The sequence below is a fragment of the Paenarthrobacter sp. NPDC089307 genome (assembly GCF_040685055.1).
Taxonomy (GTDB): Bacteria; Actinomycetota; Actinomycetes; order Actinomycetales; family Micrococcaceae; genus Arthrobacter.
The window spans coordinates 346,030-402,527 of the sequence record NZ_JBFBHE010000002.1 but is presented as its reverse complement, the minus strand read 5'-3'; the positions used below and the strand labels follow the sequence as shown (position 1 = coordinate 402,527).

The 56,498-nt window shown below is 63.5% G+C and carries 54 protein-coding genes and 1 tRNA gene (1 of these 55 running past the window's edge); 29 read left to right on the top strand and 26 right to left on the bottom strand.

What is annotated here, in order from left to right; translation table 11 throughout:
- From AB0N72_RS05700 to AB0N72_RS05670, 7 genes are all read left to right on the top strand, one after another.
- Nucleotides 1–6, top strand: the 3' end of a protein-coding gene (locus AB0N72_RS05700; protein WP_363929995.1) for a DUF501 domain-containing protein. Its footprint begins 669 nt before the window's first position; the window shows 6 of its 675 coding nt (coding positions 670–675); its start codon lies off the left edge, out of view; its stop codon occupies nt 4–6.
- Entirely contained in the window at nt 3–959 is a 957-nt protein-coding gene (locus AB0N72_RS05695) for a Ppx/GppA phosphatase family protein (protein ID WP_363929994.1), read from the top strand. Before AB0N72_RS05700 ends, AB0N72_RS05695 begins: the two co-directional genes overlap by 4 nt.
- Nucleotides 956–2,353 (top strand): S8 family serine peptidase, encoded by a 1,398-nt coding sequence (locus AB0N72_RS05690; protein WP_363929993.1) that lies wholly within the window; start codon nt 956–958, stop codon nt 2,351–2,353. The genes AB0N72_RS05695 and AB0N72_RS05690 overlap by 4 nt, the downstream gene beginning before the upstream one ends.
- A 38-nt stretch (nt 2,354–2,391) precedes the next feature.
- Complete coding sequence (locus tag AB0N72_RS05685; RefSeq protein ID WP_363929992.1) at nt 2,392–3,837, top strand: FAD-dependent oxidoreductase; 1,446 nt, start codon at nt 2,392–2,394, stop codon at nt 3,835–3,837.
- Between the two features lie 91 nt (nt 3,838–3,928).
- Complete coding sequence (locus AB0N72_RS05680; protein WP_363929991.1) at nt 3,929–4,849, top strand: ACT domain-containing protein; 921 nt, start codon at nt 3,929–3,931, stop codon at nt 4,847–4,849.
- A 21-nt stretch (nt 4,850–4,870) separates the two neighbouring features.
- Nucleotides 4,871–4,944: transfer RNA gene (locus AB0N72_RS05675), tRNA-Leu, on the top strand.
- A gap of 220 nt (nt 4,945–5,164) precedes the next feature.
- Nucleotides 5,165–6,526 carry an ABC transporter substrate-binding protein gene (locus tag AB0N72_RS05670; protein ID WP_363929990.1) on the top strand — a complete coding sequence of 454 codons (1,362 nt, stop codon included), beginning with the start codon at nt 5,165–5,167 and terminating at the stop codon, nt 6,524–6,526.
- 81 nt (nt 6,527–6,607) lie between these two features.
- Here the strand turns inward: AB0N72_RS05670 and AB0N72_RS05665 are convergent, their stop codons facing one another.
- The 5 genes from AB0N72_RS05665 to AB0N72_RS05645 all read right to left on the bottom strand — a co-directional run bounded on the left by AB0N72_RS05665 (nt 6,608) and on the right by AB0N72_RS05645 (nt 11,579).
- A complete protein-coding gene (locus AB0N72_RS05665) occupies nt 6,608–7,465 on the bottom strand; it encodes an aminoglycoside phosphotransferase family protein (RefSeq protein ID WP_363929989.1) in 858 nt (285 codons plus the stop codon).
- Nucleotides 7,466–7,558: 93 nt separating this feature from the next.
- The gene (locus tag AB0N72_RS05660; RefSeq protein ID WP_363929988.1) at nt 7,559–8,329 is read right to left on the bottom strand and encodes an ABC transporter ATP-binding protein; all 771 of its coding nucleotides are present in this window, start codon (nt 8,327–8,329) and stop codon (nt 7,559–7,561) included.
- A complete protein-coding gene (locus AB0N72_RS05655) occupies nt 8,326–9,327 on the bottom strand; it encodes an ABC transporter ATP-binding protein (protein WP_363929987.1) in 1,002 nt (333 codons plus the stop codon). Before AB0N72_RS05655 ends, AB0N72_RS05660 begins: the two co-directional genes overlap by 4 nt.
- A complete protein-coding gene (locus tag AB0N72_RS05650) occupies nt 9,324–10,292 on the bottom strand; it encodes a branched-chain amino acid ABC transporter permease (RefSeq protein WP_363929986.1) in 969 nt (322 codons plus the stop codon). The genes AB0N72_RS05655 and AB0N72_RS05650 overlap by 4 nt, the downstream gene beginning before the upstream one ends.
- A 9-nt stretch (nt 10,293–10,301) precedes the next feature.
- Nucleotides 10,302–11,579 (bottom strand): branched-chain amino acid ABC transporter permease, encoded by a 1,278-nt coding sequence (locus AB0N72_RS05645; RefSeq protein WP_363930334.1) that lies wholly within the window; start codon nt 11,577–11,579, stop codon nt 10,302–10,304.
- A 479-nt stretch (nt 11,580–12,058) separates the two neighbouring features.
- Here AB0N72_RS05645 and AB0N72_RS05640 point away from each other — a divergent pair, with 479 nt between their 5' ends.
- Nucleotides 12,059–12,967 (top strand): Bax inhibitor-1/YccA family protein, encoded by a 909-nt coding sequence (locus tag AB0N72_RS05640; RefSeq protein WP_363929985.1) that lies wholly within the window; start codon nt 12,059–12,061, stop codon nt 12,965–12,967.
- 58 nt (nt 12,968–13,025) lie between these two features.
- Here AB0N72_RS05640 and AB0N72_RS05635 read toward each other — a convergent pair whose 3' ends face one another.
- From AB0N72_RS05635 to galT, 3 genes are read right to left on the bottom strand one after another with little or no spacing between them, the layout of a single operon-like run.
- Nucleotides 13,026–14,264 (bottom strand): acetyl-CoA C-acetyltransferase, encoded by a 1,239-nt coding sequence (locus AB0N72_RS05635; RefSeq protein WP_363929984.1) that lies wholly within the window; start codon nt 14,262–14,264, stop codon nt 13,026–13,028.
- A gap of 55 nt (nt 14,265–14,319) precedes the next feature.
- A complete protein-coding gene (gene galK, locus AB0N72_RS05630) occupies nt 14,320–15,480 on the bottom strand; it encodes a galactokinase (protein WP_363929982.1) in 1,161 nt (386 codons plus the stop codon).
- Entirely contained in the window at nt 15,477–16,625 is a 1,149-nt protein-coding gene (gene galT, locus AB0N72_RS05625; protein ID WP_363929981.1) for a galactose-1-phosphate uridylyltransferase, read from the bottom strand. The genes galK and galT overlap by 4 nt, the downstream gene beginning before the upstream one ends.
- Before the next feature lie 98 nt (nt 16,626–16,723).
- On the opposite strand from galT, the gene AB0N72_RS05620 reads away from it, so the two are divergent.
- The 4 genes from AB0N72_RS05620 (at nt 16,724) to AB0N72_RS05605 (ending at nt 20,900) form a co-directional block, all read left to right on the top strand.
- Nucleotides 16,724–17,674 (top strand): aldose 1-epimerase family protein, encoded by a 951-nt coding sequence (locus AB0N72_RS05620; protein WP_363929980.1) that lies wholly within the window; start codon nt 16,724–16,726, stop codon nt 17,672–17,674.
- A gap of 74 nt (nt 17,675–17,748) precedes the next feature.
- On the top strand, nt 17,749–19,029 hold the full coding sequence (locus tag AB0N72_RS05615) for an AI-2E family transporter (protein WP_363929979.1): 1,281 nt from the start codon (nt 17,749–17,751) through the stop codon (nt 19,027–19,029).
- Between the two features lie 3 nt (nt 19,030–19,032).
- Entirely contained in the window at nt 19,033–20,271 is a 1,239-nt protein-coding gene (ilvA, locus tag AB0N72_RS05610; protein ID WP_363929978.1) for a threonine ammonia-lyase, read from the top strand.
- A gap of 14 nt (nt 20,272–20,285) precedes the next feature.
- On the top strand, nt 20,286–20,900 hold the full coding sequence (locus AB0N72_RS05605) for a rhomboid family intramembrane serine protease (protein ID WP_363929977.1): 615 nt from the start codon (nt 20,286–20,288) through the stop codon (nt 20,898–20,900).
- 79 nt (nt 20,901–20,979) lie between these two features.
- Here AB0N72_RS05605 and greA read toward each other — a convergent pair whose 3' ends face one another.
- Both greA and AB0N72_RS05595 read right to left on the bottom strand, forming a co-directional pair.
- On the bottom strand, nt 20,980–21,474 hold the full coding sequence (gene greA / locus AB0N72_RS05600) for a transcription elongation factor GreA (RefSeq protein ID WP_363929976.1): 495 nt from the start codon (nt 21,472–21,474) through the stop codon (nt 20,980–20,982).
- Between the two features lie 152 nt (nt 21,475–21,626).
- Nucleotides 21,627–22,085 carry a DUF4307 domain-containing protein gene (locus AB0N72_RS05595; protein WP_363929975.1) on the bottom strand — a complete coding sequence of 153 codons (459 nt, stop codon included), beginning with the start codon at nt 22,083–22,085 and terminating at the stop codon, nt 21,627–21,629.
- Nucleotides 22,086–22,173: 88 nt separating this feature from the next.
- Here AB0N72_RS05595 and mca point away from each other — a divergent pair, with 88 nt between their 5' ends.
- Both mca and AB0N72_RS05585 read left to right on the top strand, forming a co-directional pair.
- Entirely contained in the window at nt 22,174–23,079 is a 906-nt protein-coding gene (mca, locus tag AB0N72_RS05590; RefSeq protein WP_363929974.1) for a mycothiol conjugate amidase Mca, read from the top strand.
- Between the two features lie 106 nt (nt 23,080–23,185).
- Nucleotides 23,186–23,491, top strand: a complete 306-nt coding sequence (locus tag AB0N72_RS05585; RefSeq protein ID WP_363929973.1) for a hypothetical protein — start codon at nt 23,186–23,188, stop codon at nt 23,489–23,491.
- Here the strand turns inward: AB0N72_RS05585 and AB0N72_RS05580 are convergent.
- Nucleotides 23,488–24,129: a hemolysin III family protein gene (locus AB0N72_RS05580; protein ID WP_363929972.1), complete on the bottom strand. Its 642-nt coding sequence runs from the start codon at nt 24,127–24,129 to the stop codon at nt 23,488–23,490. The two genes, AB0N72_RS05585 and AB0N72_RS05580, sit on opposite strands and share 4 nt — an antisense overlap.
- A 107-nt stretch (nt 24,130–24,236) precedes the next feature.
- Between AB0N72_RS05580 and AB0N72_RS05575 the strand changes: the two genes are divergently transcribed.
- Together AB0N72_RS05575 and AB0N72_RS05570 are read left to right on the top strand one after the other, a co-directional pair.
- Nucleotides 24,237–25,040 carry an isoprenyl transferase gene (locus AB0N72_RS05575; RefSeq protein WP_363929971.1) on the top strand — a complete coding sequence of 268 codons (804 nt, stop codon included), beginning with the start codon at nt 24,237–24,239 and terminating at the stop codon, nt 25,038–25,040.
- Between the two features lie 237 nt (nt 25,041–25,277).
- Nucleotides 25,278–26,672, top strand: a complete 1,395-nt coding sequence (locus AB0N72_RS05570) for a PhoH family protein (protein ID WP_363929970.1) — start codon at nt 25,278–25,280, stop codon at nt 26,670–26,672.
- Between the two features lie 56 nt (nt 26,673–26,728).
- Here AB0N72_RS05570 and AB0N72_RS05565 read toward each other — a convergent pair whose 3' ends face one another.
- Complete coding sequence (locus tag AB0N72_RS05565; protein WP_363929969.1) at nt 26,729–27,373, bottom strand: GNAT family protein; 645 nt, start codon at nt 27,371–27,373, stop codon at nt 26,729–26,731.
- Nucleotides 27,374–27,404: 31 nt separating this feature from the next.
- Nucleotides 27,405–28,166 carry a hypothetical protein gene (locus AB0N72_RS05560; RefSeq protein WP_363929968.1) on the bottom strand — a complete coding sequence of 254 codons (762 nt, stop codon included), beginning with the start codon at nt 28,164–28,166 and terminating at the stop codon, nt 27,405–27,407.
- A 61-nt stretch (nt 28,167–28,227) separates the two neighbouring features.
- Between AB0N72_RS05560 and AB0N72_RS05555 the strand changes: the two genes are divergently transcribed.
- Nucleotides 28,228–28,779, top strand: coding sequence for an A24 family peptidase (locus AB0N72_RS05555; protein ID WP_363929967.1), 552 nt, complete (start codon nt 28,228–28,230; stop codon nt 28,777–28,779).
- Nucleotides 28,780–28,844: 65 nt separating this feature from the next.
- A complete protein-coding gene (locus tag AB0N72_RS05550) occupies nt 28,845–29,321 on the top strand; it encodes an NUDIX domain-containing protein (RefSeq protein ID WP_363929966.1) in 477 nt (158 codons plus the stop codon).
- 8 nt (nt 29,322–29,329) lie between these two features.
- Here the strand turns inward: AB0N72_RS05550 and AB0N72_RS05545 are convergent, their stop codons facing one another.
- From AB0N72_RS05545 to AB0N72_RS05525, 5 genes are all read right to left on the bottom strand, one after another.
- Nucleotides 29,330–30,967 (bottom strand): MDR family MFS transporter, encoded by a 1,638-nt coding sequence (locus AB0N72_RS05545; RefSeq protein WP_363929965.1) that lies wholly within the window; start codon nt 30,965–30,967, stop codon nt 29,330–29,332.
- Nucleotides 30,964–31,632 (bottom strand): TetR/AcrR family transcriptional regulator, encoded by a 669-nt coding sequence (locus AB0N72_RS05540; protein WP_363929963.1) that lies wholly within the window; start codon nt 31,630–31,632, stop codon nt 30,964–30,966. The genes AB0N72_RS05545 and AB0N72_RS05540 overlap by 4 nt, the downstream gene beginning before the upstream one ends.
- A 172-nt stretch (nt 31,633–31,804) precedes the next feature.
- Complete coding sequence (locus AB0N72_RS05535) at nt 31,805–33,232, bottom strand: class II fumarate hydratase (protein WP_363929961.1); 1,428 nt, start codon at nt 33,230–33,232, stop codon at nt 31,805–31,807.
- Between the two features lie 87 nt (nt 33,233–33,319).
- Complete coding sequence (locus AB0N72_RS05530; protein ID WP_363929960.1) at nt 33,320–33,934, bottom strand: carbonic anhydrase; 615 nt, start codon at nt 33,932–33,934, stop codon at nt 33,320–33,322.
- Nucleotides 33,935–33,991: 57 nt separating this feature from the next.
- Nucleotides 33,992–34,666, bottom strand: a complete 675-nt coding sequence (locus AB0N72_RS05525; protein WP_363929959.1) for a DUF4245 domain-containing protein — start codon at nt 34,664–34,666, stop codon at nt 33,992–33,994.
- Nucleotides 34,667–34,866: 200 nt separating this feature from the next.
- Here AB0N72_RS05525 and glpX point away from each other — a divergent pair, with 200 nt between their 5' ends.
- Complete coding sequence (gene glpX, locus AB0N72_RS05520) at nt 34,867–35,889, top strand: class II fructose-bisphosphatase (RefSeq protein WP_018777307.1); 1,023 nt, start codon at nt 34,867–34,869, stop codon at nt 35,887–35,889.
- A 157-nt stretch (nt 35,890–36,046) separates the two neighbouring features.
- Here the strand turns inward: glpX and AB0N72_RS05515 are convergent, their stop codons facing one another.
- The 5 genes from AB0N72_RS05515 to AB0N72_RS05495 are packed head-to-tail and all read right to left on the bottom strand — an operon-like array spanning nt 36,047 to nt 41,685.
- Nucleotides 36,047–37,009, bottom strand: coding sequence for a peptidoglycan bridge formation glycyltransferase FemA/FemB family protein (locus AB0N72_RS05515; RefSeq protein ID WP_363929958.1), 963 nt, complete (start codon nt 37,007–37,009; stop codon nt 36,047–36,049).
- Nucleotides 37,010–37,013: 4 nt separating this feature from the next.
- Nucleotides 37,014–38,264, bottom strand: coding sequence for a mannose-6-phosphate isomerase, class I (manA, locus tag AB0N72_RS05510; protein ID WP_363929957.1), 1,251 nt, complete (start codon nt 38,262–38,264; stop codon nt 37,014–37,016).
- Between the two features lie 36 nt (nt 38,265–38,300).
- Nucleotides 38,301–39,926 (bottom strand): LCP family protein, encoded by a 1,626-nt coding sequence (locus tag AB0N72_RS05505; protein WP_363929956.1) that lies wholly within the window; start codon nt 39,924–39,926, stop codon nt 38,301–38,303.
- 11 nt (nt 39,927–39,937) lie between these two features.
- Nucleotides 39,938–40,501, bottom strand: a complete 564-nt coding sequence (purE, locus tag AB0N72_RS05500) for a 5-(carboxyamino)imidazole ribonucleotide mutase (RefSeq protein WP_363929955.1) — start codon at nt 40,499–40,501, stop codon at nt 39,938–39,940.
- Nucleotides 40,498–41,685 (bottom strand): 5-(carboxyamino)imidazole ribonucleotide synthase, encoded by a 1,188-nt coding sequence (locus AB0N72_RS05495; RefSeq protein WP_363929954.1) that lies wholly within the window; start codon nt 41,683–41,685, stop codon nt 40,498–40,500. The genes purE and AB0N72_RS05495 overlap by 4 nt, the downstream gene beginning before the upstream one ends.
- Nucleotides 41,686–41,865: 180 nt before the next feature.
- On the opposite strand from AB0N72_RS05495, the gene AB0N72_RS05490 reads away from it, so the two are divergent.
- Nucleotides 41,866–42,435 carry a GtrA family protein gene (locus AB0N72_RS05490; RefSeq protein WP_363929953.1) on the top strand — a complete coding sequence of 190 codons (570 nt, stop codon included), beginning with the start codon at nt 41,866–41,868 and terminating at the stop codon, nt 42,433–42,435.
- Nucleotides 42,436–42,474: 39 nt separating this feature from the next.
- Here the strand turns inward: AB0N72_RS05490 and AB0N72_RS05485 are convergent, their stop codons facing one another.
- Nucleotides 42,475–43,170: a TIGR03089 family protein gene (locus AB0N72_RS05485; protein WP_363929952.1), complete on the bottom strand. Its 696-nt coding sequence runs from the start codon at nt 43,168–43,170 to the stop codon at nt 42,475–42,477.
- Nucleotides 43,171–43,547: 377 nt separating this feature from the next.
- On the opposite strand from AB0N72_RS05485, the gene AB0N72_RS05480 reads away from it, so the two are divergent.
- From AB0N72_RS05480 to AB0N72_RS05470, 3 genes are read left to right on the top strand one after another with little or no spacing between them, the layout of a single operon-like run.
- Nucleotides 43,548–44,093, top strand: a complete 546-nt coding sequence (locus AB0N72_RS05480; RefSeq protein ID WP_363929951.1) for a WhiB family transcriptional regulator — start codon at nt 43,548–43,550, stop codon at nt 44,091–44,093.
- Nucleotides 44,094–44,104: 11 nt separating this feature from the next.
- On the top strand, nt 44,105–47,476 hold the full coding sequence (locus AB0N72_RS05475) for a glycosyltransferase family 2 protein (RefSeq protein ID WP_363929950.1): 3,372 nt from the start codon (nt 44,105–44,107) through the stop codon (nt 47,474–47,476).
- Nucleotides 47,469–49,175: a DUF5719 family protein gene (locus AB0N72_RS05470; RefSeq protein ID WP_363929949.1), complete on the top strand. Its 1,707-nt coding sequence runs from the start codon at nt 47,469–47,471 to the stop codon at nt 49,173–49,175. Before AB0N72_RS05475 ends, AB0N72_RS05470 begins: the two co-directional genes overlap by 8 nt.
- An 11-nt stretch (nt 49,176–49,186) precedes the next feature.
- Here AB0N72_RS05470 and AB0N72_RS05465 read toward each other — a convergent pair whose 3' ends face one another.
- Nucleotides 49,187–49,705, bottom strand: a complete 519-nt coding sequence (locus AB0N72_RS05465) for a metallopeptidase family protein (RefSeq protein WP_363929948.1) — start codon at nt 49,703–49,705, stop codon at nt 49,187–49,189.
- Between the two features lie 142 nt (nt 49,706–49,847).
- On the opposite strand from AB0N72_RS05465, the gene AB0N72_RS05460 reads away from it, so the two are divergent.
- The 5 genes from AB0N72_RS05460 to AB0N72_RS05440 all read left to right on the top strand — a co-directional run bounded on the left by AB0N72_RS05460 (nt 49,848) and on the right by AB0N72_RS05440 (nt 54,501).
- Nucleotides 49,848–50,225 (top strand): DUF3499 domain-containing protein, encoded by a 378-nt coding sequence (locus AB0N72_RS05460; RefSeq protein ID WP_363929947.1) that lies wholly within the window; start codon nt 49,848–49,850, stop codon nt 50,223–50,225.
- 139 nt (nt 50,226–50,364) lie between these two features.
- Entirely contained in the window at nt 50,365–50,583 is a 219-nt protein-coding gene (locus AB0N72_RS05455) for a Trm112 family protein (RefSeq protein WP_189015031.1), read from the top strand.
- A 53-nt stretch (nt 50,584–50,636) separates the two neighbouring features.
- Nucleotides 50,637–52,115 carry an adenosylhomocysteinase gene (ahcY, locus tag AB0N72_RS05450; protein ID WP_363929946.1) on the top strand — a complete coding sequence of 493 codons (1,479 nt, stop codon included), beginning with the start codon at nt 50,637–50,639 and terminating at the stop codon, nt 52,113–52,115.
- Nucleotides 52,116–52,232: 117 nt separating this feature from the next.
- The gene (locus AB0N72_RS05445) at nt 52,233–53,453 is read left to right on the top strand and encodes an Ig-like domain-containing protein (RefSeq protein ID WP_363929945.1); all 1,221 of its coding nucleotides are present in this window, start codon (nt 52,233–52,235) and stop codon (nt 53,451–53,453) included.
- A gap of 187 nt (nt 53,454–53,640) precedes the next feature.
- On the top strand, nt 53,641–54,501 hold the full coding sequence (locus AB0N72_RS05440) for a pentapeptide repeat-containing protein (RefSeq protein WP_363929944.1): 861 nt from the start codon (nt 53,641–53,643) through the stop codon (nt 54,499–54,501).
- Here the strand turns inward: AB0N72_RS05440 and AB0N72_RS05435 are convergent.
- Entirely contained in the window at nt 54,498–55,304 is an 807-nt protein-coding gene (locus AB0N72_RS05435; RefSeq protein WP_363929943.1) for an RDD family protein, read from the bottom strand. The two genes, AB0N72_RS05440 and AB0N72_RS05435, sit on opposite strands and share 4 nt — an antisense overlap.
- Before the next feature lie 127 nt (nt 55,305–55,431).
- Here AB0N72_RS05435 and AB0N72_RS05430 point away from each other — a divergent pair, with 127 nt between their 5' ends.
- Nucleotides 55,432–56,427, top strand: a complete 996-nt coding sequence (locus AB0N72_RS05430) for a stage II sporulation protein M (RefSeq protein ID WP_363929942.1) — start codon at nt 55,432–55,434, stop codon at nt 56,425–56,427.
- Nucleotides 56,428–56,498 lie beyond the last annotated feature (71 nt).

The window sequence follows — 56,498 nt, the reverse complement described above, 5'->3', positions numbered from 1 at the left end:
GCATGAGCCGTGTGGCCGCCATCGATTGCGGAACCAACTCCATCCGGCTCCTGATCGCCGACGCTTCGGCGGGCGGGGCACCCGGGCCGCTGGCCGACGTCGTGCGTGAAATGCGTGTGGTCCGCCTTGGCCAGGGCGTCGATGCCACCGGTGAACTGGCTCCCGAAGCCCTCGAACGAACCTTCGCTGCGGCTGCCGACTACGCCCGCTTGATTGAGCAGCACGCCGCCCAACGCGTCCGTTTCGCAGCCACCTCGGCCACACGCGACGCCCGGAACCGCCAGGTCTTCGTGGATGGCATCAGGGACCTCCTGGGTGTTGAGCCGGAGGTCATCAGCGGCGATGAGGAAGCTGCTTTGTCCTTTGCCGGAGCCAGCAGCGCGTTGCCCGCGATGGGGGACAAGGCTGTCCTGGTGGTGGACCTCGGCGGCGGAAGCACGGAGTTTGTCCTGGGTGACTCGGACGGCGTCATCGCAGCCCGCTCGGTGGACATCGGCTGCGTGCGGCTTACTGAACGCCACCTTCGCAACGACCCGCCCACTGCGGCGCAGATTGCGGCAGCCGAGGCCGACGTCGATTCCGCGCTGGACCTCGCCGCGGAAACTGTGCCGCTTGACCGCGCCACAGCCGTTGTTGGCGTTGCAGGCTCCATCACCACCATCACCGCGCACGCCTTGGGCCTCAGCGAATACCAGCCGGAGCGGATCCACGGTGCCTCGCTGGACCTTGTCACGATCAGCGATGCGTGCACCAGTTTGCTTGAAATGACCCGCGAGGAGCGTGCCGCGCTTCCGTACATGCATCCGGGCCGCGTGGATGTCATCGGTGCCGGCGCCCTGGTTTGGCGCCGTATTTTGGCGCGCCTGACCGAGGTAAGCAATGGCGGCATCCGTACAGCGGTTTCCAGTGAGCACGACATCCTGGACGGCATAGCGCTGAGCATCCGGGACGCTGAATGACGGTTCCACACCGCCGCACCATGTCCGCCGCCCTTGCCACCCTGCTTGCAGGTGGAGCGCTGCTGGGCACCCTGGCGACGGCTCCGGCTGCCGCCGCGGACCCTTGGCGTGACAAGGAGTTTTGGATCAAGGACTCCGGGGTCGCCAACGCCTGGCAGGTTTCCAAGGGTGCAGGGGTCAAAGTGGCCATCATTGACAGCGGTGTCGATGGAAACCATCCCGACCTCAAAGGTGCCGTGGTGGGTGGGACAGATGTTTCGGGTGCAGGGGCGCCCAATGGGCAGAAGAGCATCGGTGCCAAGACCGAGCACGGGACCCTGGTGGCCACCATGCTGGCCGGACGCGGCCACACGACACCCACGCCGCCGCCGTCGGCTTCTGCGTCCGCATCGCCCACCGCGACAACCCCGCCGGCCGCGCCTCCGACTGGGGGACCGGACGGGATCACAGGCGTGGCGCCGGAGGCTGAGCTCTTGTCTGTTTCCACATGGCTTGGCTCGCCCAACCCCGGAGGCAAGACCGACCAGGAGCAGATTCCTGACGCTGTCCGCTGGGCCGTGGACAACGGCGCCAAAGTCATCAACATCTCCCTTGGCAGCACATCGCCGGATTGGCCCCAGAGCTGGGACGCGGCCTTCCTCTACGCAGAGCAGAAAGACGTCGTGATCGTGGCTGCCGCGGGCAACCGGGTGGGCGGCAACATCCAGGTAGGCGCTCCAGCCACCATTCCCGGCGTCCTCACCGTGGCAGGCCTCGACGGCGAAGGCCGCGCCAGCGTGGACTCATCCTCGCAAGGCATCAGCATCGGAGTGGCGGCACCGGCGGAAAACCTTGTGGGCGGTATTCCCGGAGACGGTTACGCCGAGTGGGCAGGAACCTCCGGTGCAGCCCCCATCGTGTCCGGCGTGGCAGCGCTCATCCGTTCCAAATGGCCGGAGATGAGTGCCAACCAGGTCATCAACAGGATTGTCAGTACCGCCAAGGATGCTGGCGCCCCGGGGAAGGATCCCCTGTACGGTTACGGCATCCTCGACGCCGAGGCAGCGCTCAAGGGCGATGTCCCCTCCACCAGCAGCAACCCGCTGGGATCCATCGCGGACTGGATCCGCGTGCACCGGCGCGGTGTGCTCAGCGAGCCGTCACAAGCCCCTGTCACGAGCCCAACCAGTGCGGTACCCACCCTGGCCGATCCCACCGTTCCTGTAGCCAAGACTCCGGCGACCGTCGACGAGGCCTTGCCTGCCGCCGTCGTACTGGGCTTTGGTGCCCTTTTCATCGCCTTGGTGACCGGCGCGGCAATCCAGCTGAGGCGGGTTTCAAAGAACCCTCCCCCGGTGCCCGAAGAGGCCGAAACGGGAACGCTGGAGACGGTGGATCCACCCGCCAAACCGTAGTTAGTGAAGATTTTCACAAAGTGTTGTACTCTGGACTCATGGCAACCACCCCTGAGCTCATTGACCGTCCCCGGGTTCTCGTCGTCGGCGGCGGCTACGTCGGCCTGTACGTAGCCCTCAAACTGCAGAAGAAGATCGCGAATGCAGGTGGCATCGTCACCGTCGTTGATCCGCTGCCCTACATGACTTACCAGCCGTTCCTCCCCGAGGTGGCAGGTGGCAACATCGAGGCACGCCACGCCGTCGTCTCGCACCGTCAGCACCTGAAGCAGACCGAGCTCATCCAGGGCCGCGTCACGGGCATCGACCACGCCAACCGCACGGCCGTTGTAGCGCCGTCCGATGGCGGCGAGCCCTTCGAGATCCCGTACTTCGACGTCGTTATCGCAGCTGGTGCCATCACCCGTACGTTCCCCATCAAGGGCCTCGCGGACAAGGGCATCGGCCTGAAGACCATCGAGGAAGCCGTTGCGCTGCGCAACAAGGTCCTGGAGCGCATCGAAGCCGCATCCACCATGACGGACCCCGCAGAGCGCGCCAAGGCACTGACCTTCGTGGTAGTTGGTGGCGGCTTCGCCGGCATCGAATGCCTCACCGAAATGGAAGACCTCGCCCGCGCAGCGGTTCGCAACAACCCGCGCATCCGCCAGGAAGAAGTCCGCTTCATCCTGGTCGAAGCAATGGGCCGCATCATGCCCGAGGTCACCGCTTCCCAGGCAGAATGGGTTGTGGAGCACCTCCGGAGCCGCGGCATTGAGGTCCTCCTCAACACCTCGCTGGACAGCGCCGAGGACAACCTCAAGCTGATCAACCTGCCGGACAAGACCTCTGCCGGTGAAGTCGAAGCAGACACCCTCGTTTGGGCTGCCGGTGTGCAGGCAAACCCGATGATCCGCTCCACCGACTTCCCGCTGGAACCGCGCGGCCGCGTCCGCGTCCTCCCGGACCTGCGCATCGCAGGCGACGAAGGCATCATCGAGAACGCCTGGGCAGCCGGCGACATCGCCGCTGTTCCCGACCTCACGGGCAAGGGCCTGCCGGACGGCACCTGCGTCCCCAACGCGCAGCACGCACTTCGCCAGGCCAAGAAGCTGGCCAAGAACCTGTGGGCTTCCCGCTGGGACAAGCCGCTGCACGACTACAAGCACAAGAACCTTGGTGCTGTTGCCGGCTTCGGCGAGTGGAAGGGTGTTGCCAACATCAACCTGCTGGGCCGCATCGGCCTCAAGGGCGGTCTCGCCTGGCTTGCACACCGTGGATACCACGGTATGGCGATGCCCACCGTTGAGCGCAAGTTCCGCGTGGTCTTCGGTTGGATCCTGTCCTTCTTCGCCGGCCGCGACACCACGCAGCTGATCGACCTCGACAACCCGCGCGGTGCCTTCGTTGCCGCAGCTACCCCGGCTCCCAAGCCGGCCGCTGCACCTGCACCGGCTCCTGCGGCTGCCGAGGACAAGACCCCGGTAACTGCTAACGCCAAGTAGTACACGCCCGACGGCGGCTGCTCCCCTCAGGGGAGTGGCCGCCGTCGACGTTTAAGCCGCCAGACGAAACCGGCTCTCATAGACTGATGCCATGCCTGGTGAAACTGATCTGACAACCTTGCTGACGGCCCTCCAGCCCGTGGCCCGCGACGGTGAGTACGTCTACGCGCTCTGGCCACACGGGCGGCCCCTGGAAGGTGACGTGGAAGCCGCTGTTCGTGAGGCCGAGGGGCTGACCGTGGTGGTGCGCCGCGAGGAAGCGGACAACCTTGGCCTTGCCTACGACTTTGTGGCGTCGTGGATCACGCTGCAGGTCCACTCCGCGCTGGAAGCGGTGGGTCTGACCGCTGCGGTCAGCGCAGCCCTCACACATGCGGGAATCAGCTGCAACGTCCTGGCTGGCTTCCATCATGACCATCTGCTGGTGCCGATCGCGGATGCGCCCCGGGCCATGGACGTGCTGCGCCTGTTGGCCCGGGGGATTGTATTGCGCCCCGAGCAGCCCGGCGACCGTGCGGAGATCCTTGAACTGACAGCGCGGGCATTCTCCATCTCGCCTGTGACCGGGAAGCCCGTGGAGGGCGTTCCTGTCGAGGTGGGGTTGCTCCAGGAACTCTTTGAGTGCAGCGAGTACATTCCCGGGCTCAGCATCGTGGCCGAGATGGGTGGGGAAATCGTGGGCCATGCCATCAGCACCCGCGGTTGGATCGGTGATGTGACAGTCCTTGGCCTGGGGCCGATCGGAGTGCTTCCGCAGTTCCAGGGCCGTGGCGTTGGATCCGCTTTGATGCGGGAGACCGAGGCCCGCGCCACCGCCTTGGGGGAGCCGGGCATCGTGTTGCTTGGCAGCCCGGCCTACTATGGACGCTTCGGCTTCGTGCCGGCCAGGTCTTTGGGTGTGGAGCCGCCGGAACCGCGCTGGGGAGAGCACTTCCAGCTGCTGCCGCTGCCGGACTGGCCCGACGGCGTCCGGGGCACCTTTCGCTATGCCGAACCCTTCAACCGGCTGTAGCTGGGATACCATGGTCCGGGCGCCCCAGTAGCCCAATTGGCAGAGGCAGCGGACTTAAAATCCGCGTGTTGTGGGTTCGAGTCCCACCTGGGGCACAGCGGGAAGGGGAGCATCTGCTCCCCTTCCTTTTTTCGTTTTCTTCTCAGAGAATCTTCCCAGCAAGCTCGTAGATTCCCCACAGGCAACGAGTGTTATAGGGATGTGACCTGAATCACTTATGTTCCCGGATCAATTGCACTAGTTTGAGTCCTAATCAGGAACACCTGAGTAATCGCATCAAAGGCAGTTCGCACCTTTCGATCGAGGAGACAACGAATGTTTGATCTTTCCCAAGCGGCGCCCCGGGCCGCCAAGCTAACAGCGCTTGGCATTGGGGTGGCTCTTCTCGCCACGGCCTGTGGTGGGTCCTCCACGCCGAGCCAGACCGGCTCCGGCTCCAGTTCCGCCGCCGCGGCTGGCATTTCCTGCCCGGCTCCCAGTGCGGGGGCAGGTGCCGGCAACAGCCAGGCTGCCACCAACTCTGGACCTGTACCTCCTTCGACCACTACTACTTCCACGCCGCTGAAGATTGGATCGCTCCTGCCGACAACGGGGTCGCTGGCTTTCCTTGGCCCACCGGAAATCGCCGGCGTCAACCTCGGCATCAAGGAAGTCAACGATGCCGGCGGTGTGCTGGGTGCTCCCGTATCCGTGGTCCACCGCGACTCCGGTGACACCAAGACCGATATCGCCACGCAGTCCACCACGGCGTTGCTCGGACAGGGCGTAAGCGCCATCGTGGGCGCAGCTTCCTCGGGCGTTTCCAAGACGGTCATCAACCAGATCACCGGTGCCGGTGTCATCCAGTTCTCGCCTGCGAACACGTCGCCCGACTTCACCACCTGGGACGACAAGGGCCTGTACTGGCGTACTGCACCGTCGGACGTCCTGCAGGGCAAGGTGCTCGGCAACTACATGGCTACCTGTGGCGCGCAGACCGTGGGCATGATCGTCCTTAACGACGCCTACGGAACCGGCCTGCAGAAGAACGTCAAGGAAGCCTTCGAAGCAGCCGGCGGCAAGGTTGTAGCCGAGGAACTGTTCAACGAGGGCGACTCCCAGTTCAGCAGCCAGGTGGACAAGGTCCTGGCCGCCAAGCCGGACGCCATCGCGCTGATCACCTTCGACCAGGCCAAGAGCATCGTCCCCCTGATCACCGGCAAGGGCATCAAGCCCACGCAGCTGTTCATGGTTGACGGCAACACCTCCGACTACAGCAAGGACTTCCAGGCAGGCACGCTGAAGGGCGCGCAGGGAACCATCCCGGGCACGTTCGCCAAGGATGATTTCAAGAAGAAGCTCCTGGCTATCGACCCGGCCCTGAAGGACTACAGCTACGCAGGTGAGTCCTACGACGCCGTGAACCTGATCTCGCTGGCAGCCGAGGCCGCCAAGAGCACCAAGGGCACGGACATCGCTGCCAAGCTGAAGGACGTCTCCGAAGGTGGCGAGAAGTGCACCAGCTTCCCCTCCTGCGTCACCCTGCTCCGCCAGGGCAAGGACATCGACTACGACGGCCAGTCCGGACCGGTCACGTTCTCCGACGCCGGTGACCCCACCGAGGCTTATATCGGTATCTACGAGTACCAGGACGACAACACCTACAAGCCCGTCCGTGAGGAGTTCGGCAAGCTCTAAGCCGCTCACTCTCCACTAACCAGAACAGGTCCCCTTCCAGCCGGAAGGGGACCTGTTCCGTGTCAGCGGGGATATGGATCGTCAACCGGGATAGGGTTCGAAACCGTCAAGCACCCTTTCCACCATCCGGACGCCCTGCTGCTCAAAGTCCCGGTCGCCCACTTGGTGTGCCCAGACCACCGTGCCAACGGCCTGGTTGAGGTTCTCCAGCCGCCACGATTGCCACTCCTCTTCTGTCGCGACAAGCCTGCCCAATCCTTGATGGAATGACGCTGAAAGCCCGGGCTGTCCCAGGAACTGCTGATGGCCGAGACGAACGAGGTCGTGGACCCAGGGGCGCAGCTCAGCCCTTCCGAAATCGATGACCCTGATGGTCCCGTCATGGTGCAGCCAGTTCCGGGGCTGATAGTCGCCGTGAGTGGTCACCACCTCGACGGGAAGATGTTCGACGGCGGCAATCGCCGAAGCCAGGCCGCGCAGCACGGGAGGCGCCAACAACCCGTGCGCCCTTTCCAGCATTGAGGCGGTTCTTATGCTGAGCGACTTCAGATAGCTGCCGGACGTTCCTGCGGGCTGGTGCAGAAGGCGCAGGAGTTCTCCGGCCTGCCGATACGTCTCCGGGTCCTCTTCTGCCGGTGTACCTGCGACTACCTCGCCCGGGAGGTACCGCGTCACCAGGAGCCCGGCGTTTGGGGCGGCGTGCAGCATGACAGGAACGTTGCCCTCCAGCCCCGGCATTCCACGGGAGTACGCTGCAATTTCACGGCGGATATGATGGCTGGTCCCACTCGCCTTGACGATGACCTGGTCTCCGCAGGCGCTCTCCAGCTGCAGCACCGTGGTGTCCTGAAGTGGCCAGGAATGATCCCGCACTACCCGGTAGCGGCCCAACCAGGACGTCAGTAGACCGTGTTGTTCCTCGGTGATGCCTTCACTCATCCGTCCAGCATGCCAGCAAACAGCAACGCGGGGTCACTTCTGGCCCGTTGGGAAACCCAACATGGGCCGGGAGTGACCCCGCGTTGCTTCTGGCTAGACCTCGTCCGCCAAGGTGCCCAGGTACAGCTGGATGACCTTGGGATCCTTCATGAGTTCACGGCCGGTGCCTGTGTAGGCGTCCTTGCCCTGGTCCAGGACGTAGCCGCGGTCGCAGATCTGTAGGCAGCGACGTGCGTTCTGCTCCACCATGATCACCGACACGCCAGCACGGTTGATCTCGTGGACCCGGAGGAAGGTCTCATCCTGTTTGACGGGGGAGAGGCCGGCAGAGGGCTCGTCGAGGAGCAGCACCGCAGGGTCCATCATGAGTGCCCTGCCCATGGCCACCATCTGGCGCTCGCCACCTGAAAGGGAGCCGGCACGCTGGGCGCGCCGTTTGGCCAGTTCCGGGAAGAGGCTGGTGACGAAGTCAAAGCGCTCAGCAAACACCTTGGGCCGCTGGAACATGCCCATCTGAAGATTCTCTTCGATGGTCAGTGTGGCAAACACATTGTTGGTCTGCGGCACGAACCCCACACCCTGGGTGACCAGCTTGTTGGCCTTCAACCCGGTGAGGTCCTGCCCCCGCACCACGACAGTGCCTGAGTGGACCTTCACCAAGCCGAACATGGCCTTGAGCAGTGTGGACTTGCCGGCGCCGTTGGGACCGATGATGCCGATGAGTTCGCCTTTACGGGCTTCGATGCTGCAGCCGTTCAGGATGTTGACGCCGGGAATGTACCCGGCAACGAGGTTGGTGACCTTGACCACCGAGTCGCCCGTGGGGGCCGGAGCCGATGCCGGCATGGCACTGGTGCTGCTCATTTCCCCTCCTCTTTCCTGGGTTCGACGACGTCCGAAAGGATGCCGGCATCTTCGGTGCCGACCACCGACTCGTCGTCGGCCTCAAGTTCGGCCTCGAGTTCCTTGATGCCCTCAGCGTCGCCGAGGTCGACGTCGTGGTGCGCGCCAAGGTAGGCGTCGATGACGGCAGGGTTCTTCATCACTTCGCCGGGAGGTCCTTCAGCAACGACCTTGCCTTCGGCCATGACCACCACCCAGTCTGCGATGTGGCGGACCATGTTCATGTCGTGCTCAACGAAGAGGACGGTCATGCCCTCGGCCTTGAGGTTCTTGATGTGGTCCAGCAGCGACTGGGTCAGTGCCGGGTTCACGCCGGCCATCGGCTCGTCCAGCATGACCAGCTTGGGCTTCACCATCAAGGAGCGTGCCATTTCCAGGAGTTTCCGCTGGCCACCGGAGAGTGACGCCGCGTAGTCGTCCTTCTTGGCATCCAGTTTGAATTTCTCCAGCAGGATGTTGGCCTGGGCCGTGATCTCCTTTTCCCGGCCACCCCAGATGCCCTTGAACAGGGCCTTGGAAAGCCGCTCGCCGGGTTGGTCGGCAGCACCCAGGCGCATGTTCTCCATGACAGTGAGCTTGCCCATCACCTTGGTGAGCTGGAAGGTGCGGACCATCCCCATGCGTGCCACTTTGTAGGAGGACACGCCGGCAAGGCTGTTGCCTTCGAATTGCCACTTTCCGCTGTTGGGAGTGTCAAAGCCGGTCAGCAGGTTGAACAGGGTGGTCTTTCCGGCGCCGTTGGGTCCGATCAACGCGGTGATCTTGTGCCGCGGAATTTCAAGGTACTCGACGTCCACGGCGTTGATGCCGCCGAAGGAACGGGTCACGTCCTCTGCCACTACGATCGGGTCGCGCTTCTTGCAGCCGGGGGTATTTTCCCCGACGGCGATCGGGCGCGAATCGGTCATGTAATCGATAATTTCGCTGTTGCCGATATTGCGGTCGTTGGTCTCACTCATGCGAAAGCAAGCTCCTTCTTATTGCCGAACACGCCCTGTGGGCGGAAGATCATCAGGAGCATCAGTGCTACGCCCACCAGGATGTAGCGCAGCTGGCCGGCTTGGACCGTGGTCAGCCAGGTGACTGCCCCTGATTCGATGAGGCCGTAGAGCAGGCTCTGGGTCAAGGAGAGCACAACCCAGAAAATCATTGCTCCGATGACTGGGCCCAGTACGGTGGCCATGCCACCGAGCAGGAGGCAGGTCCAGAGGAAGAACGTCAGTTCAGTACCGTAATTGGACGGTTGGACGGCGCCACGGGGGAGTGTGAAGATCATGCCTGCCAAGGCGCCCAGGACACCGCCGATGACCAGCGCCTGCATCTTGTAGGCGTACACATTCTTGCCGAGGGACCGGACAGCATTCTCGTCCTCGCGGATGCCCTTCAGGACACGGCCCCACGGGCTGCGCATGAGGAGCCACACCAGGACGCAGCACACGGCCACCAGGCCCCAACCGACTACGCGGATGAAGAAATCGCGGTTGTTCATGCCCATGTAGGACCCCTCCGGGAAGGGGTTCATGGCATAGAACGTGTTCTCGAAGGCAGCCAGGCCGTTTGCCGAGCCGGTGACCTTGGTGAGCTGGTTGGTAGTAACCACATAGCGGACAATTTCGGCGGCTGCGATGGTGACGATAGCCAGGTAGTCGGCCCGTAGCCGGAGGGTGGGAATGCCCAGAATGAAGGCGAAGATGACCGAACAGATGACCGATACAAGCAAGGCAACGAAGAACGGCGCGTTGAAGGTCAGCGTGGAGATGGCGAAACCGTAGGCACCGACTGCCATGAAGCCTGCCTGGCCAAAGTTCAGCAGGCCCGAGTAGCCGAAGTGCACGGCAAGGCCCAAAGCGGCAAGCGCGTAGGCCGCCGTCGTCGGGCTGAACAATTCACCAAGGGCGCTGGAGAAGATAAATCCGAAATCCATGGCCCGCTCCTAACCCACACGCTCACGCCGGCCGAGGATACCCTGCGGTCGGAACAGAAGGACAACGATCATGATGAACAGGGCACCGACGTACTTGAGGTCGGCAGGAAGGCCGAAAACGGTAGTCAGTTCCACGAAGATGCCTACAACGATCGAACCGATCAGGGCACCAAACACCGTGCCCAATCCGCCGAGCGTGACGCCCGCGAAGATGAGCAGCAGGATCTGCGAGCCCATGTCGAAGGTGACACCCGGCCGGTAGTAGGCCCAGAGGATGCCACCCAGGGAAGCGAGCACGCCACCGACGATCCAGACGATGCGGATAACAGAGTCGACGTCAATGCCGGAGGCCGCCGCCAGCGCGGGGTTGTCGGCCACAGCGCGGGTTGCTTTGCCCAGGCGGGTCTTGAGCAGGATGAATCCGATCAGGGCGATCACTACGGCACTGATGACCAGCGACCACAGGTTGTTCGGGGAGATGGAAACCGGGCCGATCTGGATCTCGGCGCTTTGTGCTCCCGGCAGCTGCTGTGTCGCACCGCCGAAGAAGAACTGGATGACGTACCGGATGGCCAGGGCCAGGCCGATGCTGACGATCATCATGGGAACCAGGCCGGAACCACGCTTCCTCAGGGGCCGCCAGAGGCCCGCGTCCTGGACGTAGCCGAAGAGGCCGCCACCCACCAGGGCCAGCAGGATCGCCAGCCAGAACGGGAACCCGAACCCGTTGAACATGAAAACGAGGACTGCGCCGAGGGTGACCATTTCTCCGTGTGCGAAGTTGGTGAGGCCGGTGGTTCCGAAGATCAACGACAGTCCCACCGCGGCCAAGGCAAGGAGGAGGCCGAAGCTCAGACCCGCCACCAGGCGGTTCAGGAGGTTCTGGCCGAAGTCCTGCTGTTGGACCACGATGCCTTTGCCGAAGGCGAAAATCACGGACAAGTTGGACGTCTGGCTGAAGGTGACGTTCCTTGGATTTTCCTGTCCATCTGCGAGCTTGATGCCGTCCGGCAAGGTGGAGGTATCGAGCTCAACTTTGTAGGTGCCTTGGACGGGAACGCCGATGCTCCAGGCACCATTCGCTCCGGAGGTGGCTTCACCTTCGAATCCGTTGCCAGAGGCCTTGATCTTGACCCCGGGAATGGGGGCCCGGCTGTCATCGCGGAGGAACCCGCTGATGTTGTCTTTGAAAGTAGTCGGAGATGGCGAAGGCGAGGGGGTGGTTGCCTGTGCCGAGGGGGCGGCGATCAACAGAGTGGCGATCAGGGCTGCGAACAGTGCCCCCACGACTCTCTGCAGTCCCTTGGACCGTCTCTTGGACGGGTCGCGCAGTGTGCTTCTCAAAATGGAAAACCTCCACAGTGGGGGTGGTCCCGACTGCGCCATTGCAGCCGGTGCGAACGGGTTCATGGGGCTTATGAACAGTACTTGCCTAGCTGCCTCAATTGTGATCTAAGTCACCCATGTGTGGCCTATGTTACAGCTCACGGAGACCAAAGAATGCCCAGTTCGGGGGTCCAAAGATAGCGATCAGATAACAACTGTGAAGCTATAGGCAACTATTGATGTAGCTCGGCTAAATGGAGCTTTCGTTGCACGGGCATGTGCCTAAAGTTTCGGCTAAAGAACGCCGTAGCGCGGGAATGTCGGTTTCCGGGTCACGGTTCAGTTTCGTCTGAGTGAACAAGGGAACTTTCCCTGCCGCGCACACGTGCTAATTGGTACCGTGAACTATCACTTAGCCCTTTCTCAGGAGGACACCCGTAATGGCACTTGGCGGAAACCCAGTCTTCAACGGAAAGAATTTCCGTGGAGCAAAGCAGGCCCCGCCTGTACCGCAAAATCCGTACGGCCAGCAATTTAACCCCGCTGGCCGCGCGCCCGGACAGGTCATGGACGGCCAGGCCGCATGGTCCGCACAGCAGCAGAGCATGACCAACGAGCAACTGCAGCAGATGTACAACCAGCCGGCGGCAGGCCCCGCTGACACCGGCCGCATGACCTATGACGACGTCATCATGAAGACTGTTGCCTGCTTGGTGGTCCTGGTGATCGGTGCGGCCGTGACCCTGTTCGTGGCGCCCGGCTTGTCCAGCGTATTGATGATCGTCGGAGCCCTGGGCGGCTTCGTCCTGGCCTTGGTCAACACCTTCAAGAAGCAGCCGTCTCCGGCGTTGATCCTGGCTTACGCCGGCCTGGAGGGCCTGTTCCTCGGTGGCCTCACGCGCATCCTGGACGGCATGTACCCCGGCGTTGGCCTGCAGGCGGTCATCGGTACCCTTGCGGTCTTTGGCGTCACGCTGGTGCTGTTCAAGAGCGGCAAGGTGCGCGCAACGCCCAAGATGGTGCGCTTCTTCATGATTGCGACCATCGGTTACGCAGTCTTCGCCTTGATCAACCTGGTGATGATGTGGACCGGCGCCGTGCAGGAGCCCTTCGGCCTGCGTACCAGCGTGGAGATCTTCGGCATCCCGCTGGGTGTCTTCATCGGCATCCTGGCCATCGGCCTGGCAGCGTTCTCGCTGATCATGGACTTCACCAGCATCGAAGAGGGCGTCCGCGCCGGCGCCCCGGAACGTTACTCCTGGGTTGCAGCCTTCGGCCTGACGGTCACTTTGGTTTGGCTCTACGTGGAAATCATCCGCCTGCTGGCAATCCTGCGAGGCGACGACTAGTCACCATCAGCTCCACCGAGAAATGCCCCCGAAGTTGCTTCGGGGGCATTTTTGCTTCCTAGCTCAAACGCTCGAACACCACAGCCATGCCCTGGCCACCCCCCACGCAGAGCGTGGCCAGTCCCAGGGTCCCGTCGCGTTCCCTGAGCCCGTTGAGCAGGGTGGTCGTCATTCTGGCACCCGTCATGCCGAAGGGGTGACCCAGGGCAATGGCCCCGCCGTGGACGTTGAGCTTGTCGGGATCAATGCCCAGCTCCCGTGCGCTCGCCACCACCTGTACCGCGAAGGCCTCGTTCAGTTCCACCAGGTCAATGTCGTCCATGGTCAGTCCGGCCAAGGCAAGTGCGCGCCGGGAAGACTCAACCGGTCCCATGCCCATGAGTTCCGGGGAGAGGGCACTGAGGCCGGTGGAGACCACGCGGGCCAAGGGTTCGAGCCCAAGTTCGAGGGCCCGGGTATCGCTCATGACCACCACGGCGGCAGCACCATCGTTGAGGGGACAGGCGTTTCCCGCAGTCACCGTGCCGTCGGGCCGGAAAACGGGCTGCAGCGCTGACACCCCCTCCAAGGTGACTTCTGCACGGGGGGAGTCGTCGCGGTCCACTACGGAGCCGTCCTTGCGGGTGTACGGGGTGATGTCCCTGGCGTAAAACCCGGTGGTTATTGCGGCCTCGGCCCGATTTTGGCTCAGGACGCCCCACTCATCCTGCTCGGCCCGGCTGATTCCGTAACTGGTTGCCACGTTTTCGGCAGTTTGGCCCATCGAGATGTAGATGTCCGGCAACCGGCCGCCAAGCCGGGGGTCCGTCCAGGGAATGTTGGAGGCGGCGCGGGCTGCAGTGCGTTGGGCCGCTGCTTCGAAGAGCGGATTGTGGTTGGCGGTGTCAGTTTCGCCGGCACCGGCCCAGTTCTGGTAGCGGGATACACTTTCCACGCCGGCGGACACTATCGCGTGGGCTTCTCCGGATTTGATGGCGTGGAAGGCCATGCGAAGGGTTTGCAGGCTGGATGCGCAGAAGCGGTTGATGGTGGCTCCGGGAACGCGGTCCAATCCGGCGAGCACCGCCACCACGCGTGCCATGTTGGAGCCGGCCTCACCGCTGGGTTCGGCGCAGCCAAGGAGGATATCGTCCAGGCCTTGGCCGCCGTCGGCGCCAGGATCAAATGCGGGGATTTTGGCGAGGGCAGCCTGCACCATCGCAGTGGCGAGGTCGTCGGGGCGTTCGTCCTTCAAGGAGCCTTTGAAGGCGCGGCCGATGGGACTCCTGGCAGTGGAAACAATGACAGCCTCAGTCATGGCCCCAGCTTACGCCCGGGATTCGGGAGGAGCCGGGCCTAAGCCTGCAGAAGCGTCAGGCCAGGCGAAGCGCGCCTGCCGCCGGGGTCACGGTGAAGATGTCAGGTGTGGTGAAGCCGGCCTCCGCGAAGGAATGTACGACGGCGTCACGCACCTGCTGCTCTTGCCCCACCGGAGTGAGCGCTATGGCGGAGCCACCGAAACCGCCCCCGGTCATGCGTGCACCGATGGCGCCGTTGGCACGGGAAGTGTCGACAGCGAGATCGAGTTCCGGGCAGGAGATTTCGAAGTCGTCCCGCATGGAAACATGGCTGGCGTCCAGCAGGGCTCCGATGCTTGCCGGCCCCTGGCTGCCCAGCGCTTCCACGGTTTGGAGCACGCGGTCGTTTTCCGTGACAACATGGCGGACCCGTCGAAGCGTTGTCTCATCCAGCAGTCCTGAAGCTTCCTCCAAACGTTCGACGCCGACGTCGCGCAGTGCTTTTACGCCAAGCACCTCAGCGCCCAACTCGCAGGATGCGCGCCGTGAGGCGTAACCGCCGTCGGCGTGGGAGTGGGAGACTTTGGTGTCGATGACGAGCAGCACCAGGCCGGAAGCCTCGGCGTCGAAGGGGACCAGTTCCACGTGTTGGTCCCGGCAATCAAGGAAGACAGCATGCCCCTTGGCCCCGCGCAACGACGCTGACTGGTCCATGATCCCCGTGGGTGCCCCCACGAAGACGTTTTCGGCGCGCTGGGTGGCCAGGACGAGTTCCTCGGCCGCGAAGCCGGCGCCTGTGAGCTCGTTCAGCGCAGAGATGACGGCGCACTCGATGGCGTGGGACGACGAGAGCCCGGCGCCCAGCGGAACATCGGAATCCAGCAGGAGGTCAAAGCCGGGGACGGAAATACCGCGTTCCTGAAGAGCCCACGCCACCCCAAGCGGGTAGCGGGACCAGCCTTCGCCCGACCCGGGTTCCAAGTCCGCAAGGGTGGCCTCCACCATGCCGTGGCCACCAAAGGTGGACAACATCCGTACGGTCGAGTCGTCACGGACGCGCAGGGCTACCTTCGCAGTCCTGTCTATCGCGAAGGGGAGCACGTATCCTTCGTTGTAATCTGTGTGTTCGCCGATCAGGTTGACGCGACCCGGCGCCTGCCACACGCCGTCGGGTGCTGAACCGAAGGTCTCCTGGAAGCGGGCGGTAAGGACGCTGGCGTCCGTGGTGGTGGTCATGCTCGGATGCCTTCCATGGTGTTGTCGGTGGACGGTGCGGGGACGCTGCGCAGCCGCTCCGCCACAGCTTCCGGGGTGGTGTCGTTGATGAACGCTCCCATGGCCGCTTCTGATCCGGCGAGGTACTTGAGCTTATCGGCCGCGCGCCTGGGAGAGGTCAACTGCAGGTGCAGCTGGCCGGCAGGGCGGAGGACGGGGTCCAACGGTGCCTGGTGCCACGCCGAGATGTAGGGCATGGGCGTGGGGTAGAGCGAGTCCAGCCGCCCCAGCAGGTCAAGGTAGACGTGCGAAAGTTCGTCCCGCTCTTCGCCCGTGAGTGCGGCGAGGTCCGGCACGCTACGGTGCGGGACCAGGTGGATTTCCAGTGGCCAGCGCGCAGCAAACGGTACGTAGGCGCTGAAGTGCCCGGCTTCGAGCACCATGCGGCTTCCGTCTTCGCGTTCCGCCCTCAGGAGCGATGCCCCCAGCGTCTCCTTCGCGTCGACGTCGTCGTAATATTTCCTGGCGACGGCACCCAGCTGGGCGGCGCGCGGCGTGACATAGGGGTAGGCGTAGATCTGGCCGTGCGGGTGGTGCAGGGTGACGCCGATGTCCGCGCCGCGGTTCTCGAACGGGAACACCTGCTTGATGCCGGGCAGGGCGCTCAGTGCGCCGGTCCGCTGGGCCCACGCTTCGATCACGGTGCGGGCGCGCGTCTCGCCGAGCTGCGCAAAGGAGCCTGTGTGCTCGGGCGTGAAGGCCACAACCTCGCAGCGGCCAAAGGCCGGTCCGGTGATGCCATGGGCATTGTGGCCCGGCGCGGGCAGAGGGGGAATATCGCCCACCGCAGGTCCCAGCGACGGGAAACGGTTCTCGAACACCACGACGTCGTAGTCCGGCGCGGGGATCTCGGAGGGGTTGGCGGCCGTGGTGGGGCAGATGGGGCATTGATCGGCCGGCGGCAAGTGTGTCCGGGTCTGCCGGTGGGCGGCAACTGCCACCCAGTCTCCGGACAGGGCGTCGTACCTGACCTCACCGGGTTCGCCACGGGCCGGAAGTCCACGGTGGTCCACGAGGGAATCCGGTGTCCGTTCAGGCGTTCCGGGATCGTCAAAGTAGATCAGCTCGCGGCTGTCCGAGAGGCGTGTACTGGTGATGCGGGTCATGAGTCCATCATTCCACAACTGATCAAAAGCGCATAGTTTCTAACAAAATCAAACATTGGCTTCTCGGCGGTGTATCCCGGATGCAGTACGGTAATGCCATGCCCGCCTCTTCGTTGCCCGCTGACAGTGCCCATGATTCCGAGTCCCGCCGCTTCGCCACCGGGAGGCAGTTCGAGCTCCGCCGGGGAGACGCGGTTGCCATCGTCACCGAACTGGCTGCGGGACTGCGGCTCTACTCCCGCGGTAGCATCCAGTTGACGGAGACGTATGGCGACGACCAGATCCCGCCCGGCGCCACCGGCATCACGCTTGCCCCCTGGGCCAACCGCGTGGAAGACGGGCTCTGGTACCTGGACGGCAAGAAGCAGCAACTCGACATCACGGAAGTTTCCCGCAACAACGCAAGCCACGGCCTCCTGCGCAATACGGGCTATGCCTTGGTGGACGAATCCGAGTTCTCCGTCACCCTGGAAGCCACTGTCTTTCCCCAGCACGGCTACCCGTTCCTTGTGGTGCACTGTGTCCGCTACGAACTCGACGACGCCTTGGACCTTCGTGTTTCCCAAACCTTGGTCAACGAGTCGCAGAGTCCGGCTCCCTTCGTCCTGGGCGCCCACCCTTACCTCCGGCTGGGGGACACCGCACCTGAGGACCTGGTCCTGACGGTCAAAGCGCGCACCCGGCTGGTGGCCGATGAGCGCCTGATCCCGCGAAGCACCGCCCCAGCCGATGATGCCTACGATTTTTCCGCAGGTACCGCGGTTGGCCCGGCGCTCGTGGACGTCGCCTTGACGGACTTGGCGTTCGACGGCGGCGTGGCGCGCCACACGCTTTCTGGTCCTGACGGCCGCAGTGTCAGCCTCGAGCAGGACGCGAATTGCCAGTACGTCCACGTCTTCATCACCGATACCTTTCCCGGACGTTCCAAGGCAGTGGCCATCGAACCAATGACCGGCCCGGCGAACGCGTTCAACAGCGGTGACGGCCTCCGCTGGTTGGCGCCAGGGGAGGCTTTCACCATGAACTGGGGGATTGCAGCCTCCCTCTAGGAGCTGCGCCGCGTTTGGGGTCCCCGTCTGCGGGTCGGTTTCCCATACGGGGCGGGCTACGGAATTATGGGTTCATGACGCCAACACCGGACGCCAAGACCCGTTCTGACCGCCAAATCGCCGAGGACATCCCCTACGGGGTGCGCATTGCCGCCGCTTGGTCGTGGCGGGCGGGGCTGATCCTGCTCATGATCGGCGCATTGGTGTGGCTGCTCGGCAAAGTCAGCTTCCTCATCATCCCCGTGATGGTGGCTGCGCTGCTGGCCGGCTTGCTGTATCCGGTGGTGGCCTGGTTGCGCAACCGCAAAGTGCCCAACGGGGCAGCCGTGGCAATCACTGTGCTTGGTTTCATCGGTGTCATCGCCGGCGCCCTGGCATTGGTGGGCAGGCAACTCGTTTCCGGCTTCGGGGCGCTCTGGCAGGAAGCCCTCATGGGAATCCAGCAGATCCAGACCTGGCTGGCCGATGGCCCTCTCCACCTGACCGCAGACCAGATCGACCAATATATCGCCGACGGCGCCAACGCCCTGCAGAACAACAGCAGCAGCATACTCAGCGGTGCGCTGTCCTTCGGCAGCACTGCCGGACACTTCGCTGCAGGCCTCGTGCTGGCACTGTTCATCCTCATCTTCTTCCTGCTGGAAGGGAACCGGATCTGGGGCTTCCTGGTGCGCCTGCTGCCCAAGAGGGCGCGGCGTGCCACCGACGGCGCCGGCCGGCGGGGATGGACCTCCATGGTCAGTTATGTTCGGATCCAGATGTTCGTGGCCTTCGTAGATGCCGTGGGAATTGGCGTTGGTGCAGCGATCATCCAGGTCCCGTTGGCCCTGCCCCTTGCTGTCCTGGTCTTTATCGGCTCCTTCATTCCCGTCGTGGGTGCGCTTGTTACTGGCGCCATCGCCGTACTGCTGGCCCTGGTCGCGAACGGCCCGATCAACGCCCTGATCATGCTGGCCATCGTCCTGCTGGTGCAACAGCTTGAAAGCCACATCCTGCAGCCCCTGGTCATGGGCAAAGCCGTGGCCCTCCACCCCGTGGCCGTCATCCTCTCGGTGGCTGCCGGCTCGTACCTGGCGGGCATCCCGGGAGCGCTGTTCGCCGTACCGTTGCTCGCCGTAGTAAACACGGCCGTTCGCTACATTGCGGGCCGGACGTGGGAACATGATGAAGGATTGGGTGGCGTCGAACTCCAACCGGCGGCCGCTCCGGCAACAAAGGACGACGACGCCAACTTCAGGGAAGTGCACCTTCCCGGACCCGAATCCCGCCTTGGCAAGGGCGGCAGTGGCAAGACCAAGGCTTCAGGCAGCACCTCTGTGGAGGCTCCTGTGGCCGACACCAACAAAGGAGAATAGTCAGTGAATACCCTCGATACCCTGCCCGTCACCCTGGACGATGTCCTCAAGGCGCAGGAGTTGCTCGAGGGCATTATTACGAAGACTCCGGTGGAGTCGTCGCGGGCACTGGGCCACCTGGTAGGCGGCAACGTCTTTTTCAAGTGCGAGAACCTGCAACGCGCCGGCTCCTTCAAAGTCCGTGGTGCGTACGTGCGCATGGCCCGCCTGACAACCGAAGAGAAGAAGCGCGGCGTGGTGGCCGCCTCCGCAGGCAACCACGCCCAAGGTGTGGCAGTGGCTGCCAAGAGCCTGGGCATCAACGCCCGGATCTACATGCCCCTGGGCGTGGCCCTTCCCAAACTGGCCGCAACGCGCAGCCATGGCGCAGAAGTGGTCCTCCACGGCCACAACGTGGATGAAGCCCTGGCCGAAGCCCAGCGCTACGCCAACGAAACGGGCGCAGTCTTTGTGCACCCCTTCGACAACGTGGACGTCGTCGCGGGCCAGGGCACCATCGGTTTGGAAATCCTGGACCAGGTCCCCAACGTGGACACCATCCTCATGGGCGTAGGCGGCGGCGGACTGCTGGCTGGCGTGGCCGTAGCCATCAAGGCCCGCGCCAAGGAACTGGGGCGCGAGATCCGGGTCATCGGCGTGCAGGCCGAAAACGCCGCGGCCTACCCGCCCTCACTGGCCGCAGACGCACTGGTACCGCTCAAGAAGGTATCCACCATGGCCGACGGCATCGCTGTGGGACGGCCGGGACAACTGCCCTTCAGCATCATCCGTGAACTCGTGGACGACGTTGTCACCGTCAGCGAAGACTCCCTCGCGCGCGCCCTTATTTTCCTCCTGGAGCGGGCCAAAATGGTGGTTGAGCCCGCCGGTGCCGTGGGAGTAGCCGCACTGATGGACGGCAAGATCGAAAACCCGGGGAACACCGCCGTCGTGCTTTCCGGCGGCAACATCGATCCCATGCTCATGCTCAAGGTCATCCAGCGCGGTTTGTCGGCCGCAGGCCGGTTCATGACGGTCCGCATGATGCTCGATGACCGGCCGGGTTCATTGGCCACGATCGCCCGCATCATCGCCGAAAACGACGCCAATGTCACTGGCCTGGACCACACGCGACTGGGTGGCTCCATCAGCATGGGCGACGTCTCCATCACCATCAACCTGGAAACCAAGGGCCATGAACACGGTGAACAGGTCCTCGGCGCATTGCGGGCCGAAGGCTTCCAGCCCATCGTGGTGCACTGACAGGGGGAACGTGCATGGTGCTGGGAATGCCTGACGGGCCTACGGCCGACGCCGGGGAATCGCTGGCCGGGCGCGCGAAGGGCGGCCTGCTGTTCATGGGCGGCTTCGTGGTCCTGCTCTACGTCATCGAGATTCTCAACACGCTTATGCGGCATGCCCTGAACGCCACCTTCGGGCTCCGCCCGCGATCCATGGACGGCGTCCTGGATATCCTGACCTTTCCGTTGCTGCACGCAAACTTCAACCACCTGATTTCCAACACGCTCCCGCTGATCATTTTCGGGTTCCTGGTGTTCCTGTCGGGAATCCGTGTGTTTATCACTGCCCTGGCTTTCAGTTGGCTGGGCTCAGGGCTCACCGTGTGGCTCATCGGCGGGGGAGGAGTGACAGTCGGCGCTTCGGGGCTGGTGTTCGGTTTCTTCGCATTCCTGCTGGTCAGGGGATTCTTCAACCGGAACTGGTGGCAGATCCTGTTGTCCGTGTTGCTGTTCATGGCGTACGGCAGCATCCTTTTCGGGGTGCTGCCTACGGTGATGGGCTACATTTCCTGGCAGGCACACCTCGGCGGTGCCATAGGCGGCGTTAGCGCAGCCATCCTGCTGCGCCCCAAGTCCAAGCTCGTGGCCTGACCCAGTTGGGAAAGCGGGTACGAAAAAACGCCGGCCCCCTCCGCGAAGGAGGCGGCCGGCGTCGTGCTTTTGCTGGAGCCTAGGCGACGTACGGCTTGGCGGAGACGATTTCCACCGGAATTTCCTTGCCGTTGGGAGCGACGTAGCTGAGGCTGTCGCCTTCCTTGTGGCCGATGATGGCTGCGCCGAGGGGCGACTTCTCGCTGAAGACATCCAGATCGGAGTCTCCGGCAATTTCACGCGAGCCCAGCAGGAATGTCTCTTCGTCACCGGCAATGCGGGCAACAACAAGCATGCCGGGCTCGACAATTCCGTCGTCGGCCGGGGCCTCGCCCACGTGGGCGTCGCGAAGAAGGACGGTGAGCTGCCGGATGCGGGCTTCAATCTTGCCCTGCTCCTCCTTGGCTGCGTGGTACCCGCCGTTTTCCTTGAGGTCGCCTTCCTGGCGGGCAGCTTCGATCTTCTGGACGATTTCCGCCCGGCCAGCGCCGGAAAGGTGGTCCAGCTCAGCCTTCAAGCGGTCGAAAGCTTCCTGGGTAAGCCAAGCCGCAGTGGCGCTGTTGGTGGTAGACACGGATTTCTCCTCTAGATCTGACAATGCAAAAGACCCCGCCGAGGTGGCCACTCGTAAAACTCAGTAACCAACTTAACGGGGTGAAGGTTTCATCCATTGTAGTAAATCCTTTGGACGAACCCAAACCGGTTGAGCCGTGGGTCACACCTTTGTTATTTCCCGCTGCCTACAATCCAGCAGTTGTCCACCACACCGGAGACGGCGGGGGACTCTGTTCGAAGGGTGGTCCGCTGGACGGTGGTCCTGCCGCCGTCGGGGTCGTCCTGGGGCTCGTTGGCGCCGATTTCCACTACCTTCCAGCCCACGACGGCGAACTTGGAATCCAGGGCTTTGATGGCACACTTCGCCGTCGCGCCGGGGGACTTGGTGACCTGGTAATCCACCTCGGCCTGTGTGTCGTCAACGGTGCTGTAGCCGATGTCCTTGAAGGTGACCGGAGCCTGCGCGGACCCTGTTGCCACATAGGCAGCCAACGCGATGGCAACCACCAAAACGGCGATGATGATGTTCCGCTTGGTTTTGCGTGTCATGGCGCGCTTTTGACCGCCGTAGCGATTGGCTAGGCTGGTGCTTGCCGGTACTTGGGTGGCCGAAAGGTCCTCTGAAGTCACCCGTCCAGTTTAGTGCCGATCCCGGCGGCTCATTGCCGCCGTCCGCGGCAGATCCATGAAGCCAGATCCACGAAAGAGGAGCCGTCACGTGACAGCGTCCAGCAGTTCCGACCAGCAGCTGCGGCTGCTCGCCGTCCATGCCCACCCGGACGATGAGTCCAGCAAGGGCGCGGCAACCATGGCGATGTACGCAGCCGCCGGCGTGGAGGTCATGGTTGCCACGTGCACTGACGGATCCCGTGGAGACATCCAGAACCCGGCCATGGAGGATGCACCGCACCCCAAACGCGACATGGCCGGCGCACGCCGCCTGGAAATGGCAAAAGCGGCAGCGGTGCTGGGTATCCAGCAGCGCTGGCTCGGCTTCGTTGACTCCGGCCTGCCCGAAGGCGATCCTCTGCCTCCGCTCCCGCCGGGCTGCTTCGCATTGCAGCCACTGGAGCGGGCAACGGCTCCGCTGGTGCGGCTGGTCCGGCAGTTCAAGCCCCATGTCATCCTCAGCTACGACGAAAACGGCGGCTATCCGCACCCGGACCACATCATGGCGCACAAGGTCGCCGTCGAAGCGTTTGAGGCCGCGGGCGATCCTGAGCGCTACCCCGGCATGGGTGAGCCGTGGGCCCCTCACAAGCTTTACTACGACAGGGCCTTCAGCCCCGCGCGTTTCCGCGCCCTGCATTTCGCCTTGGAAGAGGCCGGTCTGCAGTCCCCTTACGCTGAGCGGCTCGCGGCGTGGTTGGAGGCCGACGCCGAGGGTCACACTCCGCCCGCGGGCGGGCACCAGACCACCACCCAGATCGACTGCGGCGATTACTTCGAGGTCCGTGACGACGCCCTGCGGGCCCACCGCACCCAGATCGACCCCCTGGGGTTCTTCTTCGCCGTTTCGCCGGAACTCCAGCGGACTGTGTGGCCATGGGAGGACTACACCCTGATCACGTCCCGGGTGGCCACCGAGCTGCCGGAAAAGGACCTGTTCGCAGGGATAAGATAGGAATGTTGGTAGTTTCTATCGTTTGTAGAAATTACCCGGCCATCCACCAGCATCCCGGTTACGTTTCGCCAGCCGGTACGCACCAGCTCCCACAGAAGGTTTGACCGTGCACCACTTGATTCTCGCCCTGACCGTGACTCCGTCGCCCGATCCCACGGGCACGCTGCGGCCTGGCCTGTCCGAGGATCAGGTCACGCCGGGAACGTGGGGATTTGTCCTGACGGCCTTCATCGTGATCCTGACGACTTTCCTGATCGTGGACATGGTCCGCAGGATCCGCCGGGTTCGCTACCGTGCCCAGGTGGAGGAGGCCCGCCTGGCCGCGGAGGCCGATGGTGTGCCCGGGGAAAACGGTGCTGACGGGGATGAGACCCGAGGCGCCAACGGCTCTGAGGGCCCCGGCGCCCGCTAGCTCAGTACTGCCATCATGATGGCCGCGAAGTGCGCAGCGAAGGCAAGCACCGTGAACGCATGGAACAGCTCGTGGAAGCCAAAATGCCGCACGCTGAAGTTCGGCTTCTTGAGTGCATAGAACACCGCACCGGCAATGTACAAGGCGCCGCCGACGCAAATGAGGATCGCCGCTGCAGCGTTTGCGGCGAAGAACTGCGGCAGGTAGAACAGGGCCCCACAACCGAGGGCGATGTACACCGGTACGTAGAGCCAGCGCGGCGCGTGGGTCCACAGCACCCGGAACAGCACTCCCACGATTGCTCCGGACCACACGAGCCAAAGCAAGGTCACGGCCTCGGAGCGTTCCAGCAGTGACCAGGCCAGCGGCGTGTAGCTGCCGGCGATCACCAGCATGATGTTGGTGTGGTCCAGCCGTTTGAGGAGCATTCGGACCTTGGGGGACCAGTTTCCCCGGTGGTACACGGCGCTGACGCCAAACAGCAGGAAGCCGGTCAGGGCATACACGGCGGAGGTAATTTTCCGGTCCGGGGTGGGGGCGACTGTTACCAGGATGATCCCTGCCGCCAGCGCAAAAGGAGCGGCAACTGCGTGGATCCAGCCGCGCCAGAGGGGCTTGGTTTCGAGGAGCTCGGCCATGGTTCAAGAATAACCTACGTTCCGGTAAGTTACTTTCTGGTAACAAGGGTCGAGCGGATTTTGACCGTCTGCTGCACCGGCTCGGCACCTTGGGAAGGTAGCCTTGGATGTGCGTCGTCGTACAAGCAAGGAAGTCAGGTGAGAGTCCGGTGGAGCTGCCCGGTTTCCTCTACGGCTTCTATGAGCGCAAATTGTTGCGCTCGCTCAAGCAGGACCAGATCCCACGGCATATCGGTGTGATGGTGGACGGCAACCGCCGCTGGGCGCGTCAGTTCAATGCGCCAACCAGCCAGGGACACCAGGCCGGCGCGGACAAGATCCACGAATTCCTGGGTTGGTGCCAGGAGCTGGGCGTCAAGGTTGTCACGCTCTACATGCTCTCCACGGACAACATGAACCGCTCCGGTGAAGAGCTGGACCTGCTCATGGGCATCATCGCCAACACGATGGACCGCTTGGACGAGGACGAGGACGTCTCCGTCCATGCAATGGGTGCTCCGGAACTCCTTCCCGACTACCTCGCAGAGCGACTGAACAAGCTGACCTCCCGCACGCCGGTCCACGAAAAGATTCACGTCAACGTCGCCGTTGGCTATGGCGGCCGCCGCGAGATTGTCGACGCCGTCAGGGAACTTCTGCACGACGCCGCCTCCAAGGGGCGCACCATGACCGAGGTGGCAGATGAACTTTCGGTGGATGACATCTCCCGCTTCCTCTACACCCGGGGCCAGCCCGATCCCGACCTGGTGATCCGCACTTCGGGGGAGCAGCGCCTCTCCGGCTTCCTTATGTGGCAAAGCGCCTACAGCGAGTTCTATTTCTGCGAAGCCTTGTGGCCGGCCTTCCGCAAGGTCGATTTCCTGCGTGCGCTCAGGGATTATGCCGGGCGGCAGCGCCGGTACGGAACCTAGCCCCGGGGCGGTTCACGGAAAATTAACGATTCGGACATGCGACTTGCCGACGATGGATTGCGGAAATGAATGTGTCCGGGATTACGTTAATCCCATCAGCAGGCAAAACCGCCCGCTGATCGGGGAGGCCAGTACATGGAGCGGAACATCGCACCAGTTACATGGGAGGCCACGCCCGGCCTTCCGGCCGAGCCGCTTCACCATTAGGCCGGGCGACCGCCCGGGGCTGGAGTCGATGTGGCTATTTCTGAGCAACTGTCCGCTATGGTTTCCGACGGGGAAAGTGCAGCTACCTCTCGCGCCAAGCGGGTCCCACAAAAAGCGCGGGCAGCAGCGTCCGCCACGGGCCGCAGCTATGTGATCGATACATCCGTCCTGCTTTCCGATCCCCACGCGTTGTTGAGGTTCGCGGAGCACGAAGTCATCGTTCCAATCGTGGTCATCAGTGAGCTCGAAGGAAAACGCCACGATCCCGAACTTGGCTACTTCGCCCGGAAAGCCCTGCGCCTCCTGGACGACCTCAGGATCGAACACGGGGGACTGGACCAAGCCATTCCGCTGGGGAAAGACGGCGGCCTTCTCAGGGTTGAGATGAACCACATTTCCCCGGATGTGCTTCCGGCAGGTTTCCGGGGAGGCGACAACGACAGCCGGATCCTGGCTGTGGCCAAGAACCTGGCGAACGAGGGCCACAACGTCACGGTTGTCTCCAAGGACCTTCCCATGCGGGTCAAGGCCTCGGCGATGGGACTTCAGGCGGATGAGTACCGCAACGAACTCGTCAAGGACTCGGGCTGGACCGGCATGGCCGAGATAGAAGCCAACGACGACGAAATCACCTCGCTCTACGGCCACGAACCAGTCTTTATCCCGGCAGCAGCCGAACTTCCCGTCAACACAGGCCTGGTGCTCCTATCCAACAGGGGCTCCGCTTTGGGCCGCGTCGGAGCGGACAAGCAGGTGCGCCTGGTCAAGGGCGACAGGGACGTCTTCGGCCTCCACGGGCGCTCGGCCGAACAGCGGCTTGCCATCGACATGCTGATGGATCCTTCCGTGGGCATCGTGTCCATCGGTGGACGGGCCGGCACGGGAAAGTCTGCGCTGGCACTCTGTGCAGGCCTGGAAGCTGTCCTGGAACGCCGTGAGCACCGCAAGGTGGTGGTCTTCCGGCCACTCTACGCAGTGGGCGGCCAGGAGCTCGGTTATCTTCCAGGATCCGAATCCGAAAAGATGAACCCGTGGGCACAGGCCGTCTTCGATACCCTGGGAGCACTGGTCAGCCAGGAAGTGGTTGAAGAAGTCATGGACCGCGGCATGCTCGAGGTCCTCCCGCTGACCCATATCCGCGGGCGCTCGCTGCACGACGCCTTCGTGATCGTGGACGAAGCACAGTCGCTGGAGAAGAACGTCCTCCTGACTGTCATGAGCCGCATCGGACAAAACTCCAAGATCGTCCTCACCCACGACGTCGCGCAGCGGGACAACCTCCGCGTGGGGCGGCACGACGGCGTTGCCGCCGTGGTGGAGACCCTCAAGGGGCACCCGCTGTTCGGGCACATCACGCTGACCCGTTCCGAACGTTCGCCTATTGCAGCCCTTGTCACCGAATTGCTGGAGGGGGCGGAGATCTAGGCGGCTTGCTGGCTTATGGGCCGTGGTCCGGTTCGCCGGGCCACGGCCCTTCGCCGTCAAAGCCCCAGGTAGGCCTTGAGCTCTTCATCGCCTTGGACTTTGAGGGTCCAGTCGGGGCGTTTGAAGGTGTCCGGCGTAAGGCGGACCCGTTGGACTTCTTCGACTTTGTCGCCCCAGTTGTCGCGTAAGAGACCGTTGGGTTCGTAGCCGAGGCTCGCTGAGACACCCAGCGATTGCCTGTTCCAAACGGCGGCTTCGGATTCAGCGACTTCCGCGTCCAGATAGTCGAAAGCAAAGCCCACGACGGCGGCACGCATCTCCTTGCCGAAGCCCTGGCCCTGCGCTGACTGCTTGAGCCAGGAACCCGTGCTGACCGTCTTGAGCGTCTTGAAGTTCTTGGCTCCGAGGTCCTGCACACCCAGGAACTCGTCCTCGTGCCAGGCCGCGAGGAGGAGGGTCCAGGAATCCTTGGTGAAATTCCCGCGGCAGCGCCAGTACCACTGAGCCATGTTCGGTGCCAGCTCTGCGTGCGGCATTTCCGCCCATGGATTGCTGAACGGACTCTTGCCGGCTTCGTGGACGCCGGAGCGGGCCGCGTCCACGGCGGCGGGGATGTCGTCGTCGAGAATTGGGCGGATGGTGAGCCTCGGGGTGGTGAGGATGAGTCCGAACGGGGGCCATATTTCTGCCAGCGATGTCATCGCCGTAGCTTAGCCCGGATTGTGCCGGTGGTCAGGCCGCCGGCCCTACGTCCCAGGGAATGTGGCGACGGACGTCCGTGAGGTTCATCGATTCCGCCAGGAACAGGTCATCGAGCATGTACTCATCAACGCCTAGGATCTTCAACCAGTGGCCCGTGCCCGAGGTGTCGCCATCCAGGCTCTGGCTGGCAACGCAGACCCCTGTCCCGACGTCGATCCGGATCAGCGTCCTCCCCGGATGGACCAGGGGCTGGGCAGGATCGGAGGGGACGTAGGTGCGGCTGGGTGTGACGACGGTTTCCAAGGCAGGACGGCCTTCGTGGTCCACTTCCCGCGGGGGTTCGAAAAATATCCGGTTGGTGTCCGGGAATTCGATGGGGACGGGTGCATTGCCTGCCAGTTCGACCGGATCCAGGGCGGCGGCCAGGCGACCGTTGCCAAAGGAGGGCTCACCATAGGCTGCCTCGGGACGCCTGCGGACCAGTCCGGCGTCGTCGTACACCGGGGTTACCAGGTGCGCCGGAAGCAGCCAGGAGCGGCGCGTGGCGCTGACGTACATGTCGTCCCGGGAGTCGTTGATGCCGGTGGTGCTGTGGAGCAACTGCCCATCAGCTGTCTCAAGGCGGAGCGCACCCGGACGCCGCAACCACGCACGCACGATATTGGCGCCGGTGCTTGGCCTCTCAAGGTACTCGAACCGCAGGGTGGTCCACTTCCACGGCGAAGAGCGGCAAAGATTCCGGAATGTGGAGGACAAGTCAAAGCCCGGTACATCTGCACTGTAGCGCCCCATATCCACAGTTTACCCACGCGTTCAAGCAGGCCGGACGCCCAAAACGGGATAGCATCCGAAGGTGATCCGACGACTCTCCGAGCTCTGGACAGCCAGCCCGCTGGGCTTCTGGTTGGTGGTGGCCGCCTGCGTGTACTTCGTGGTGATGGCGGTCAGGCTCACCGTTATCGATGTCCGAAGCCACCTGCTGCCAAACCGGATCGTCCTCCCGGCCTACGGCGTGGCCGGCGTACTGCTTCTGGCCGCGGCGATCCTGGCATCCATGCCCGGGGCAGGCACGCGTGACGCCGCTTCGGCTGGCCTGTTCGGGGTGCCGGGCCTGGCGGCAGCAGCCGGCGGGGCGGTCCTCTGGCTTTTCTATTTCATCCTCCGGTTCATATACCCGCCAGGCATGGGCTTCGGCGATGTGAAGCTGGCCGGAGTGTTGGGCCTCTATTTGGGCTACCTTGGCTGGAGCCACATCATCGCAGGAACCTTCGCGGCCTTCCTGCTGGGAGGGCTGTGGAGCCTTGCCATTCTTGCCACGCGCAGGGGCACCCTGGGCTCGGCCATCCCGTTCGGCCCCTTCATGCTGGCCGGAGCGGCCGCCGCAATGGTGCTGCTGCCCGCTTGAGGCTAGCCTGTCAGCAAGGCTGCAACCGCGGCAGGATCGATCAATCGTGTGAGGAACGCTGAACCATGGGTGCACCGGATTTTGTGCTCAGACTGCGGGAGAAAATAGGCCATGACCCCTTGTGGTTGCCCGCTGTGCGGGGAGTGGTCTTTGACGACGACGGCAGGGTGCTGCTGGGACAGCGCGCCGACAACGGGCACTGGGCGCTCATCACCGGAATGCTGGAACCGGGCGAACATCCTGCCCCCGGCCTGGTCCGCGAAATTTTCGAGGAAACAGCGGTGGTGGCAGAGACCGAGCGGATCGTCGGCGTCGGCGTTGTAGGTCCGGTGACGTTTCCCAACGGGGACGTGTGCGACTTCCTGGACATCACGTTCCGCTGCCGCTACGTCTCTGGAGACGCCCGGGTCAACGACGACGAATCGCTGGCCGTCGGGTGGTTTGCCCTGGACGACCTTCCGGAGATGAGCGCCGGAAACCTGGAAGCCATCAGGCTCGCCACGGAGCCCGAAGGCGCCGTGGCGTACCAGGTGGAGGACTAGCCCGAGCCTTACTGGCTGGTTTCCAGCTGCGCCGATTCGCGGTGCCCGGCCTCCAGCTTCTCCGCCTCCAGCTGCTCGGCCTCGGCGCCTCCGATGGCCTCGCCGCGTGCCACCATTCCGGCGGTATCGGAGAGCGGGATCTGCTTCAGCGTGATGGCCAGGATGAGCGCGATGGCGATGAACGGAACCAAGTACCAGAACACCGGTGCCAGCGAGTTCGCGTAGGCGTTCACGATCGCATCGCGTAACTGTTCGGGCAACTGGGCCAGTGCCTGGGGATCCAGCGTGCTGGTGGACTGCGAGGCCTGTTCTGCCGAGGCGCCCGCCCCCGTGAAGGCCTGGGTCAGTGACTCGGACAAACGGTTGGTGAAGATGGCACCGAAGACGGCGACGCCCAGCGATGCGCCTACTTCGCGGAAATAGTTGTTCGTGCTGGTGGCCGTACCGATCTGGTCAGCGGGAACGGAGTTCTGCACCACCAGGACGATGACCTGCATGATCAGGCCCAGGCCCGCGCCGAAGATGAAGAGCTGGACGCAGATAACCCAGATGGGCGTTTCCGCGGCAAGGGTGGTCAACCAGAGCATGGCGGCTATCGTCATTGCCGCGCCCAGGATGGGGAACAGCTTGTACTTGCCGGTCTTGGAAATGCGGATACCGGAGTAGATCGAGGTGCCCATCAGGCCCACCATCATCGGCAGCATCAGCAGTCCGGACTCGGCAGCGGAGGTACCCGAAGACATCTGCAGGAACGTGGGGACGAAAGCTATGGCGGCGAACATGCCCAGGCCCAGCGTGAAGCCGATGGCCGTTGCGTTGATGAAGATGGGGTTCTTGAACAGGCTCAGCGGAATGATGGGATCTTCGGCACGCCGTTCAACCATCACGAACGCGAAAGCCGCGACAACCAGGCCGGCGCCAAAGGCCCAGGTAAGGGGAGAATCCCAACCCTCGTCCTTCTTGCCGCCAAAGTCCGTGAAGAAGATGAGGCAGGTGGTGGCAGCGGAGAGAAAAATGACACCCAGGATGTCGATCTTCTTTTCGGCCTTCTTGTTGGGCAGCGTCAGGGTGAACCAGGCAGTGATGAACGCAGCGATGCCGATGGGGATGTTGATGTAGAACGCCCACTCCCAGGTGAGGTGGTCCACGAAGAATCCGCCCAGCAGGGGGCCGGCGACGGCAGAGAGGCCGAAGATGGCACCCAGGGGGCCCATGTACTTCCCGCGCTCCTTGGCTGGGACGATGTCGGCGATGATGGCCTGCGAGAGGATCATCAAGCCGCCGCCGCCGAGGCCCTGGATGGCGCGGAAGATGACGAAGCCCCAGAAATCAGTGGCAAACGCACAGCCCACGGACGCCAAAGTAAACAATGCGATGGCGACCAGGAACAGGTTGCGGCGCCCCAGGATGTCACCGAACTTGCCATAGATTGGCATCACGATGGTCGTGGCCAGGAGATAGGCCGTGGTGATCCATGCCTGGTGGTCCACCCCGCCCAGCTTGCCCACGATGGTCGGCATGGCCGTGGAGACGATGGTTTGATCCAGGCTGGACAGGAGCATGCCTGCGATCAGTGCCGAAAAGATGATCCAGATACGCTTCTGGGTCAGCAGCAACGGCTCGGCTGCTTTCGAGAGTGTACTCATGCGGGGTCCTTCGGTGTCTGTGCAGGAGTGGTGTCCAGCGGTTGCGAAAAGAGTTTCCGGGCTGCGGCGAGGTTCTGGTCCAGGAGCTCGCGGTAAGGCCGGGTGTTGTCCTCCGAGAAGAACTGATGGGACGTTTTCTTGGAAACAGCGCCGAAAACCACCGAAGCCATGACGACTTCCGGATGCTCGGGGGAGAGGCCCTCACGGGCGGCGATCAACTCCATGAATTGCCGTTCCCTTGCCTCACCCTCCAAGGTCATGCGGCCCAGTAGCTGGGGTTCGGCCTTGATGGCAGCGATCAGTTGGAGGATCTCGGTGCGGCTGATGGTGGATCGCTCCACGATGCCCACCGTGAGGTGGTAAAGGGCGGCGAGCAAGGTGGCGGAGATACTGCCCGGCAGCCTTTCCGGATCACGGTTGAACTCATCCAAGGCATCCTGGGGCAGGTCATCGGAGAAAGCTCCGATCACTGCGTCTTCCTTGGAGTGGAAGTAGTTGAAGAACGTCCGGCGGGAGATACCGGCCTCTTCGCACACTTCTTCCACGGTGTAGCCATTCAGGCCGCGTTCAGCGGTCAAGGTTCTCGCGACTGCGGTGATGGCCAGCCGAGTGGCGGCGCGCTTGCGCTCGCGAAGACCGCCGTCGGTATTTGCACTATTGCTCACAAAGTAAAGTTTTGCACTCATGGACTAAAAGTGCAAAATGCTTTGGAGTTTTTGTACAGCTAAAGCCCTTATGGAGGGCTTTTAAGGGCATTAGGTGTACAAAAACTCCAGGGGACGACGACGGCCGGCACCTTCCGTGCGGAAGGTACCGGCCGTCGTCGTGCTTTGAGTCTTAGTTCTTGTGGGCGGGGGAGGTCATGGTGGTGACGTCCAGGGCCTTGTCGAGGTCAGCCTCGGAGACCTTGCCTTCGCCTTCACCAACGAAGCCAAGCTTCTCGGTAGCCTGGCGGATGGTCAGGCCTTCCTTGACGGCGATCTTGGCGATCTTTGCCGCGTTCTCGTAGCCGATGTACTTGTTCAACGGGGTCACGATGGACGGGGAAGCCTCGGCCAGGAAGCGGGCGCGCTCCACGTTGGCGGTGATGCCGTCGATCATCTTGTCGGCCATGACGCGGCTGGTGTTGGCCAGCAGGCGGATGGACTCGAGCAGGTTGGCGGCCATCACGGGGATGCCGACATTCAGCTCGAAAGCCCCGTTGGTGCCGGACCAGGCGATGGCGGTGTCGTTGCCGATGACCTGTGCGCAGACCATGATGGATGCTTCGCAGATAACCGGGTTGACCTTGCCGGGCATGATGGACGAGCCCGGCTGGAGGTCCGGGATGGCGATTTCGCCGAGGCCCGTGTTGGGGCCCGAGCCCATCCAGCGGAGGTCGTTGTTGATCTTCATGAAGGAGATCGCGATGTTGCGCAGCTGGCTGGAACCTTCGATAAGGCCGTCGCGGTTGGCCTGGGCTTCGAAGTGGTCGCGGGCCTCGGTCAGCGGCAGGCCGGTGTCTGCTGCCAGGAGTTCGATGACGCGCTCCGGGAAGCCGGCGGGGGTGTTGATGCCCGTACCAACGGCCGTGCCGCCGAGGGGAACTTCGGCGACGCGGGGGAGCGCGGCGTTGATGCGCTCAATGCCGTAGCGGACCTGGGCTGCGTAGCCGCCGAACTCCTGGCCGAGCGTGACGGGCGTGGCATCCATGAGGTGCGTGCGGCCGGACTTGACGACGTCCTTGAACTCAACAGCCTTGCGGTCCAGGGAAGCTGCCAGGTACTCGAGGGCCGGGATCAGGTCGTTGATCAGGGCCGAGGTAGCGGCGACGTGGACGGACGTCGGGAAGACATCGTTGGAGGACTGCGAAGCGTTCACGTGGTCGTTGGGGTGGACCACCTTGTCGCTGCCTGCAGCAGAGAGGGCACGGGAAGCGAGCTCGGCAATGACCTCGTTGGTGTTCATGTTGGAGGACGTGCCGGAGCCGGTCTGGAAGACGTCGATCGGGAAGTCGCCGTCGTACTTGCCCGTTGCAACCTCATCGGCAGCTGCGGCAATAGCCTCGGCGAGCTCACCATCGAGCACCCCCAGTTCGGCGTTTGCCAGTGCGGCGGCCTTCTTGACGCGTGCAAGGGCTTCAATGTGGGTGCGCTCAAGCGTCTTGCCGGAGATGGGGAAGTTCTCCACAGCACGCTGCGTCTGGGCGCGGTACAGGGCGTTCACGGGGACGCGAACTTCGCCCATCGTGTCATGTTCAATACGGAACTCAGTGGTGGAAGTCATGGGGCTAGCTTATGGCGATTGGACGCTTCACTGAAAACCCGGAGGTGAGTGCTACGTGCTCCGGCCCGGGGGCCGGAGCACGTAGTCCTAGAGCTCGCCGATAGCGGAAACAAGGGCCGCCTGGCCCTCACCGAGTTTGTACGAGAGGCCGATCACGGCCACCCGGCCATCCTCAATGGCGTCGGAAATCACACGGGAGCTGTCAGCAAGTCGCTCGGCGGTCTGCTTGACGTGTTCCACCACCATGTCGTTGACGTCCTCCTGGCCGTTGCGCTTGGCCGTGAGCACCGAGGGGGTGATGCGTTCAACGAGATCGCGAATGAAGCCCGGCGGCATTTCGCCGGTTTCAACAGCGCCCTTGGTCGCCGTTACGGCGCCGCAGCTGTCGTGGCCCAGGACGGCGATCAGGGGAACCTTGAGTTCGGTGATGCTGTACTCGAGCGAACCGAGAACAGCGTCGTCGATCACCTGCCCGGCCGTTCGAACCACAAAGGCATCGCCCAGGCCGAGATCGAAGATGATCTCTGCGGCGAGGCGTGAGTCCGCGCAGCCGAAGATGACGGCAAAGGGATTTTGGCCCTCAAGGAGGGACGAGCGGCGGGCGGCATCCTGGTTGGGGTGCAGGGATTCGCCGGAGACAAAACGTTCGTTGCCCTCGCGGAGACGGCGCCACGCCAGGGCTGGAGTCAGGTAAGTAGGCACGAACCTTACTTTACGACGACCACGGGCCCGTCCGTGAAACTGTTGCGCGCGGAGCGCTCAGGAGGACTGCGTTGCTGAACCGGCAGGTGCCGTGCCCTGGTCCGCGGACTTGACGACGGCGGCGGCCAGCTTTGCGAACTCATCAAGGCTTGCCGTGCCGGTCAGGATGATGGTGGTGCCCTTGTAGTCAAGGACCATGCTGCGCTTTTCCTTGCCCGAGTCGCGCAGTTCCCAGTCCTGGCCGCCGGCATTGCGGGTTCCGGTGACGGGGAGGTTGCCGGTCTGCTGCAATACCCAGGTGGGATTGGCCTTGTTGGTCTGGGTGAGGCCGATGAAGGCTTCCTTGGGAGTCAGGAAACCAACCTCCCAAGTGGGCACGCCGGTTCCGCTGCCGGATTCCCATCGGGCGTAATTCGGGGTGAATGTGTCGTTGGTATCCGGGGTGACAGGTGTGAATCCCGCCACACCCTCGGCATTTTTGGCGACGGAGGCCACATCGATGGGGGGCCTGAAGCCTTCACCCTTGGGTGCGGGATTCATCAAGACGATGGGAAGGAAAGCCAGCACGCAGAGCAAAAGGGCAATGAGCATGCCAATGACGGATGCGTTGGCCCGTTTGGCAGCTTTCGCCGCAATGACGGGCTTGAAGGGGGCATCCTGGGCATTGGTTGGTTCAGCCGCGGCAGCGTCCGGTTGGGTGCCGGCGGCGGGCTTGTCCTGCGTTTCACTCACCCCTCCATGATCCCTTATCAGGGCAGGGAACACACATCGGACAAACTCACCACGGGTATTGCGGCCGGTGGTCATTCAACGACGCCGAAGAGTTCCGGCGACTATGATCGTTGGTAGAGGAACCCCGGGTTGCCCCGCGCAACCATGTCCGGTCCCGTGAATCGTCACTCGAAGAAGAGGTTCAAGTGTCTCCTGCACCAATGACCCAGCAGTATTCCACGATTTCGCCGTCACTTGCCGTCGGCATCGACGAACCTGACCGCAACCTTGCGCTTGAACTCGTCCGTGTCACCGAAGCCGCGGCCATTGCCGGTGGCCACTGGGTAGGTTTCGGCGACAAGAACAAGGCAGACGGCGCCGCCGTCGATGCCATGCGTTCGTTCCTTCACACCGTCCACTTCAATGGCGTCGTGGTGATTGGTGAAGGCGAAAAAGATGAAGCCCCCATGCTGTTCAACGGTGAGCAGGTTGGTGACGGCACTGGTCCCGAATGCGACGTCGCCGTGGATCCCATCGACGGAACCCGCCTGACCGCCCTCGGCATCAACAATGCCCTTGCCGTCCTGGCTGTCGCCGAGCGTGGCTCGATGTTCGATCCCTCGGCGGTCTTCTACATGGAGAAGCTCGTCACAGGTCCCGAAGCCGCCGATATGGTGGACCTTCGCCTGCCCGTCAAGCAGAACCTGCACTTGATCGCCAAGGCCAAGGGCGTCAAGGTCAACCAGCTCAACGTCATGATCCTGGACCGCGACCGGCACCGCCCGCTGGTCGAGGAAATCCGTGAAGCCGGTGCACGCACCAAGTTCATCATGGACGGCGACGTTGCCGGCGCCATCGCTGCGGCCCGCACCGGCACCGGCGTCGACGCCCTGATGGGCATCGGCGGCACTCCGGAAGGCATCGTTGCAGCTTGCGCCATCAAGTCCCTCGGTGGCGTCATCCAGGGCCGGCTCTGGCCGACGTCGGACGACGAGAAGCAGAAGGCGATCGACGCCGGACACGACCTCGACCGCGTCCTGTCCACCAACGACCTCGTCACCTCGGACAACTGCTACTTCGCAGCCACCGGCATCACCGACGGCGACCTCCTGCACGGCGTGCGCTACCAGAAGGACCGCGTCCTGACGCAGTCCATCGTGATGCGCTCGAAGTCCGGAACGGTCCGTTTCGTTGATGCTGAGCACCACGCATCCAAGTGGGAGACGTACGCGCGCAAGGCTTAGTACCCCCGGCGTAGCGCGTCTCGGGCGCGAAAAGCGCCCCATCGCTCTGCGGCTATTTCCTCGTTCCTCGTCGATTTGATGCCGCTGACGCGATGGGGCGCTTTCTGCTGTGTTGCAAAGCCAGGGCCCCAGACCCTTGGCGCTTCTTTGGTGAGAGTTAAGGGCGGGGGAGTTTGCTGCGGAGGGTTTTCGCTGTGTCGCGGAGCTTCCTGGCCAGTTGGTAGGCGCCGTAGCGGAGCTTGTTCACCGGGAGGTCCCAGGTGCCGGGGTAGGAGACCTCGCGGCCGCCGAAGGACTTCTTGAAAGCCGTGAAGCCGGCCCACTTGTGGTCGGGCTGGTCGTCGGGGGCCACGCCCCAGAGGTCCACGTGCTTGAGGCCTTTTTCCTTGGCGTCGGCCATGAGGGTCACCAGCAGCGGGATGCCAGCGCTGAGCTTGCGGTGTGTGTCATCCAGTGCCGCGTGGGCGTAGACGCGGGTGTCTGCGGAATCATAGGCGAAGGCGGCTGCGATGGGCTCGCCTTCAAGCTCTGCGATGAACAAAGTCCCCGCACCCGAGGGCAACAACGACGCCGCCACCTGGGTCAGGTATTCGTCGCTTTGGGGCTTGAAGCCATTCCGTGCAGCCGTCAGGTGCAGGAAATGCAGCAGGATGGAAATGTCCGCCGGGTCGTTGGAAGCCCTGAACGTCACGCCCTTCTTGTGGATGTTCCGGTAAAGGTTACGGTTGGTTGGCTTCATGCCGGCGAGGACGTCCTTGAAGTCGCCGTCAAGATCCACTACCCAACTGAGCTCCGGCTGCTGGTTGACCGGCGCGGGCCGCAGGCCGCGGGCGCGGAGGAGGGGACCGGCGTCGGACGCTGTGAAACCTGCGGCAGCGGGTTCCATCCGGACAAAGACCGCATGCTCCGCCTTTGCCAAAGCCACCAAGGCCGCCGTGGCGGCGTCGAAGGCTTCCACCGAGTCCGCCACCGGACCATACGGGGCGTAGATGACCTTGCCGGCCGGGTTCTTTTCCTCGATGGCGAGGAAGCTCCATCCGGGACCGGATTTTTCGTGGACACGCCGGCCCAGGGAACGCTGAACGGCCGCCCATGCGGGCGTTTGAAGGAAGAATTCCATGCGTTTAGTTCCCCAAGCCCGTGGTGACTGCGAAGGCAATGCTGGTGTCGGTGGCACCCTGGACGGGGTGGACGTTGACCGGGGCCTCGATATCGGGAATGAACGCTGCTGCGCCTCGGCCCAGCTGGAGGTCGCTCTTGGGCGAGTCCAGGAGCACGGAACCGGATACAACCACGACGACGGCGGGCCCGGTTTGTGCCAACGGCACCGGCGCGGCATCAGGACGCAGCTCGATGCGCTGGAGCTGGAACTCCTTGAACGGCGGGCGGTACAGTTCCTGCCCGAACTCCGTGCCGCTGGCCTCCACGCGGGGAACCCCCAACGCTTCGAAACGGACGGTCTTCAGCAACTCCGGTACATCTACATGCTTCGGCGTGAGTCCGCCGCGGAGAACGTTGTCAGAGGACGCCATGACCTCTACGCCCAGGCCGTGCAGGTAGGCGTGAATGTTGCCGGCGGGCAGGTACACAACTTCGCCGGGTTCCAGGGAAAGGTGGTTCAGCAGCAGTGAGATGAGGACGCCAGGGTCACCGGGGAAGGCTTCGTTGATGGTGAGCATGGCCGCCAAAGCCTCACGGTGCGGTTCCAACGGCGCCCCCGCCGACAACACCGCGACAACCTCGTCGATGGCGTCCGGGACGTCGCTTCCGCCTTGGATCAGCCGGCTGAAAGCGGCCTTCAGTGCTGCGGCCTCGTCAGTCCCGCTGAGGTCGGTGATCACGTCGGCAATGACAGGCGGGACATCGATCGCCGCCGAGTCGAGGATGCGTGCCAGGTGCTCAAAGACGGCCCGGGAATCAGCGGGGGAGCGGAAGCCACACAGTGCCTTGAACGGCGTGAGGGCGAAAATCATTTCCGGCTTGTGGTTGTCATCGCGGTAGTTGCGTTCGGCGGCGTCGGGGGCCATCCCTGCGGCATTCTCGCGGGCAAAGCCCTCGCGGGCTTGCTCCAGGCTCGGGTGGACCTGGAGGGAGAGCGGCTGCTCAGCCGCCAGGAGCTTGGTGAGGAAGGGCAGGCGGGGACCGAATTCGGCCAGGCTTTCCGAGCCGAGGCAGCGCTGTGGATCCGAGGCGATCAAGGCATCCAACGGCTGGGTGACCCCATTGGGGTGTACGGCTGTGGACGGGGAGTCCGGGTGCGCTCCGATCCACATTTCTGCCTCCGGACCACCGGAGGCGGGCCGACCCAGCAGTTCGGCGATGGCCGTCGTCGAACCCCACGCATAGGGTCGCAAAACATTCTCAATCTGGTACACGAAAGAAAGTCCTTATCGTTGCGCTGAACGTGGGATTTAGAGCGGTGCGCACTGGCCATTGGTGGCCACGAGGTCGCGGATGCCTTGCTCATCGCCTTGGGCCTTGAGGCCGTTCAGCAATTCAATGGTGATCGGCCTGCCATCCGGGGTGGTGGTCACGGGGGTGAAGTCGGCCGACGGCGACGGCAACTGGCTTGTGGGCGACAGGCCCTTGAGGGGCCCGGCAGCCATGATCGGTCCGGCCCCCGGACTGTCATGGGTTACGACGGCGTCACTCGCCTTTGGACTGTTGGACGAGCCGAGGACTTCCTGGACCTTGGAGTGGATCAGGTCAAAGTCCGGCACCGTGGAAAACGCCGCGTCAAAGTCCGGCGGCCCGATGGTGAGGCGTTTGACGGGCTGGTTTTTGGACTTCAGCGCGAGGTCCACGAAGCTGCCCAGCTGGTTGGAAGAGATGTTGGAATCCACCACTTTGGTTCCGGCGTTTGCGATGTCCTCGAACTTGGTCAGCAAGGTGGCAGGATCCAGTTGCTTGAGCATCGCCTGCTGTACGCACTGTTGGCGGGCGATGCGGGCATAGTCGTCCACGAATTCGCGGGAACGGCCGTACCAAAGGGCATGGAAGCCGTCCAGGTGCTGGTCCCCTGCGGGGATCCAGCCATCAGGCATACCGTGGATGCCGTTGGCCTCATCAGTGACCGGGCCACTGATCGGTACCCAGCCGCCGGCCTTGATGCGGATGCCGCCCATGGCGTCGATGAGCTTGGCGAAACCGTCCATGTCCACCAGGACGTACGCCTGGACGGTGATGCCAAGGGTGCCCGAGACGGCCTCCAGGGTAGCTTGGGCACCGGGGTCCTGAACGCCCGGGTACAGGTCTTTGTACTTGTTGGTGACCTCGGTGTTGACCGCGTTGATGAGGCATTCATCGCCGCAGTTGTAGCCCTCGGGGTAGATCTTGCGCATGGGGGATCCCTCGCTGAACTGTGCGTTCTGGAGGTTGCGGGGGACCGAGATGATGGCGCTTTCGCCCGTTTTTGCGTCGACGCTGATGACCGACAGGCTGTCCGGACGGCGTCCGGTCCGGTCATCTCCGGCGTCGCCGCCCATCATGAGGAAGTTGTAGCGCCCGTCCACGGGGTCGATCGCCGGGCCGGCGTCGAAGATGCTGCCGATTGCGTTACGGCTCACGTTCAGCACGTACGCGATGTAGCCCAGCGAACCGCTGGCAAGAACGGTGGAGACGGCTACCACCACGGCGATAATGGGCCGCATGCCGGGGGCCAAGAGCGTGGGCCTGATGATCCGCAGGGTGTTGAGGAACAGGTATGCCCATCCCAGGGCGAGGGCCACCAGGATCACGATGATGAACAGCGATCCAACCGGGTGGGTCACGATGCTGAGCAGCATTGTCCGGTTTACTACCGCAATGGCAATGGTCAGCAGCGCCAGGGCCCACACTGTGAGCGTTACTCGAAGTGCCATGCGGCCGAGTTTGCGGTCGCCCGCAACGATCTGGGCACTGCCGGGAATGAAGAGCGTGAGGAGGACCAGCACGAAGGCGCGTTTGGTCCGCACCGGCGCACTGGCGCCGGATGGGTAGCGGACTGGATCAGTCAGGGCGGAGCCGGGCTGATTCGGGTTCTTGTGCATGGTAGTCATCCGCTGCCTTCCTAGCGCGGGCTCCGGGCTGAAGCGTTGGCCGGAGAGAAGACTTCCTCTACCTTGCGGCGAAGGTTTTCACCCTTCTTGGCCGCTACATCATTGAGTTCCCGGGCAAAACCGAGGAGGTCGCCCCGGAGCTTGGCGGCAAGTTCATCAGTACCGGATGCGAGCATGCGCACCGCCAGGAGACCCGCGTTGCGGGCTCCCGCGATGGACACCGTCGCCACCGGAACGCCTGCGGGCATCTGCACGATCGACAAAAGGGAGTCCATGCCGTCCAGTGTCTTGAGCGGAACCGGAACGCCGATGACGGGGAGGGGAGTCACCGACGCCAGCATTCCGGGGAGGTGGGCGGCCCCGCCGGCACCGGCAATGATGACCCGGAGGCCGCGCTCGTGGGCGCTCTGGCCGTAGCTGATCATTTCCGTGGGCATGCGGTGGGCTGAAACAACATCTGCTTCAAAGGGAATGCCGAACTCCGCCAGGGCGTCCGCAGCCGCCTCCATGACAGGCCAGTCCGAGTCTGAGCCCATGACGAGTCCTACCAACGGGGCTTGTGGTGTTGTCGTCATTCGGTCTCCTCAAGAGTGGTCTGCTCCGGCTTGCGGCCGTCACGGATGATGTTGGCCACGGTGGTTGCCCGCTGGCGGACTGAATCGACGTCGGATACCGAACTGCCGACAAGGTTGACGTGCCCGATTTTCCGGCCGGGGCGCACGGACTTGCCGTAGGAGTGCACCTTGGCGGCGGGCTCGTAGGCCAACGCCATGGGGAAGGCGGTAAAGAGGTCCTGGTTGTCGCCGCCCAGGAAATTCTTCATCACCGTGACCGGTGCCAGTGCGTCGGTGGCACCCAGCGGCAGGTCCAGAACCGCCCGGAGGTGCTGCTCGAACTGGCTGGTGATGGATCCGTCCTGGGTCCAGTGGCCGGTGTTATGGGGGCGCATGGCAAGCTCATTGATGAGGAACCCTGCTCCGACACCCGGCGTCTCGAACAGTTCAGCGGCCATGACTCCCGTGACGCCGAGTTCGTTGGCGATGCGGAGCGCGGCTTCTTCAGCTGCGGCAGCTACTTCGACAGGAATGTTCTGGGCAGGGGCAATGACTTCGTCGCAGACGCCGTCCACCTGGATGGTGTGCACCACCGGCCACGCCCGGGACTCGCCACTGGGCGTGCGGGCCACGAGCGCGGAGAGTTCACGGCTGAACTCCACCTTGGCCTCGGCCAGCAGCGGGCTCATGGTCTGGAACCAGTCCTCGGTCTCCACGGCGTCCTGCGCGGAGTCCACGATCCTGACGCCCTTGCCGTCGTAGCCGCCCCGCGGAGTCTTCAGAACAACGGGCCAGCCGATCCTGTCGCCGAAGGCAACCAGCTCATCCACTGTGTGCACGGCGGACCATTCCGGGTTGGGCAGGCCGAGGCGGTCAATGGCGGCCCTCATGACGAGCTTGTCCTGGGCGTTCACCAAAGCGTCAGGACCGGGCTGGACGTTCACTCCCGCGTCCAGCAGAGCCCTGAGGTGCCCGGTGGGGACGTGTTCGTGATCAAACGTCAACACGTCCAGGCCCTTTGAGAACTCAAGGAGTGCGTTCAGGTCCTTGTAGTCGCCAATGGGTGCCGTGGCCACGGCAGCCACGGCTGAAACGTCCTCGCCTTCGGCCAAAACGCGCAGTTCGAAGCCCATTGCGGTAGCGGGCGGAGCCATCATTCGTGCGAGTTGGCCGCCGCCAACAACGCCAATTACTGGAAAAGTCACAAGGTTCAGCCTACCGAACCGTCGGCAAGATCACTGATTCTGCCGCTCTTTTGGCTCCTTATATCGTGTGCTGAGGCCTCGATATTGCCGTTCTCACAGGGTACTCCCGGGCAACGCTTGGAAATGGGCGCTAAAATGGTCAAGGCCCATCGGCCCACTTTTCAACGGCCATGGAGGGTCATGATCACCACACTTGCAGATCGCATCCGCGGACTTGCTTCGCTTTTCTGGCGCGAAGTAGCCAAGTTCGGCGCCGTCGGCGGTGTTGCCTTCGTCATCGACTCGGCTGTTTACATCTGGCTTTTCTCGGGTCCGATGCACGGTAGCGAAGTGTGGGCCAAGGCCATCGCCACCATTGTGGCAAGTGTGTTCTCCTGGGTGGCCAACCGTTTCTGGACATTCCGCCACCGCAAGCAGGCGAACGTCGTCCGCGAAGCCGTGCTGTTCGCCGTCATGAACGTCGTAGGCCTGCTTATCGCCTCTGGTTGTGTGTGGTTCGCCAAGTACATCCTGGAACTCAATGACAAGCCGTCCCTGTTTATCGCAGGCAGCGTGGTGGGCCTGATCCTGGGCACCATTTTCCGCTTCTTCGCTTACCGCTTCTGGGTCTTCAACGAGGAACTGGACGCTGAGCCCGAGTTCTCGCACGACCACGAACTCCTGGACATGCACCCCAAGGCCAAGGCCGGGGCGGAAGCCGGAGCTGGCAACCCGGCAACCGGTGAGTTTCCTGCAGTCAAGAAGCCCTGACCGGCCAATAAACCCTGACCGGCCAACCAACCACTGACGTTACGGGCGGCTGATGCGCTCGTTCTCCATCAGGTGCTCGGTGACTTCCACATCCGGGTGCACCAGCACCACGGAACCGTCCTCTTTCCAAGCGCCCAGGGCAGCGGAAAGGCATGGTTCCAGTCCGTCCCCGGTACGCACCAGCAGGCGGGTGCCGGGTTCCTGTGCAGCGGCGAATCCCTCAAGAAGGTCCGAATGCGGGTGTGTGGCCGTGCCCCGCACAGCGGCGCTGCCTGCTTCGGGTTCGTTATGGGCCATGAACACGTCGCCGTGGGAGCGGACTTCCGCCGCATAGTCCACAACGCCGGTTGGCAGCTCACCGGGCCAGCGCATGGCAAGCGAGGCGAGCGGGACGGCGACCACCGCATCGAAGCCGGCCCCGGCGCCGTCGTCGGGCGTGTCTGTAACCAGCAGGTCCGCGGAGCTGCCATCCAGGACGACCTCCAGCCCCAGCTGCCAGGAGGCAAGGGCCCATACGAAGGACTTCCAATGTGCGGGGAGGTCCAGCCGAACGGCCATGCCAGGTTCGGCATCGAGCTCGTCCTGCAACAGGTTGCTTGTTTTGGCCACCCAGTTGTCGAAAACCCGGCCGGAAAGTTCCACCCGCTCCGAATCAGGGCCATACCAAGTGAGCCTGGGGGATGTGGAATGCCCGGACCTGAGGGCGGTCATCAAGTTCACTGCCGGAATGCTCATGCGTCAATCTTGCCACGGCGTCCCCGCGCCACTCCGGGCAACGAACACCCGAATGTGAATTGCGACACAGTGGCGTTTGTCCATTCACTGGGGTTGGGGGTGGCGCTCCCGCTGTCTCCGCGGAAATTCAACGAAAGTTAACCTCAACCGATCCAACGCTTTCATTTTCCGCCGGGACACGCCGTCGCCGTGGCCCAAATGTTGGGCGTGGCGCATCCCACTTTTCCACAGCTTCTTGATTATTATCCCGGCGCCGCTTGACTGACGGGTAGTTACACGCGTGTAATTAGTAATCAACGCCGCTGCACAGACAACCGGAACACCACCGGGAATCGGAAATACATCCACGCAGCAGCTGCAAACTCAGGAGGGACGCCATGGGGCAAGCGTTGCGTATCCAGGAAGATGCAGTCGTCGCAGAGCATGCGTCGGTGAAATACCGTTCGCGGGAAGTGCCGGGAGACTGGTATGTGGACCCTGCGGATCCGGAAGCGGCAGATCGATACAACCAGAATGTGCAGCAGTCTCTGGAGGATCAGGCGACAGCCCTCCTTGCAGCACACGAGGCCTTGATCGGTGACTTGCCGGCTGGTCCGGAAGATGAACTCGACGATCCTCCCATGGAGCTGCGCCGGCCGCTTGAGACGCCTGGGCAGCCTGTTTGGATCGGTCTCCCCGGCCAAGGGGATTTCGACGACGAAGGCGAACTTGGCTGGCAGACGGACGCGCTGTGCGCGCAGACGGATCCTGAAGCGTTTTTCCCCGAAAAAGGCGGATCGACCAGGGATGCCAAGAAGGTCTGCGGAGCGTGCAACGTCCGCTCACAGTGCTTGGAGTACGCTCTGGCCAATGACGAGCGGTTCGGTATTTGGGGCGGTCTTTCCGAGCGGGAGCGCCGTCGGCTAAGGAAGCGAGCGGTCTAATTCTCAAGGAAGTGCACGTTACCGCTGTCGTGGTTTCCCACGATGGCGGTAACTACCTGCCCAGGACATTGGCGGCATTGTCGGACCAGACGCGTCCGGCAGATGCCGCCATTGGCGTTGATACAGGTTCCACGGATAGTTCCCTGGACCTGCTCGGTGATGCCTTCGGCCACAGCAACGTCACCACTTTCCACCAGGCCAAGAGCGGTTTTGGCGCTGCGGTCCGTGCGGGGCTGCAGGAGCTCGCTCCGGTGCGGTCCGGCGATAACCAAGCGGTGGAATGGATCTGGCTCCTGCACGATGATGCCGCTCCCGCGCCGGATGCGCTGGCTGAGCTGCTCCATGCAGTTGAGCGTGCCCCGTCAGTAACCGTTGCCGGTTGCAAGCAGCTCGGTTGGGACAACCACCGTCATTTGGTGGATGCAGGACTCTCAACGAGCCGCTGGGCCGAGCGCCTGACCCTGATCGACGCCGACGAAGTGGACCAGGGCCAGTACGACGCCCGTTCGGACACGTTCGCAGTCAATTCCGCGGGAATGCTGATCCGCAGGGACGTCTGGGAACAGTTGGATGGCTTCGATCCTGCCCTGCCCGGCAGCGGCGACGACGTCGACTTTTGCTGGCGGAACTGGCTCGCCGGGAACCGGGTGGTTGTTGTCCCCAGTGCCCGGATGTTCCATGTCGAGCATCGACCCCACGCCCTGGGAACGTCCTCTGCTGCACGTAAAGCCCAAATCCACCTTCGCCTCAAGCACACGCCGTGGTGGAATGTTCCCTTCCAGGCCTTGGGCGCCTTCTTCGGCGCCATCGTTAGGCTCGTGCTGAGCATCCTGGTGAAGGAGCCGGGTTACGGCTTCTCCCAGTTCACTGCCACGATTGCCGCTTTGGCCCGTCCCCTGGCGGTTGCCCGGGGGCGCCGCGCAGCTGCCCGGACGCGTCGGGTACATCGTTCCGTGGTTCGGGGCCTCCAAACGCCCACGCGCGATGTCCGGGCCCACCGGCGCTCCTTGTTGGAAGCCATCCGTCCCGGTGAAGATTCACAGCCCACAAGCGACCTGTTGGCCCCCGAGCCCAGCGGCGATGCGGCTGACGATTTCGCTGCGCTGGCCACGAACGAGCGTGGGTGGGTGGGAACAGGTGCTGTTGCCGCCGCTTGCGTTGCACTTGCGGCAGCCCTAATTGGTTTGCTGGGCCTCCTTCGCTCCGGCGCTGTCGCCGGTGGAGGGCTTCTCCCTCTTTCCGGATCGCCGACCGAGATCTGGGCCAACGCCTCCACGTGGTGGATTCCGTTGGGCGCGGGCCTGCCCGGCCACGGCGACCCCTTTGGCTACGTGCTGTGGCTGCTGTCCCTCTTTGGTGGAGGGGACGGGAATGCGGCCATGGCTTGGCTGCTCATCCTGGCGATGCCGTTCTCAGCTGTGGGCGCCTGGTTTGCATCAGGTGCTTTGACCACAAAGCGCCGGTTCCGGACCGTGGCAGCACTGGTGTGGGCCGGTGCTCCGACTCTCCTGATTTCCATCAACGAGGGCCGCGTTGGTGCCGTGGTGGCCCACATCATGATGCCGCTGTTGCTTCTGGCACTGGTCCGGGCCTCCGGCTCAGCCATAGGACAGTCGACAACCGTGCAGTCGGCAACAACGTTCCCCACAGGGCAACGTGCAGCAGCGCAGCCCGCTCCTGTCCGCAGCAAGCCCGGCATCCACGGCACGCCTTCGTGGACAGCGGCAGCCGCGGCCGGTTTGGCCATGGCGGTTGTCACCGCTTCGGCACCATCATTGCTGGGTCCGATCATTGTCGCAGTGATCCTTGCTGCCGTGGTCCTGGGGCAACGCGGCAAAACCATGTGGTGGTCGTTGCTGCCCACCCTTGCCTTGTTCCTTCCTTACGGCATTTCCGTTCTCGACAGGCCGCGCTCCTTGCTTGCGGATCCCGGGCTTCCGCTGGGCTTTGACGCCGCTCCGCTGTGGCAGCAGTTGCTCGGCCAGCCACTGGCCTTCAGGATCGACGGCGGCCTGACGGGACTTGCGCTCTTCGGCTCCGGACCGGTGCCATGGGCGTTGATTCTGGCTTTGGTGATCGGCGTTCCGGTATTGCTGCTTGCCGTGGCATCGCTGTTCCTGCCCGGCAAGCGCACAGCACTTGCGCGTGTGTTCTGGCTGGCTGCCTTGGCCACTTTGGCAAGCGCCTGGTTGGTAGGGCACGTGGCTACCGGCGCCAACAACAACGTCATCGTCGGACCGTTCACCGGCCCGGCGGTGTCCGCATCCGGCATGCTGCTGCTTGGCGCCGCTTTGCTCGGGGCGGAAAAGATCTTTTCGGCAAGCCGCAGGTCCTCGGATCCGACCCGCCGTAAGCTTCCGCTGCGCCGCGTCGCCTCGGGCGTCGTGGTTGCCCTCCTTGTAGTAGGCCCTCTGGCCGGCATGGGCGCCTGGACTGCGCAGAACGTCCTTCAGCCCTCGACGTCTACGGGATCTCCTGCCGCCTCCACGGCTCAGCAGCCGGCAGGGTCCTTGGGAGCACTTCGGCAGGTATGGCCGATGGAGTCCGGCACCCTGCCCGCGACCGCCGTCGACCGTGGCCAGGGGGTGGAACGGACCCGGACCCTGGTGATCACCAGTGGCGAGCAAGGCGCGTTCACTTCCTCACTCATGCGCGGAGCCGGAACGACGTTGGACAGCCTGTCCACCATTGCCTCCGCCAGGACCATTATCGGCGCTCCGGGCCGCGAGGAGATCGCCGCTGATGACGCCGCTACAGCATCCTTGCGGCGCGCTGTGGCCACGATCGTGGCAAGCACGGGTGTGGATCCCCGGCCAGACCTCGAGCAACTGGGGGCTGGATTCGTAGTCCTCAAGGCCACGGACAATGCCGCCCAACTGACCGCCAGCCGGATCGACGCCGTCCCCGGGCTCGTTGCCGTGGGACAGACCGACGCCGGATGGCTGTGGAGGGTGACTCCACGTGGCCAGCCTGCGGCCGGTGCTGCTGACACCGCCCATCGGGTCCGCATTGTCAACGGCCAAGGCGACACTGTGGGTACGCTGCCGTCCGAAGAAGAGGCAGTCAACGCGACCCTTCCCGCCGGTGATGAGGGCAGGAAAGTCGTCCTTGCTGAGCGCGCCGATCCCGGCTGGACGGCATCGTTGAACGGGAAGCAGCTGAACGCAACAACTTCCGGATGGTCCCAGGCATTCGACCTGCCGGCTGGTGGCGGAGAGCTGGAGATCCGTTACGCGAACCCGTGGGCAGTGTGGCTCGGGATCCTGCAAGTGGTGGTGATCGCCTTGACGGTCCTGCTGGCGATCCCGATGCCGGCCCGCCGTTCCCGCACAGGCATGTCGAGGGATGAAGTCTCCCTCCGTAAGGAGTACAGCAGTGTCTGAGGACCCGAAGAAAAGCGCCGGCGAAGCAAAGCCGACGCCAGACGAAACGACGGTCGAGAAGAAGTCCATCCGCAGCGGCAAAGGTGCACGCCGCGAGGAGTCGGCCCGCGCCACCAAGGGTTCCCGCAGTTCCAACAGGGGCATGGTCACAGGGGTCCTCTCCGCAGTGGTCATTTTGGCCGCCGGGGGAGGCGCCGTGGCTGCCACCTCTATGGTTCCCGGCCCTTCCGGTGGCACGAACACAGACATCCTTCAGGCGGACGTTCCTGCTGGCCGGTCACTTGGCGTTTGCCCCGAACCGGCGAGGTTGGTCAACGGGACGGTGGTGGGAACGGATGCTGACTTCAGTCCGGTTTCGACCACCGCCGCAAGCGCGCTCAACGCGGTGGTCCTGAGTAATCCGGCCGGCACCGTTCCCGGCAGCAAGGTCGCTTCCTTGGGTGGCCAGGCTGTGGCAGAGATCGCCAAGGCACCCACGAGCACTCCCACCCCCACAGCCGGCCCTCCGGTTCTCGCTGCGGGTGTGGCTTCGATCAGTCCGGTGACCTCGACGACAGTGGTGGAAGCCGAACCGATCGGAAATGAGCAGGCTTCCTTGTCCGCCAGCCTCAGCTACTCGGCGACTGACGGTGACCTGCGGGGCCTTGCTACGGCGCAATGCCAGCCGCCAAGCAATGATGCATGGTTGCAGGGCGCGAACACGTCGGTTGGGCGGACAGCGGTTCTGAACCTCAGCAACCCGTCCGAAACTCCGGCCACGGTGAGCTTGGATCTTTATGGATACGAGGGCCAGATCCAGGCCCCTGGAGCCCGGGGCCTGCTGGTGGCTCCAGGAACTACGCGGTCCGTGAATCTTGCAGGCCTTGCCCCGGGCGAATCCCAGCTGGCCGTCCGCGTGCGCAGCACCGGTGGTCCAGTGGCCGGAACGATACAGCAGAGCGTACTGCGCGGCCTCGCACCAGGGGGCGTTGAGTACCTCTTGCCGGGAGCCGGGCCGTCGAACCTCCAGGTGATGTCCGGCGTCGACATCCAGGACGCGGACGGCGTTAAAGCGCTCTCCGCCAAGCCCGGTTTCACGGACGCCGTACCGGCCCTGCAAATTGCTGTTCCCGGGTCAACGGACGCAGTGGTCCAGGTACGCCTGTACGGGTCAAACGGCGAGCGAAAGCTACCCAACGGGGGAGTGGTCACTGTCAAGGGCGGATCTGTCGCAACGCTGAATCTTGATGGCGTTCCGGCGGGCAGCTACACGGTCCGTGCCAGCTCCGATGTTTCCTTCGTTGCGTCAGCCAGGATCACCCGGGGTGCCAAGGCTGAAGAGGCAACCGATTTCGCCTGGTCTCCCGCGTCGGCAAGGCTGGGGAGCCAGCACCTGGTGGCTGTTCCCCGCGATGGCGTGCGGTCCTTGAGCTTCGGGGTGCCCGAGGGGCGGGCGACCGTCAGCTACGCTCCGGTCACCGCTGACGGCAAAGTGGGCAAGGCCGTTGATGTGGACCTTTCCGGGGGTACCACTTCAGTGATTGAGCTCCCGGCAAAGTCGGGGGACGCGGTCATAGCGGGATACGTGGTGTCCGCATCCGGAGATCCCGTTTACGGCTCAATGGTCCTTGGGAAGCAAGGCCGCAACGACATCTCGGTTGTTGCGATCCAGGATGCTGCGGCAGGACTTGAGAAGGTCCCCGTTTCGGTGGGCTACTAGCCGGCGTCGTCCTACTGGTACCGGCGGCGATACACCGGGTCCAATGTTTCCGGGGGCACTCCCAGCATCTCGGCGGTGTACTCCACCACCACATCATGGACGAGGTCCTGCAGCTCTTCCCGGGTGTTGGAGCCCTGTTCAACCACACGCCGGTACACGGTGATCATCGGTGGTTCTCCGCGGCCGCCTGGAGTGTAGGAGCCCATGGGGGCGGGGTTGCGGGTGGCCACCAGCTGTTCGAGGTTGGGTGGGATCTCATCGACGGCGAAGAGGACGCCGTCCAGTTGCTTGCCCCACATGTCCTGAAGGCGTTCCGCGGAGTCAAGCACCATATCGTCGAACCGTTCGGAACGGGTGCGGAAACCCGGAAGGTTCGGAAGCATCAGCTCCCCCCGCAGCCCCCTGCCATGACGGTTCCGCCGGCGCCGCCGGAATCCCCGCACGCCCGTCCCGGCGTGTTCCTCTGTCTGATCGCCATCGGCGTCAGTCCACCGGACATTGAAGCCGGGAACATGTGGCTGTGACTGCATATATCGACTTTAGTACCGGGGAACCGCCAGCGCGACATCCTCGTCCGCAGCGCGCCGGAGCCAGGCGTCCAGGCGGTTTCCCTGGCAGCCACGGGCGCTCAATACACGCCCGGAGTGACAAGTGGCGCTAATCTGGGATGTTGTGGGTGCTATTCGTCAGTGTTCAAGATCAGCCTGCCGCCAGTCTGCGGTGGCCACTTTGACGTACGTGTACGCCGATTCGACCGCGGTCCTGGGCCCGCTCGCTACGTATGCCGAACCGCACGCCTATGATCTCTGCACCCAGCACGCGGAAAGCCTCACAGTCCCGCGCGGCTGGGAAGTCCTGCGCCTGGCAATGCCCACGACGCCCCCACAACCCGGCCCTGATGACCTCCTGGCGCTGGCCAATGCCGTCCGTGAGGCCGCTTCCGCTGCCCCCGAGACGCCTGCCCGCCATGGACACCAGCAGATGGAACCCCCGGCAGGCGTCGAAGGTACCCGCCGGGGCCATCTGCGCATTCTCCGCGAACCGTCCTAAGCCGACTCCGGTGACAGTGCCGGCGTCGTGACTCAAATCGTCGCCGTGATCCAAACCCTGCGATCCCGCGCGGTAGTCTGGAATCTGCAGATAAATCCGCCAGCGGCGCCAGGCCGGCGCCACCCAGGGAGCATCATTCATGCCAAAGGTCAGTCCTGAACTGTTGTCCATCCTGCGCTGCCCCGTGACGGGTTCACCGCTGGTCCAGGAGGGTGAGGAGCTGGTGTCGACAGCTGCCGCCGCGGACGGCGAAAAGCTCCGCTACTCCATCGAGGACGGCATCCCGCTCCTCCTGCCTCCGGAACTTCTGGCGGCCGCCAACGCGGCAGGCTCCAGCCAGCACGATTCCAAGGCATAGCGCCTCTTTCAACATCGCACGTCTTTATCGCACGGTACCCCTAAGGACTTTCCATGACATTCGACTACAAAGTCGCTGATATCAATCTCGCTGAGGCAGGCCGCCACCAGATCCGGCTTGCCGAGCATGAAATGCCGGGCCTGATGTCGCTTCGCGCCGAGTTCGGTGCTTCCCAGCCGCTTAAGGGTGCGCGGATCGCCGGTTCCCTGCACATGACCGTCCAGACCGCGGTCCTCATCGAGACCCTCACGGCGCTCGGTGCAGAGGTCCGTTGGGCCTCCTGCAACATCTTCTCCACCCAGGACGAAGCAGCCGCCGCCGTCGTTGTCGGGAAGGGAACCCCGGAAGACCCGCAGGGCGTGCCGGTCTTCGCCTGGAAGGGTGAAACCCTTGAAGAGTACTGGTGGACCGCAGAGCAAATCCTCACCTGGCCCGGCGCCCACGCCAACCCGGAGTTGGGTCCCAACATGATTCTCGACGACGGCGGCGACGCCACGCTGCTGCTGCACAAGGGCGTGGAGTTCGAGGCCGCCGGCGCAGTTCCCACCGCCACCGAGGACGACCCCGAGGAATACGTCCTGATCCTGGACCTCCTCCGCAGGACCCTTGAAGCCGATCCGCAGAAGTGGACCCGCCTGGCAGCCCGCATTGAGGGCGTCACGGAAGAAACCACCACCGGTGTGCACCGCCTGTACCAGCTCGCGGAGCAGGGCAAGCTGCTGTTCCCGGCCATCAACGTCAACGACTCCGTCACCAAGAGCAAGTTCGATAACAAGTACGGCATCCGCCACTCGCTCCCGGACGGCATCAACAGGGCCACGGACGTCCTCATGGGCGGCAAGGTCGCTGTCGTTTGTGGCTATGGCGACGTCGGCAAGGGCGCCGCGGAAGCGCTGCGGGGCCAGGGTTCGCGGGTCATTGTTACCGAGATCGACCCCATTTGTGCGCTGCAGGCTGCCATGGACGGCTACCAGGTGGCCAAGTTGGAGACGGTGCTCGCACAGGGCGACATCTTCATCACCACCACGGGCAACAAGGACGTCATCCTGGCCGAGCACATGCTGGGCATGAAGAACAAGGCGATCGTGGGCAACATCGGCCACTTCGACAACGAGATCGACATTGCAGGGCTGGCGAAGATCGAGGGCGTCAAGAAGGTCGAGATCAAGCCGCAGGTCCACGAGTGGGTCTTCGACTCCGGTACGGACTCCGAGCGCTCCATCATCGTCCTCTCCGAGGGACGCTTGCTGAACCTTGGCAATGCCACGGGCCACCCGTCGTTCGTCATGAGTAACTCGTTTGCCAATCAGACGATTGCCCAGATTGAACTGTGGACCAAGAGGGACCAGCCTGCCGGTGAGCGGGAGTACCAGAAGCAGGTCTACGTTCTGCCGAAGATCCTGGACGAGAAGGTCGCCCGCCTGCACCTGGACGCACTAGGTGTTGAATTGACTGAACTGAGCAAGGAACAGGCCGACTACCTGGACCTGGACATTGCCGGCCCGTACAAGCCGGAGCACTACCGTTACTAACAGCTCCCCATAATCAACAATCGATGGAGAAAGGCCGGCACGCGATCAGCGTGGCCGGCCTTTCGACTAGAATTGGGTATTCGGTATTGCTTGCCGGGGGACAGGAAGACGGGAACCATGACGGAAGTCGCTAAACGGAAAACAGGCAAGGTCCTTGCCATCATAGGGATCTGCGCTGCCATTGCCGTGGGCGGTATCGGCGTGGCCACCGTTCCCGGTTTGCTGCCTGGTTCTTCGCAGGACACCGCAGCCGCGCCTTCTCCCAGTCCCACGGTCGAGGCCAAGCCCGTGGAGCTGGGTATCACTCCGCTGGACGGGGTAGTGGAGTGGAACCCCGTGGTGGGTCCCCAGATCAAGGCCGTCAATGGCAAAGTCAAGGACGTTGTTTTGACACCCGCCGACGGCGGTGCGCCGGTTGTCGGGAAGATCAGTCCGGACGGCACCACGTGGACCACGCAGGAAGTGCTGAAGTTCAAGACCAAGTACAACTATTCCTTCACCGTGGTGGATACCGCCGGTAAGGAAACCAAGAAGACCCAGACCTTCACCACAGTTTCCGCCGCCTACGAGGCCGATGCGTCCATCTACCCCCGGAACGGGACGATGGCCGGATCGGGGCAGCCCATTGAAATCAACTTCAGTGAACCCGTAGTGGACAAGGCAGCCATGGAGAAGCGGGTGGCCATCACCGTATCTTCGGGCCAACCCGTGGCGTGGCACTGGTACTCGGACAAAAAGGTGAGGATCCGGCCTGAATCATTCTGGGCTTCCGGGACCACTGTCACGGTGGACATGAAGCTCCTGGGCGTCGATTTCGGCAACAACATGATCGGCAACGGGGACGTCGTCTCCACGTTCACCACGGGCCCGCAGCGGATCGCCGTGGTGGACGACACCACCAAGACCATGAACGTGTACTCCGACGGGCAGTTGTTGCACACGGCTCCCGTGTCCCTCGGCGGTGAGGATTGGTTGTCGCCCACTGGCTATGCAGTCATCCTCGAGCAGGAACGCAAATCCAACTTCAACGCCGGCAGCATCGGCCTCAAACCGGGGGACAAAGGGTACTACGCCCCGATGGTGGTGGATTATGCCAACCGCCTGACGTGGTCCGGCGTCTACGTCCACCAGGCACTGGAATCTGCGTGGGGAGCAATCGGCCGCGTCAATGTTTCCCATGGATGTGTTGGCTTGCTGCCGGATGACGCCGCCTGGTTCTTCAACAACATGAAGACCGGTGACGTTGTCCAGATCCTGAACACCGGGGCGCCGGCCGTTGAACCGCTTGAAGGCTTCGGCGACTGGAACATTCCGTGGGCGAGCTACGCCCAGCGGTAAAAAGAGCTGTTAAGATCGATGCAGTGATTATTTCCTGCGCGCTTTGACCCAGACTTCCTCCGCCAACCACGTGTTGGCGCTGAATTTGTGCTGCCCTCCATGGTGATTCCGGGTGTTCCTCCAGGGAACCCGCTGATGGGTTCCCCGGCTTCTTCCACCGGACCCTCTTTCATTATCTGGAGCACACATGACCATCCGATCAACCCTCCGCCCGGACTGCAGCAACTGTTTTGCCCTGTGCTGCACTGCGCTTGGATTCACCCGCACAGCCGACTTCGCCATCGAAAAACCGGCAGCATCGGCGTGCCCGAACATGGCCGACGACTTTTCCTGCACCATCCATCAAAGCCTGCGGCCCCGGGGCTTCCGGGGCTGCACGGTTTTTGACTGCTTCGGCGCCGGACAGCTTGTTTCGCAGCACACCTACACCGGCATCAGCTGGCGTGACGACCCGGCTTCCGCCTCAGGGATGTTTGCCGTCTTCAAAGTCGTCAGGCAACTCCACGAGATGCTCTGGTACCTGGACGAAGCCCGGCAACGGGCGTTCGATCCAGGGCTCGCTGCTGAGGCGGACCACCTGTCGGACCGCATCAGCGCCATAGCGCAAGGAAGCGCACCCACGGTCCTGGGTGCCGACGTCGAAACCCTCCATGGTGAGGTCCGCACCCTCCTGATGGAGGTCAGTGAGGAAGTCCGTGCCTCCTACGGAGCTGAGGACCCGCAAAGGCCCGACGCCGGCCTCCAGCCAGGTGCCGACCTTATGGGGGCGGAGCTGGCGAACCTGCAGTTGTGCGGAGCAGACCTCCGCGGGGCGTACCTGATCGGGGCAAACCTGTCAGGCAGCGACCTCGCGGCCGTGGACCTGCTGGGGGCGGATCTTCGCGGGGCGCGCCTTCACGGCGCGGATCTTTCGACGTCGCTCTACCTGAGCCAGCCACAAATCAACGCCGCTTACGGCGACGTCGGGACGCTCCTGCCGCCGCAACTGACACGGCCGTCCCATTGGCAGCAGGGGACTGGCGGCAGGGACCAGGGAGGCTGGGACTAGTGCAGCTGGGAGAACGGCAGCTTACGCAACCGTTCTCCCACTGTCGCGTTTCTTTGTTCGGCCTGGCGGAGCCGCCCATATTCACGTTTGCGCCGTTCCCCGAGGACCGCCCCAATGTAGTCGGCGGGTATGGTGCCGGGCGGCGGAGGCGGCGCGACATAGCGGGCGAGTTCCGTGGCCAGGGCGGTGGCCATGGATTCCCTTGAGGCTGGTGCCATCAGGTAAGCCTGCTGGACGAAAGTACCTGCACGGCGTGCGGTGGCGTCGGGTACCCGCCCGATATCCGCCATGGACACCCACGTCTGCAGGTACGGAGGAGCCGTCGGCACGATACGGGGTTTCGATGGCACGCGTAGGCGAAGGGAATAGGTACCGGCCACGATGTCGCCAAGTCGTTTGGACTTCTCATTGAACAGGGCCACCCCAATGGCCAGTCCGCCAAAGGTCAGGTAGATCTCCAGGAAACCGATGAGTCCGCGGATGAGGGCGTGCCGGAAGCGGATGGATCCACCGTCGTCGCGCACGATCCTCAAACCCGTGGCGAGCTTTCCCAGCGACCGTCCCCGCGTGAGGGTTTCCACGGCGACGGGAACTATCACCACGGAGAAGACGACGCTGCTCAGGACCAGTGCCCGGACCGCCGACTCATCAAGGTCGGAGGAGGCCATCAGGACCAGGATGATGAGGAGTATGGCGAGGAGCACCTGGGAAATGACATCGAGGATGAGGCCCAGTCCCCGTGCTGCAAAGGATGCGGGGCGCAGCTCAAGGACCACTGCCTCGCCTGTGATGATCGAACTCAAGCCAGCCCCCACGCTTCCCGAATGGTGCAGCGCCTGGCGGCGCCCGCACAATGAGTCTAGCGGCGCAACAGGCCAAAACGGCCCCCGCCAAGAGCATGGACCCGGAGGCAGGCATTAGGGTGGTGCCGTGGACATCGATGCCTTCTCGGCCGTACATGGGGATAAATGGTCGCGGCTTCACTTCCTGGCGCACAAGCGTCGGTTGACGGGAGACGAGGCCGACGAACTGCTGCGTCTGTACCAGACAGTTTCCGGGCACCTGTCACTGATCCGGTCGGTGGCTCCCGAGACCGGTTTGTCGTCGTCGTTGTCCGCAGCGTTGGCACAAGCACGCACGAGATTCACTGGGGCGCGCTCGAACTTCATGGAAGACCTGGCGCGCTTTTTCGTCATCTCCTTGCCCGCGGCCTTTTACCGGATTCGGTGGCTGACCGTGTGGTGCGGACTGGCCTTCACTGTGGTCGCGGCAGCCTACGCCTTGTGGATCGGTACCTCGCCGGATGCCCTGAGGGCGGCCTTCGGCAGCGACGAGAGAGTCCGCACGTACGTCGAGGAAGACTTCATCGACTATTACTCCGAGAACCCTGCGGCTTCCTTCGCCGGAGCTGTGTGGACGAACAACGCGTGGATCTCAGCACAAGCCGTCGCATTTGGAGTCACCGGATTCTGGGTGCCCTACATCCTGTTCATGAATGCCCAAGGGGTGGGAATCGCCGGTGGCGTCTTCCTGGCAACCGGAAAGACGGACGTTTTCTTCAGCTACATCCTGCCCCACGGTTTGATGGAACTGACGGCCGTGTTCATTGCCTGTGCTGCCGGGCTCAGGATCTTTTGGGCCATGGTCCGGCCGGGCCCCCGGACCCGGATGCAGGCTGTGGCGGACGAGGGGCGGTCTTTGATCACCGTTGCCCTGGGCTTGGTGTTGGTGTTGCTGGTTTCGGGCATCGTGGAAGGCTTCGTGACGCCGAGCCAGCTCCCTGTCTGGGCCAAAATCACCATTGGGGCATTGGTTCTGGCCGGTTATTGGACGTACACCCTGCTTGTTGGCGGCCGCGCCGTGCGTGCCGGCGGGACTGGTGACCTGGACGCCAACGACGGCGGCTACAGAAGCATCGCCGCATAGACCTTACAGTTGCGTTTCAATCTGCTCCAACGCGGGGTGGTTCCTCGTGTCGGCGCAGAGCCGGGCGGTAG

Excerpts from the sequence above, each read along its gene's own strand:
- AB0N72_RS05695 (WP_363929994.1), top strand. The coding sequence starts at position 3 with ATGAGCCGTGTGGCCGCCATCGATTGCGGAACCAACTCCATCCGGCTC.
- AB0N72_RS05690 (WP_363929993.1), top strand. The coding sequence starts at position 956 with ATGACGGTTCCACACCGCCGCACCATGTCCGCCGCCCTTGCCACCCTG.
- AB0N72_RS05685 (WP_363929992.1), top strand. The coding sequence starts at position 2,392 with ATGGCAACCACCCCTGAGCTCATTGACCGTCCCCGGGTTCTCGTCGTC.
- AB0N72_RS05680 (WP_363929991.1), top strand. The coding sequence starts at position 3,929 with ATGCCTGGTGAAACTGATCTGACAACCTTGCTGACGGCCCTCCAGCCC.
- AB0N72_RS05670 (WP_363929990.1), top strand. The coding sequence starts at position 5,165 with ATGTTTGATCTTTCCCAAGCGGCGCCCCGGGCCGCCAAGCTAACAGCG.
- AB0N72_RS05665 (WP_363929989.1), bottom strand. The coding sequence starts at position 7,465 with ATGAGTGAAGGCATCACCGAGGAACAACACGGTCTACTGACGTCCTGG.
- AB0N72_RS05660 (WP_363929988.1), bottom strand. The coding sequence starts at position 8,329 with ATGAGCAGCACCAGTGCCATGCCGGCATCGGCTCCGGCCCCCACGGGC.
- AB0N72_RS05655 (WP_363929987.1), bottom strand. The coding sequence starts at position 9,327 with ATGAGTGAGACCAACGACCGCAATATCGGCAACAGCGAAATTATCGAT.
- AB0N72_RS05650 (WP_363929986.1), bottom strand. The coding sequence starts at position 10,292 with ATGGATTTCGGATTTATCTTCTCCAGCGCCCTTGGTGAATTGTTCAGC.
- AB0N72_RS05640 (WP_363929985.1), top strand. The coding sequence starts at position 12,059 with ATGGCACTTGGCGGAAACCCAGTCTTCAACGGAAAGAATTTCCGTGGA.
- AB0N72_RS05635 (WP_363929984.1), bottom strand. The coding sequence starts at position 14,264 with ATGACTGAGGCTGTCATTGTTTCCACTGCCAGGAGTCCCATCGGCCGC.
- galK (WP_363929982.1), bottom strand. The coding sequence starts at position 15,480 with ATGACCACCACCACGGACGCCAGCGTCCTTACCGCCCGCTTCCAGGAG.
- galT (WP_363929981.1), bottom strand. The coding sequence starts at position 16,625 with ATGACCCGCATCACCAGTACACGCCTCTCGGACAGCCGCGAGCTGATC.
- AB0N72_RS05620 (WP_363929980.1), top strand. The coding sequence starts at position 16,724 with ATGCCCGCCTCTTCGTTGCCCGCTGACAGTGCCCATGATTCCGAGTCC.
- AB0N72_RS05615 (WP_363929979.1), top strand. The coding sequence starts at position 17,749 with ATGACGCCAACACCGGACGCCAAGACCCGTTCTGACCGCCAAATCGCC.
- AB0N72_RS05605 (WP_363929977.1), top strand. The coding sequence starts at position 20,286 with ATGGTGCTGGGAATGCCTGACGGGCCTACGGCCGACGCCGGGGAATCG.
- AB0N72_RS05580 (WP_363929972.1), bottom strand. The coding sequence starts at position 24,129 with ATGGCCGAGCTCCTCGAAACCAAGCCCCTCTGGCGCGGCTGGATCCAC.
- AB0N72_RS05575 (WP_363929971.1), top strand. The coding sequence starts at position 24,237 with ATGTGCGTCGTCGTACAAGCAAGGAAGTCAGGTGAGAGTCCGGTGGAG.
- AB0N72_RS05565 (WP_363929969.1), bottom strand. The coding sequence starts at position 27,373 with ATGACATCGCTGGCAGAAATATGGCCCCCGTTCGGACTCATCCTCACC.
- AB0N72_RS05560 (WP_363929968.1), bottom strand. The coding sequence starts at position 28,166 with ATGGGGCGCTACAGTGCAGATGTACCGGGCTTTGACTTGTCCTCCACA.
- AB0N72_RS05550 (WP_363929966.1), top strand. The coding sequence starts at position 28,845 with ATGGGTGCACCGGATTTTGTGCTCAGACTGCGGGAGAAAATAGGCCAT.
- AB0N72_RS05545 (WP_363929965.1), bottom strand. The coding sequence starts at position 30,967 with ATGAGTACACTCTCGAAAGCAGCCGAGCCGTTGCTGCTGACCCAGAAG.
- AB0N72_RS05535 (WP_363929961.1), bottom strand. The coding sequence starts at position 33,232 with ATGACTTCCACCACTGAGTTCCGTATTGAACATGACACGATGGGCGAA.
- glpX (WP_018777307.1), top strand. The coding sequence starts at position 34,867 with ATGACCCAGCAGTATTCCACGATTTCGCCGTCACTTGCCGTCGGCATC.
- AB0N72_RS05515 (WP_363929958.1), bottom strand. The coding sequence starts at position 37,009 with ATGGAATTCTTCCTTCAAACGCCCGCATGGGCGGCCGTTCAGCGTTCC.
- AB0N72_RS05505 (WP_363929956.1), bottom strand. The coding sequence starts at position 39,926 with ATGACTACCATGCACAAGAACCCGAATCAGCCCGGCTCCGCCCTGACT.
- purE (WP_363929955.1), bottom strand. The coding sequence starts at position 40,501 with ATGACGACAACACCACAAGCCCCGTTGGTAGGACTCGTCATGGGCTCA.
- AB0N72_RS05490 (WP_363929953.1), top strand. The coding sequence starts at position 41,866 with ATGATCACCACACTTGCAGATCGCATCCGCGGACTTGCTTCGCTTTTC.
- AB0N72_RS05485 (WP_363929952.1), bottom strand. The coding sequence starts at position 43,170 with ATGAGCATTCCGGCAGTGAACTTGATGACCGCCCTCAGGTCCGGGCAT.
- AB0N72_RS05480 (WP_363929951.1), top strand. The coding sequence starts at position 43,548 with ATGGGGCAAGCGTTGCGTATCCAGGAAGATGCAGTCGTCGCAGAGCAT.
- AB0N72_RS05465 (WP_363929948.1), bottom strand. The coding sequence starts at position 49,705 with ATGCAGTCACAGCCACATGTTCCCGGCTTCAATGTCCGGTGGACTGAC.
- AB0N72_RS05455 (WP_189015031.1), top strand. The coding sequence starts at position 50,365 with ATGCCAAAGGTCAGTCCTGAACTGTTGTCCATCCTGCGCTGCCCCGTG.
- ahcY (WP_363929946.1), top strand. The coding sequence starts at position 50,637 with ATGACATTCGACTACAAAGTCGCTGATATCAATCTCGCTGAGGCAGGC.
- AB0N72_RS05445 (WP_363929945.1), top strand. The coding sequence starts at position 52,233 with ATGACGGAAGTCGCTAAACGGAAAACAGGCAAGGTCCTTGCCATCATA.
- AB0N72_RS05440 (WP_363929944.1), top strand. The coding sequence starts at position 53,641 with ATGACCATCCGATCAACCCTCCGCCCGGACTGCAGCAACTGTTTTGCC.